This is a genomic window from Pseudoalteromonas sp. JC3 (assembly GCF_030291895.1).
In the GTDB taxonomy this organism is placed as follows: Bacteria; Pseudomonadota; Gammaproteobacteria; order Enterobacterales; family Alteromonadaceae; genus Pseudoalteromonas.
The window spans coordinates 1850001-1907671 of the sequence record NZ_CP127855.1; the positions used below are offsets into that span (position 1 = coordinate 1850001).

Below are 57671 nucleotides of genomic sequence, written 5' to 3' on the forward strand. Positions count from 1 at the left end.
AAGTAGGTCATAGTGATCCGGTGGTTCTGAATGGAAGGGCCATCGCTCAACGGATAAAAGGTACTCCGGGGATAACAGGCTGATACCGCCCAAGAGTTCATATCGACGGCGGTGTTTGGCACCTCGATGTCGGCTCATCACATCCTGGGGCTGAAGTCGGTCCCAAGGGTATGGCTGTTCGCCATTTAAAGTGGTACGCGAGCTGGGTTTAGAACGTCGTGAGACAGTTCGGTCCCTATCTGCCGTGGGCGTTTGAGAATTGAGAGGGGCTGCTCCTAGTACGAGAGGACCGGAGTGGACGAACCGCTGGTGTTCGGGTTGTGATGCCAATTGCATTGCCCGGTAGCTACGTTCGGAACTGATAACCGCTGAAAGCATCTAAGCGGGAAGCAGGCCTCGAGATGAGTTCTCACTTTGACTTAGAGTCAACTGAAGGGCCGTTGAAGACTACAACGTTGATAGGCGAGATGTGGAAGTGCTGTGAGGCATTAAGCTAACTCGTACTAATTACCCGTGAGGCTTAACCATACAACGCCAAAGTGGTTTACTAGAATTGTTCCAGACAATTCCTAGCATGACCTCCATCCATGGAGGCCTTAGCTAACAGAAGTTAATAGACTAAAGTAGACAAAGAATTTAATCGCTTTTCCGGATTTAAGAATTAAACAAGGTGACCAACCTAAGCGGTATCGCGAAATCGGTTCACCTTGCGCAAATGGAATGCTCGTGCGAGGCACGATGTCATTAGACATTTGCACCCAGTTTTCCTGGTGACTATAGCGTTTTGGACCCACCTGACCCCATGCCGAACTCAGAAGTGAAACAAAACAGCGTCGATGATAGTGTGGATTACCCATGTGAAAGTAGAACATCGCCAGGGCCAAATAAGAGAAACCCGTTGCAGCAATGCGACGGGTTTTTTGCTGTTTGGGGTAAAGTACTTCCATGTAGCATCTCCCCTTCGCGCGTCCTTGCGCTCACTTCCTCGAACTGCGAAGCGGTGCTTCGGTTTCTCGTCACCCAAACTCAGAAGTGAAACAAAACAGCGCCGATGATAGTGTGGGATTTCCCATGTGAAAGTAGGACATTGCCAAGCACCTATTTAAAGAAAGCCCGATTCGAAAGAGTCGGGCTTTTTTGCTATTTGGGGTAAAGTACTTCCATGTAGCATCTCCCCTTCGCGCGTCCTTGCGCTCACTTCCTCGAACTGCGAAGCGGTGCTTCGGTTTCTCGTCACCCAAACTCAGAAGTGAAACAAAACAGCCGAAGGGTCGGCCCCGGTCAATGATAGTGTGGATTACCCATGTGACTCTCTATTTAAAAAATGAGAACATCCTACTTCGTAGCGAGCCAGGGCCAAATAAGAGGTTGATGAAAAGCGTTCATCCATGAACTTCATCGACATTCGAACATCCATGTACATCAAAACCCGTTGCAGAGATGCGACGGGTTTTTTGCTGTTTGGGGTATAGAAAATCTCACAAGCCAATCAACACATCGTGAGGTGAACTCGCTCCCACCACAGTATCAGCACAGTAAAACATATAAGCACAGTGCAACATGGTGGAAGGCGGTTTACCCGCCGATGGCTTGCAATGAAGTTCCAGCAAAAAGCATGTACATTAAAACCCGTTTCAACACTCGCTCCCAGTAGATACACAGCGTTAACTCTCATTGAAGTTTTGTATTCTTTCTTTAATTTTAGTGCTAGAAACTCCTTGGGTATAAGGGATATAAACAACCTGAATATTTTGTGGTGCTAAAGCTGCTTCCAATGCCTGCCAGCGGGGTGTGTGTTGCCATTCATCACCGCAGATCACAAGGTTTACTCTTTGTTGTGCGATCCAGTGCGCTGCTCGCTCAGTATCAGCCATTGGTGCACCGACTAAAACCGCTTTATCTACGCATGCTAATGCCTTAATAATACTTAAGCGCTCGTCTTGATCCATTATTGGCGGTCGTCCCTTACTTTTTAACGCAAAAGCATCCGGTGCGACCCCAACAACTAAGTAGTCTCCGTGTGATTTCGCTAACGACAAATACGTTAGGTGACCAGGGTGAAGCAGATCAAAAAAACCAAGCGCTAAAACACGGCACGGCTGTTGTGATTTCATCTGCTTCTGTACGAACTGCATAAGATTTTTTAAAAGACTGTCATGAGGCTTGAACTTTAATAGCACCTTAAGCATGGCATGCATTTTTTTGAAGTTGCCTTTTTTCCACTCAGTGTAGAGGTGAGAGTAGGCATAACAGTAATATAAGTAGGAATCATGCATAATATTCGGGGCGCAGACGATGGTATCAAAATTTGCGTCAGGTATTTTCCAATCCAGCCCATATAATGCTTGTAAGATTTGTTCTGGATACTGGGGATAACAAATTTCTCCAGCAGGTGAGCTGATGCTCACAACTTGAATAGCAGAGAAACGCGTCACTCTATTCCAAGTAAAAGGTACGTCTTGCATCCATAAACCTGATATTGTGTCTCCAGTGCTTTGCTCTGTGGCATAACCGCAAAGGTCAAGCACTAAGCCTGATTGGTGGCGAAAACATCGAGGGTTTATAAGTCCATAGGATTGCGCTTCTTCCTGCCAGCCAAGATGCTGTAAATGTTCGATTGCGCTTTTCATGTGAGACCAGTCGATACCAATATCAACATCTTTATCATTTTCTAAGAGTTGACCTTCACGCTCTAACCCAAGCAAAGTACCGGCCGTAGGAAAAGCATAAAATCCCGCCTTTTTTAAGGATGATAATGTTTGTAGTAATAGGTGTAATGCATTTTCAGGAGTTAGTTTAGTTGAGCTCGCGCTTTCATGTATTGGTACTTCGGATGATTGAACTGCTGCAATGTTTGTCAGTGCGTCATGCTGCAAGCGCCACCCTAGCGCTTGATAGAAGGTTTGAGCGGCGAGTGGTAGTTGTCTGTTTTGTTGATAACTGCGAGCGAGAATATAATAGCTATCTGGTACATCTGGGTGTTTATGCAGCAGTGCTTCAAGCTGTTCAATCCATTCACTCCCGGCTTGTCTACGCTGTGCCAATTGTGCGAGATATAAAATAACCTGCTGAGTAGGCTGTTGTTGATATAGTTGCTGAAATGCTTGCTCTGCTGCTTGGTCTTGGCCCGAAATAAAATACTCGATAGCCTGTGTCATCTTTTTATTAAGCTGTGACTGTGTAATTACTGTGTCTTTCTGCATCGATTAAATACCTTGTTGTGCTGCTTTTAGTTTTTGTAGTCACAGAGTCCATGTTTTGATAACCCAAATGGATTTGATGTGTTTAATGTGAAGTCGCTAGCAATTTTATACTGCTGCACGCTCAGGCATTTTGCCAACCAGCGGAAGCTTCACTATGATTACTTTAAATCAGGAAATCGGAGAGCGAAAGTGCTACCAATTTTAATTATAGTTTCTTCTCTGACAGTACTCGCCCCTGATGAATTGTTTAAGACATTGCAGGTTATTCAAGATTTAAACATCTCTAACCCAACACAAGCAACTCGAGTATATGAAGCAGCGTTACCCAAACTTCCAGAACAGCCTTCTAAAGGTATCTATGAGTTACATCGCGCCGGTTTAGAAGCTGCAATTAAAACAAACGATACGGTCAGAATTCGTGAAATAGTAGCGCTATTTTCCGACAATACTGAGTGGCTTGCGTATTTGCAGTCCGAAAAGGGGCAAATTGCAAATTACCTCGCGATTTATTATCGCCGGATCGGTAAGCCTACGCTTGCGCAAAAAAACTATGAATGTGCACTTAAGTACTCAACTCACGAGCAAAGGCCACTTATCGTTAATAATCTTGCCGTTTTATATCGAACAACAGGGCAGTTAGAAGAAGCAATCAATATTTTAGCGCCGACATTGTCTGAGGTGAAGGATGAACAACTGGAAGCGGCACTTAACAATAACTTAGCTAATGTTTATTTTGACATGAGTAAGTATCAGCATGCTGCAAGACTATATAGGCAAGCTTTCCTCTATCATCAAAAAGCAGAGCAAGCATACGAAGCGAGTTATACTGGGTTAAATTTATTAAATGTTTACCTGCTTGCCAATCAGTGGAAAAACTATAGGCGCTATATAAATACAGTGAAAACTCAGCTAAGTGCGGTAGAGGATAAAGAATTATCTATTGTGTTCACTTGGCAGGAGCTAATTTTTCAAAAAAGTAGAAATGGCATACAGCCAAAAGCAGATCAAGTTGAGTTTCTTATTTCGACTTTACCCATATTGCTCCAAAGTGATTACGGCAGCAATATGGAGAAATATGTTTATACATTACAGCTCCCAGAGTTGATTGCATCTTATAATGCGTTGTTATCTGAGCAGCAAAAAGTGGCCGCCAGTGTATCGACGAATGCGTCGCTATTGGAAGTTGCGCTATCTTGGTGTGAGCACTAATCCATCACAAAAAACTATTACCACAACACTGCTCTTTATACTTTGAATGGTAGATGTATCAGTTGGGAGCTGATAAATAATGAGTACCTTTGACTCAACCATCACATAGTAAAATCAAAGGTCAAAAACGAGTTCAGAGTTAGAAAGTCCACGCTAGGTGTATCTGGGGAACAGATTCATTGGTATCTGTGCCAAGTTTGTTACGCCAATATTGCCATTCAACACCTAACATTAACTGGTTGTCAGGCATACCTACCGCGTTGCCTAGATCCCATTGTAGAATTGGCTGCGCGAGCAACCAGCCTTTTACGTCATTACCCAACTCGTTCTCTCGCTTGCCAATATATTCTACGTGACCTGTGAGATAGAACTTTTGCTCGCCAATTGTAAAGGGGTAACCCCATGCGAGATCTATCATCCAACTATCACTTTCTTTAGGCGCACCGCCATGACTAATACCTTGGCTATCGTCTTGATAAAGTGTGAATGTAGAAGAGAAAAAATTGAACCCGTCAAAATTCCAATTTACTTTGACACCAGGCAAGTATTTCATCACCTTAGCGTCTCCGGCTGCATTGAAACCCATCGTTAAGCTAACGTCAGCTATGGCGTCGAAAGAAGACTTAAAGCCAGCAACCTTTGACATCGACAAGCTTGAATACCACTCTCCATAAAAGTCACCATCTTGGTAACCATCACGAAGGTTATCTTTGCTGTAATCGATAAAGAAGAAATTATCGCCGTAGCGATATCCAGACGCATGTTGTAATGAGTAAACCGTTGCCGTTGCTTCGTTTCTGCTAAACGGGTTTTTGAAATCACCATGGTTTATATGTAGTTGCGTTGTACTCCAATCAGCAGCGTAACTAAATGTGCTAAAAGCGAGTGAGGAGGAAATGATGAGCGTGTTGATTTTCATTTATAAATTCGGATAGCGTTAAAAATGAAAGTATAACAAAAGCGCCCAAAGTTGGGCGCTTAAACCGAATAAATTATGCTTTATTTCTTCTTAGGCAGATAACGCTAATGGCGGTGAAAGCTAAAATGAAACAGTAATAAGAAGAACTAGATACGTCCCAAGGGCTGATTTTAAACGTGGCTCCGAGTAACAGTGCCTGTGCACCATAGGGTAAAGAGCCTTGCATAACACAAGCAAAAATATCTAGTAAGCTTGCCGAACGCTTAGCTGAGATCTTTCCATCTTCAGCCAGTTTTTTAGCAACGGGGCCAGCAACTATGATACTTACCGTGTTATTTGCGATACACAAGTTACTTGTTAACACGAGTGCAGCAATACCGAGTTGATCAGCTACTTGACGGTGCCATTTCGCGATAATGCTGGTAATTTTTTGGATTTGTTTGGCTAAAAAATCTAGGCCGCCATTGATACGAATAAATTCAGATAAGCCACCAATGAACATCGATAGCAAGAAAATCTCCTGCATATCACTAAAGCCTTTATAGATATCGTTTAAGAACGCAGCGCCTTGATAGTCACCGGCAAAACCCATACAGCCAGCAAAAACGATACCACTAAAGAGCACCACAAAAACATTGATACCAATCACCGCCAAGACCAAAATAAATGCGTATGGTAAAACTAATAACCAATCAAACGGCTTGGTTTCTACAATCTGCGGCTCTGGGGTTAAAAACACCAAGAGTAAAACAGTCAGCAGTGCAGCTGGTAGGGCTATTTTTAGATTCTCTCTAAATTTATCTTTCATTTCACAGCCTTGCGTTCGCGTTGCTGCAATTGTGGTATCAGAAATAATGGATAAGTTATCGCCAAACATTGCGCCCGAAACGATGGTACCAGCCATAAGTGCTGGATCAATTCCGGTTTTCATCGCGACGGCAACAGCAATAGGTCCAATTGCACCAATTGTGCCCATGGAGGTTCCCATTGCGGTAGAGACGACAGCAGAAATAAGGAACAAGCCGGGTAATAAAAATGCCGGAGGAATAAGTGATAAACCGGCGTTAACCACAGCGTCAACACCGCCAGTGGCACTTGCAACCGCAGAAAAAGCACCTGCTAATAAATAGATGAGGCACATGGTGATAATATTGCTGTGTCCTGCGCCTTGAATAAAAGTTTCGACGCTGCGGTTGATAGTATCTTTATTAAGTAAAAAAGCGAGAACGATGGCTGGTAAAATCGCAACAGGAGCCTTTAATTGATAAAACGCATAGTCAACGCCTTGCGATTGCAAATACAATCCTGCGCCAAGAAAAATTCCTACAAAGGTCAACAGCGGCAATAATGATAGTTTTGCCTTTGTTTGATTGTAATTTGGTTGCATAGCACTCCTCAACAATAAAGCACAGCCAATAGCCAGCTGTAAAACCGCACAACACACCTAATACCAATTGTATTAATTCTCCAACCAATTTGAAGGGTGAATTAGCATATTAGCGTCGTTAAAAATTTCTCATTTAGAACAACTAAATAGCAAAATTTTTGCCTAGCTACTAAAGCTATTTCTCCGCTTCAAAATAGCCCATTTACTTAATGCAATTGGTATAAGGTGAAAATCTCTCAACTTCAATAGGTGAGCGATCGCGGCAGTTTATATGTTTAGACGTCTAAAGTCTAATGTTTTATTATTTTCAACTTAACTGACTATGACACACAGATACGGTAAACTCTACTCCCGCAAAAACACATTTCTATTATCCGGTTAGCCATCGTTGCTGCCTTGTGGATAATCAACATCGCAAATAAAAAAGGGTAACGTATGACAAGAATAGGTATTTACGGTGCGAATGGCAGAATGGGGTTGGCATTGATTGAAGCCTGTTATTTGTCACAACGAGTAGAGCTGGCCAACGCTTTTGTACGAGATAATTCACAATATCTTGATAAAGCAGTTAATCAATTGCAGCCTCAAGCAGACGCAAATATCTGTTTTAGCTCTGAGCAAAGTAAGCTTGAAAATGTTGACGTATTAATAGACTTCACTTTGCCAGAGGGCATGAAGCAGCATTTATCAGCTGCAATTGCCGCTAAAAAACCGATGGTGATCGGTACGACTGGACTGACAGCAAGTGAAATGGCGCTGTTGGTGGAGGCCGCAAAAGATATCCCAATTGTGTTTTCTCGCAACTATAGCGTTGGTATTAACCTGCTACTTAACTTAGTACAAACAGCCGCACAAAAGCTGGCTGACGACATGGATATTGAAATTTTCGAAGCACACCATCGCAACAAAATCGACGCGCCCTCAGGTACTGCGCTCGCTATCGGAGAGGCGATTGCAGAAGCAAAAGGCTGGCAACATGATGAGGTTGCGGTTTACGACCGAAGTCAGAGCCATGAAGCGAAATCTCAACAAGAAATCGGTTATTCGGTCCTTAGAGCGGGAGATATAGTAGGTGAACATACAGCTTACTTCTCGACAATGGGGGAAAGGCTTGAATTAACACATAAAGCAGCGTCGAGATTGACCTTTGCATCAGGTGCTGTAAGGGCTGCGCAGTGGCTAAAAGATAAACCAGCAGGCCTTTATGATATGCAAGATGTGCTAGATTTAAAGAAGTAAGTATAACATTTTGAGGCTTTAAAGCAAAAAAAGAGTTTAATGGCTTATTTTTATAATTTTTGTGATTTGTATTAGACGAAAAGGCATTCATGCTGTAGACTATAACGAATTTGCCAAAATTTTAATAACTGCGTGTTACCAAGCGCTTTGTAGACGGGATGTTGAGCGTTTTGCTTTCGCCCGTTTTTTACTATTAGGAGGTTAACTTGACTAAATCCGCTCTGTTAGTCCTTGAAGACGGCACGGTGTTTCGCGGTACTGCTATCGGTGCTGACGGTATGTCAGTCGGTGAGGTGGTATTCAATACGTCAATGACGGGGTATCAAGAGATCTTAACGGATCCTTCATACGCGGAACAAATCGTTACGCTTACTTACCCACATATCGGCAACACCGGTACTAACAGCGAAGATGAGGAAGCGGACAAGATCTGGGCAAAAGGCCTAGTGATCCGTGACTTACCACTGCTTGCGAGTAATTTCCGTAACGAACAATCATTGAGTGATTACTTGAAAGAACGCAATATCTTAGGGATCGCAGATATTGATACTCGTAAACTAACTCGCATTTTACGTGATAAAGGCGCCCAAAATGGCTGTATTATCGCAGGTGAGGAAGTAGACGAGCAAAAAGCGCTAGAAGCGGCGCAAGCATTCCCTGGCTTGAAAGGGATGGATTTAGCAAAAGTAGTAACAACAGAATCTCAGTTTGAATGGCGTGAATCAAGCTGGACTCTAGGCGAGGGCTTTAAAACGCTTTCTGCTGAAGAAGAAAAATTCCATGTTGTTGCGTACGATTTTGGTGTGAAAAAGAACATTCTTAGAATGTTAGTTGATAGAGGCTGTAAGTTAACCGTTGTTCCAGCAGAAACCTCCGCTGCTGACGTACTTGCATTAAACCCTGATGGTATCTTCCTATCAAATGGCCCTGGCGACCCTGAGCCATGTACTTATGCCATTGAAGCAATCAAAGCATTTTTAGAAACAGATACACCTATTTTTGGTATTTGTTTAGGCCATCAATTATTAGCACTCGCTTCTGGTGCGAAAACAGTAAAAATGAAGTTTGGTCACCATGGTGGTAACCACCCGGTTAAAGACTTAGATCGTGATATCGTGATGATCACTGCACAAAACCACGGTTTTGCTGCTGATGAAGCAACGCTTCCTGATACGCTACGTGCAACGCACAAGTCACTGTTCGATGGCACACTGCAAGGTATTCACCGTACTGATAAGCCAGCGTTTAGCTTCCAAGGTCACCCTGAAGCAAGTCCTGGTCCACATGATGCGGCACCGCTATTCGACCATTTCATTGAATTAATGCAATCTCGCAACGCTTAATTAGACCGGAGTAATAATGCCAAAACGTACCGACATAAAAAGCATTCTGATTTTGGGCGCAGGCCCAATCGTTATCGGCCAAGCATGTGAATTCGATTACTCTGGTGCTCAGGCCTGTAAAGCGCTTAGAGAAGAAGGCTATAGAGTTATTCTTGTAAACTCTAACCCAGCGACTATCATGACTGATCCTGAAATGGCGGATGCAACTTACATCGAGCCTATTCACTGGGAAGTGGTAGAAAAGATCATCGAAAAAGAAAAGCCTGATGCGGTGCTGCCTACTATGGGTGGCCAAACAGCTCTTAACTGTGCGCTAGACCTAGATAAGCACGGTGTGCTTGCTAAACATGGCGTTGAGCTAATTGGTGCGACTGCAGATGCAATCGATAAAGCGGAAAACCGCGAGCGTTTTGACGCGGCGATGAAAAATATTGGCTTAGAATGTCCTCGTGCTGAAATTGCACACTCAATGGATGAAGCGCACGATATCTTAACTCGTATCGGGTTCCCATGTATTATTCGTCCTTCATTCACGATGGGCGGCACCGGTGGTGGTGTTGCGTATAACATGGAAGAGTTTGACGAGATTTGTACTCGTGGTCTTGACCTATCACCAACAAATGAGCTGCTTATCGATGAAAGCCTATTAGGCTGGAAAGAATATGAGATGGAAGTGGTTCGTGATAAAAACGACAACTGTATCATCGTATGTTCAATCGAAAACTTCGACCCAATGGGCGTACACACTGGTGACTCAATCACAGTTGCACCAGCACAAACGCTAACTGATAAAGAATATCAAATCATGCGTAACGCCTCGATGGCGGTACTTCGTGAAATTGGTGTTGAAACTGGTGGTTCAAACGTTCAGTTTGGTGTAAATCCTGTTGATGGCCGTATGGTTATCATCGAGATGAACCCGCGTGTATCGCGTTCTTCTGCACTTGCGTCAAAAGCAACGGGATTCCCCATCGCTAAAATCGCTGCCAAGCTTGCCGTAGGTTATACGCTTGATGAGCTTCAAAACGACATCACAGGTGGTGCAACTCCAGCATCATTTGAGCCGTCAATCGACTACGTAGTGACTAAGATCCCTCGTTTTAACTTCGAAAAATTCGCAGGTTCAAACGACCGTCTAACTACGCAAATGAAGTCGGTTGGTGAGGTAATGGCAATTGGTCGTAACCAACAAGAATCATTACAAAAAGCACTACGAGGCCTAGAAGTGGGTGCAACGGGTCTGAACCCAATCGTTGCACTAGACGCGCCAAACGCAAAAGAAACGATCATCCGTGAATTACGCGAGCCAGGTGCTGAGCGTATTTGGTACATTGCTGATGCGATGCGTCACGGTATGTCTGTTGAAGAGGTATTTGAACTCACTAAAGTTGACCCTTGGTACCTAGTTCAAATCGAAGACATCTTAAAAGATGAAGCGACAATCGCTGAAGTGGGCATGGCAGGTCTAAACAAAGACTTCCTGCTCCGCTTGAAGCGTAAAGGTTTCTCAGATGCTCGCATTGCCGAAATCGCAGGCGTATCAGAAAAAGAAATTCGCAAGAAGCGTCACCAGCTTGAAATTCTGCCAGTTTACAAGCGCGTAGACACATGTGCTGCAGAGTTTAGCTCAGACACCGCTTACATGTACTCAACGTATGATGAAGAATGTGAAGCGAATCCTTCTGACAAAGACAAAATCATGGTTATCGGTGGCGGTCCTAACCGTATCGGTCAAGGTATCGAATTCGATTACTGCTGTGTACACGCAGCCCTTGCGATGCGTGAAGATGGCTATGAAACTATCATGGTTAACTGTAACCCAGAGACAGTTTCAACAGACTACGATACGTCTGACCGCTTATTCTTCGAGCCAATTACACTTGAAGACGTGCTAGAAATTGTCCGTGTTGAAAAGCCAAAAGGTGTGATCGTTCAGTACGGTGGTCAAACTCCACTTAAATTGGCCCGAGATCTTGAAGCGAATGGTGTACCAGTAATTGGTACTTCCCCTGACGCTATCGACCGCGCAGAAGACCGTGAGCGCTTCCAACAGCTTGTAGAGCGTCTAAACCTACTACAACCAGAAAACGCAACAGTAACGTCACTAGAAGAAGCAGTTGCTAAATCACAAGAAATTGGCTTCCCACTGGTTGTTCGTCCATCATACGTACTTGGTGGTCGTGCAATGGAAATCGTGTACGATGAAGACGACTTACGTCGCTACATGACAGAAGCGGTGTCTGTTTCTAATGAAGCCCCAGTACTACTTGACCGTTTCTTAGATGATGCAATTGAAGTAGACGTAGATGCTATCTGTGACGGTGAGAACGTTATCATCGGCGGTATTATGGAACACATTGAGCAGGCGGGTGTTCACTCGGGTGACTCGGCTTGTTCATTACCAGCACACACGCTGCCGCAAGATATTCAAGACGTGATGCGTAAGCAAGTCCGTGACATGGCGCTGGAGCTAGGTGTTGTTGGCCTGATGAATACCCAGTTCGCGGTGAAAGATGGTCAAGTTTACCTGATTGAAGTTAACCCGCGCGCTGCTCGTACAGTACCATTTGTTTCAAAAGCAACAGGCGTTGCACTTGCAAAGGTTGCTGCACGTTGTATGGTTGGCCAGTCTCTTGAAAGCCAAGGTGTAACGAAGGAAGTTATCCCTCCATATTACAGTGTAAAAGAAGTGGTATTGCCATTCGCTAAGTTCCCAGGTGTTGACCCAATGCGTGGTCCAGAGATGCGCTCGACGGGTGAAGTGATGGGGGTTGGTGAAAACTTCGCCGAAGCATTCGCAAAAGCCCAATTAGGTGCATCAAACACTTTACCACGTGGCGGCCGCGCGCTACTATCTGTGCGTAATGGTGATAAGGCACGCGTAGTTGAACTAGCTAAGACAATGAAAGCAATTGGTTTTGAGTTAGATGCAACGAATGGTACGGCGAAAGCGCTTGAAGAAGCGGGTATTGAAGTACGTCGCGTAAACAAAGTATTCGAAGGCCGTCCTCATATTCTTGACCGTATCAAGAATGGTGAGTACAGCTATATCGTTAATACTACCGAAGGTCGCCAAGCTATTGAGGACTCGAAGGTGTTACGTCGTGGTGCACTTCAGCATAAGACTAACTACACCACTACGCTAAATGCAGCGTTTGCAAACTGTACAGCTAATGAAGCTGACGACAGAAGTTCTGTAAACTCTGTTCAAGAACTACACCAGCGTTTGAACTAAAAAGAACAAGGCCAGAGTGTCAGCTCTGGCAATGAGTGAGATACTTATGCAATCAATTCCGATGACAGTACGAGGCGAAGAATTGCTTCGTGATGAACTGAATCATTTAAAAAAAGTTGTTCGCCCGAAAATCGTTGCAGATATTGCAGAAGCGCGTGAACACGGTGACTTAAAAGAAAACGCTGAATACCATGCTGCACGTGAGCAGCAAGGTTTTTGTGAAGGCCGAATTCAAGAAATTGAAGCTAAGCTTTCAACAGCACAGATCATCGACGTGACTAAAATGCAGAACAATGGCAAGGTTATTTTTGGTAGTACTGTGACTATTGTTAATGTAGATACAGACAAAGAAGTAACTTATCGTATCGTTGGTGACGACGAGGCCGATCTTAAGAACAACTTGATTTCTGTTAATTCACCGATTGCGCGTGGATTAATCGGTAAAGAACTAGATGATACAGTGAATATTCAAACGCCGAACGGCGCTGTTGAATATGAAATCATCGAAGTTGAATACAAGTAATCCTTTCTTTTAAAGCCCGCACCCGCGGGCTTTTTACTATAACAATCATTTCTACTTTTGCTGCTGTAATGTCGTGTAATTGCCATTTCTCTATATTCTTATAGCTTTGTGTGATGCCTGTATATTTTTTGGTACAAACAATTTGAGGAGAAAAGGATGTCATTTGAAGTCGATCAATTCAAAACAGAAGGGTTTGAATTGTTTATATCGAGTTGGAAATCTAAGTTGGCAGGCGCTGGCGCGCGGGACCTCTCCCTGAATCAACATTGTTTTTGGCGTATCATGCGTAGTCGCTGTGCGATTGACCTTAGTAAGCAGAGTGAGCTTTTGCAAGGTGTGAGCTTAGCGAGATACGATACCTATCTTATTCTTACTGCTTTGTTGTATACCAATAGTTTATACGCAAGCTCTGATTTAATCATTGGCTATAACCTGCCAAGCCACTTTTTTACCAGTGAAAGTTCAGAAGCTCGACACAGTTTTTCTCGTGAGTTACTTGATTCGCTTAAGCTCACTCAGCCTTTGTTCTTAGTTGATGAATATTTTGAAAATTTTGAGTTCAATACGATTGCTTATGACAAGCTCAATGAGGCGAATCCCGTTTGGCACGATATAAGCAGCGAATTAGGCACTTTACCCAGTTTAGTAAATACCACCCGCTCAGAGCACCAACTGTCCTTGAACCTATTACACTTTGTACCGAAGCTTTTCTCTGGTAAGCAACTTGCCGAGCAAATAAATTATTTAATCTGAGCTTCGAATAATTAATGCCTTTCTAGCAGCTAGTTTTAGCGCTAACTGCGTTGAATTCACTGCCAATAGCCAGCTATTGGTGCGTAAATTCGCCTGGTTATCCCTAAAACTCTCTGGCTAGATTAGGAAATAATTTGATGTAGTTAAAAAACAATGAGTTGGCTCATTCCTTATCCAAACCTCAGGTTATTTAGCTGAGATAGCGTAGGGGTCATACACATCTGACATAGTTTGAAACGAATTTGATTTAGACTTTTAGTGCGAGCTTGTTACACTCGGATTGTTCCCAAAACCAATCAGGCACCGGTTCATAAATGATATGTGCGTATGAGCCGGTATCTTTATCAGGAGAATAACCATGAGTTTATTAAAAAGCGCATTGTTTAAGACGTTGAAAAATAAGTCTACTCAGCAAGTCGCTTCAGTGGTATTGGATAAGGCCATGAAGCAGGGAAAAGAATACCTAGATTCAAGAAACACCAGCTGTGGTAACGATACAGATGAGTTGCTGTTAGGGTTACAGCATTTATTAGCACAAAAACCAAATGACGGTGTTTATTCAATCACGCTATCCACTTATCGAGTGAGAGTAAAAATCACTTCTGGCGCTATTTCCCATATTGATAAGATCTAATTTATTCCACTCACTATAAATTTTTATTCCTTCTTTTCGTCAATCGGTTGGACTTTTAATCATAAAGATCAACCAATTGGGTGTATGTATAAGCTACGACCTTCCCTTTGGATATCCGTTTTTAAGATTATGATGGCTTTTCCGTCGAGCCACTATTCCATAAAGTTATATAAAATATATTGTATACATTGTAATTTTAGTGTTAAAAACCTATAACCCAATCGGGTTTGGATACACAACAGGAAAGGTAAATGATGAAAATTACAAAACTCACTTTGGCGTTATCAGCGCTTACAGCGATAAATTCAGCCAACGCACATCAAGAATCACAGCGACTCTTTAAGCCGCTCGATGCATCGGTTCAAGTGGAAACGAACATTTCCCATGGCCATGAGCACAAAGATTTGCATGATAGAGCACCCGTTGCACATACACCAACAAGGAGTATGCCGCTATTATCTGCTAAACACACGCCATTATTGCAAGCGCTGGCAGTGGGCCAAAGTGAAGCGATTGCTGCATGTGATTTAAATAGCTTAGCAAGTGCGAGCAGTAGCCAAATTGTTACTGAAATAAAGCAACAGGGTACGAGCTGTATCAATGCTTTGTTCTCCGCTGACAGCAGCATCCAAACACAAGTATTCACTTCAGATAAAATGTACGCTGCGGCGCAAAATGCCAAGTCGCTTTCGCAAAGCTATTCAGGCAACGGCAGTGCCGACCTCGAAGCGCTTTATTTATTTATTCGCGCTGGCTTTTATGTTGAGTTTTACAATGATCAGGTGACTTTTACTACTTGGGTTAAGCCTGCGGTGAAAGATGCATTAGATGCTTTTGTTAGTAATAGCCATTTCTACGACGACAATGATGCTCATGGTAAAGTACTCGGTGAGGCTATTACTACAATGGACTCATCTGAACTACAAGGGCACTATCTGCCAGTTGTAAAAGCATGGCTATCTAAATGGAATGAAAGCTACGCTCAAAAGTGGAATATGCGCAGTGCGGTAAATGGCATTTTCACTATCTTATATCGTGGTCAGTGGAATGATAACTTTGTCGCTTTGATTAAAAACGATCAACAATTGGTGAGTTTACTAGGGAGTTTCACCGCACAAACTTGGATGGTAAATTCAGACTCTGAATATCTAATCATCAATGCTGCTAGCGAATTGGCTCGACTTAAATTATACAGTGGTGCAGCTATTCAAGAGTCAGTCGACACGCAATTAACCGCTTTATTCTCGCGTTATAACAGTTATGGTTTTGGCGATGGTGTCTGGTTAGCTGCGGCTGATGTCGCGACCTATTATGCTGATTGTGGCCAGTTTGGTATTTGTAATTTTGATAAAGAACTTGAGACCAAAGTACTTTCTCAACAACATAGTTGTAGCGATACAATAAAGATTAGAGCACAAGCGCTCACCGCTCAGCAATTGACTTCAGCGTGTCAAACCATGGAAGCGGAAGAAGGACGATTCCACACCATGCTGGAAACTGGCCGCTTACCGGTTGCCGATGATAACAATGATTTTCTACAAGTGAATATCTTTAATAGCAGTGCAGACTATAAAAAATATGCCAAAGCCATTTTTAAAATCAGCACCGACAACGGTGGTATGTATTTAGAGGGTAATCCTAGCGATGTGAATAACGTTGCTAATTTTGTTGCATACGAGGCCAGTTATGCAAAGCCGGATCATTACATCTGGAACTTAGAGCATGAATACGTACATTATCTTGATGGGCGTTTTGATCTTTATGGTGACTTTAATGCTCCGACTAAGCCTATCGTTTGGTGGAGTGAAGGGGTGGCTGAGTACATTGCAAACCTCAATGATAATCAAGCCGCAATAGATACAATCAAAGATGGCTCAGTATATACGCTAGCCGAAATATTCAGTACGACGTATGACGGTTTTGACCAAGATAGAATTTACCGTTGGGGTTATTTAGGGGTGAGATTCCTGTATGAAAAACACTTTGATGAAGTGCTCGCAATGCGACAGGAAACGCGACAAGCAAATTGGAATGCGTACCAAGCCCGTATGGACCGCCTCGCATCACAGTATCAATCAGAGTTTGTTCAATGGTGCAACGAGCTTGCTGCTGGTGGTCAGAATAACGCACCTACTTCAGTGATTAATGGCCCATACTCTGGTGACGTTAATCAAGCGATACTATTTTCAAGCCAAGGTAGTATCGACCCTGATGGTGATGCACTCACTTATCTGTGGCGTTTTGGTGATGGTAGCCAAAGTAATGAAGCCAATCCTACGCACAGTTATGTGCAAGCAGGCGAGTATCAAATTAGCTTAACGGTGAGCGATCCTAGCGGTTTGAATCACACTAGTAATACAGTGGCTACTGTAAGCGCAACGACTTCAAACAAACTACAGTCTGGCGTACCTGTCACGGTTGCGGGCGAGCAAGATGAACAAGTTGCATTTTCAATTGATGTCGCTGCTGGCACTGATAAATTAGTCATCAGCACGTCAGGAGGTACAGGTGATGCCGATCTTTACCTTAAGTTGGGCTCGGCGCCAACGTTCAGCGAGTATGATTGCAGACCATATCAATCCGGTAACGAAGAGGTATGTGAAATTACTACACCTGCCGCTGGCACCTATTACATTATGCTGCATGGTTATAATCGCTTTGAAAATGTGCAGTTGTTAGGAGAAATCGTAACAAATTCAACAATAGAGGACGTATGTCAGTCGCAGGGTAGTGTCTCTAATGGTAGATTAGCAGCGGATGAAACAATTTGCCTTGGAAGCCAAGAGCCGATGTGGTTTAGCCTTGAGAATGTAAGTGGTCAACAATCTGTGGTGATCAAAACAGCTCATGGTAGTGGTGATCTTGGGCTTGAATACAGCAATGCAGGATGGCCAAATGGTACTAATGTGGATGCAAGCTCGTTCAATCAAGGTAACCAAGAGTGCATTGAGATAAGTGCGCAATCTGAATATTGGGGATACTTGAAAGTGTCAGGCGCACCAATGGGGGCAGCGCTGAAAGTGTCTTATAACAAAGATGGTTGTCAGTAATTGCCTAATACTAAGGCAGACATAATGAAAGTAATAAAACGGGTGATAGAGATCACAGTTATTACTTGTTCATAATTTGTTTTTGTTATATTTTTGTAAAATAAGGGGCCTTTGGTCCCTTTGCTCATTTAAAAACATGTGAAAGGAATTAACCGATATGCCGAGAAGGAGCTAGGCTGTAGTTTTAGACTGTATTAAAAGTTTAGGTTAGACACGAGGCACTCAGTGTTAAAAAAGTACTTTATTGCCATTTCCACTTGGTTAATGGTGGCCTTTTCAGTGACAGCCGCTGAAACCCAAATTCTCTACGTATATCATCACAAGCCGCCCTATATTATTGATCTAGAATCGCAAAAAGGTCTTTATTTTGATTTAGCAAAACTGATTAATGCCGTGCAAAAAGAGCTGCAGGTAGAAGTACGTTTTGTACCACGTAAACGCTTAGATAAGCAGCTTGAGCAGCAAACACTCAAAGGATTTATTTTAGGGGTAAACCCAGCTTGGTTTGATGACCGCAAAAAACAAAAGTATTTGTGGAGCGGCCCGTTAATGTATGACACGGACGAATTCGTCTCGCATGTAGAGCAACCGTTTGAGTATTATCACCCTAGCTCATTGTACGGTAATCAAGTTGGCGCCATTGCTGGGTACTACTATCGCCACTTGGACCAAGGAGTGGAGCAAGCCAATATCCAGCGAGTGAACGTAAATTCCGAAGAAGCACTATTGGAGATGATCCTCAAAAGGCGGGTGAGCATTGCCATTGTCAGTCGCTCTACGACAGAATATCTTATTGCTAAAAATGGTTGGAAGCGAGTGTTCCACTTTTCTCAAAATCCCCATGAAACCTATTTTAGAGCAATATTGGCGCCTAAAGATTCAGCATCGGATTTTGAGGCGCTACAACAGGTGTTAGATTCCAAGCCTTTCAAAAAGCAACTGGTGAAATTGCTTAAAAGCTACCATCTTGCTTATTGAAGTAAGGGGGAAAAGGAGCGGTAGTTATTCTGATTCCAGGTTAGATACATCGCTCCGGTGCTTTAGTGATTATCAGCAATTATTACCAACTACCCGTGTTTTCCATTGACTGCCAAGGCTCAGCTGGAGGCAATGCATCACCTTGTTGGAGTAATTCGATAGAAATGCCATCTGGAGATTTAACAAATGCCATGTGACCACAGCGCGGTGGTCGGTTGATCACCACACCGGCATCTTGCAGCTTTTGGCAAAGTGCATAAATGTTTTCTACGGCGAAGGCCAAGTGGCCAAAATTACGACCACCAGTGTATTCTTCCGGATCCCAGTTATAGGTAAGTTCGATAGTAGGAGAAAAGCTTTGCTGCGCCTGCTCAACTTGATCAGGGGCGGCGAGATAAATTAAACTAAAACGGCCTTGTTCACTGTCATAACGTTTCACTTCAACGAGACCTAAGAGGTCGCAATAAAACTTCATTGATTCATCAAGATCACGTACTCGTACCATAGTATGTAAGTATTTCATTATGTATTCCGTTTAGACTCTAGTCAGCAAATTTTAAAGTGTTACACATCAGATTGAAAGGTCAACAGACCTCTAGCATCTAGATGAGCGGATAAAAAAGTAATTGATTTCTGGTAATTTTTAGCACTGCTAGTTAAGCTTTTGTGAGATTGAGAATTAACGATTCAAAAGGGCGCTCAATGATGGCAGAACTTCCTGAAGTAATAGATAGCATGACAGATATCGTTTCGTGTTTAAACACCAGCGAATCTTTGGAGCACTTCTTGTTGAATGTGCACTGTATTGTGCAAAAAATTACTTACGCGGACAATTTCTATGTGGTTTTGCAAAGACAAGATGGCGAGTTTGAATTTCCCTACTTCCATGACGTCAAAGACAGTATTTCGCTCGAGGAATTAAATAGTCTAACTAGTACAGAAATAGACAAAACGCTTACTAGTTATGCGCTGCGCTCTGACAGTGTAAAGAACTATTCTGAGCACGCTTTGATGGCACTGACAGAGAAAGGGGTTATTGAAATGTTAGGCAGTTTCCCCAAGCAATGGTTGTGCTTTCCGCTAATCAATCGCGACAAGCATTTAGGCGCGTTTGTGATCCAATCCTACCGTCGTAGCGATGAATACTCAGAAGCCATGGTGGATTTATTGTATACCGTTAGTCATGTTATTGCGTCTGCGATGGATGCATTTGCAAACCAGCAAGCACTCATTGAAGCGAATACAGCCCTTAGAACCCATGAGCTTGAATTGGAAGCAATGGTAGAAAAACGCACCCATGAACTTAGTGTGAGTTTAGAAGAATTAAGAACAGAGGTCGAAAAGCGCAAATCACTTCAAGAAAAGCTAGAGTTTGACGCCTACCACGATAACCTTACGCAATTGGCGAATCGAAAATACCTATTTAACGAGCTGAATAAAATGTCTGCTCGCTCGATGCGACAGCCAGTAAATGTGTATTTAGGGTATCTCGATTTAGATAACTTCAAGCCGATTAATGATAATCACGGCCATCATAGTGGTGACGAGGTTTTGGTACATGTAGCAAGACGTCTACAAGAAGCGTTACGAGAGTATGATTTTGTTTGTCGTATTGGTGGAGATGAGTTTGTCTTTGTGATTAATGAAAAAATTGCCAGAGACTTGCTTGAAAGCTTAGCAAATCGCCTTTTGAGTGTGATAAATGAAGATATCTTGCTTACCAATGGTGAGTTGGTCAATGTTGGGTGTAGCATCGGCATGGCGGTTTCTGAGGGCGTGGAGTTCAGTGCGGAATCGTTATTAAAAGTAGCGGATCAAGCGCTTTATGAGTCGAAAGGAAAGGGCAAGAATCAGGTCTCATTTAGCTTTAAATAACACTGAATATAAGATTAATATTTTGTTATTTATCATGTTTTTATAAAATTTCATGATATTGCTCGTTGCCCTTTGCTTTAAGCAGATGATTGATTTAGGATCAGGCTTTATAGTCAGAAAAACATGGACATTATGATCATCAGGCTGATCCTTATTGCACTGTTTTGTTTTGCTATGACGGCAAAAGCAGTAGAAGTTCAAAATTTATATGAAGCCTCGCTGAGTGTTAGCGACAAATCTCGCGCAACGCGAGCGCAAGCGAGCCAACAGGCATTATTAAAAGTGTTGCAAAAGCTCACAGGTAAAGCCGATGATTTTTCTCACCCTTCTATCCAAGCGAGCCTTAAACGCATCTCAGATTACATGCTGAGATATGAATATTATGATCGACAAGGCGTAACCAAAATAAAGGTGGAGTTTGAGCCTGGTAAGGTCGAAGATCTAGTCAGAGAAGCCGGCTTACCGCTTTGGGGCAACCGCCGTCCTATGGTCGCGATTTGGATGGTGATCGAAGATAACTTCCGCCGAGAGTTTGTTACGCAAGAAAGCTACCCTCAGCTCGAACGCTTGATTTATGACACTGCGGACGAGTGGGGCGTGCCGGTCGTTGTTCCTCTGATGGATCTTGAAGATCGCAGTAATGTGAGTATCGCAGAGGTGTGGGGAAACTTTTCTAACGAAGTAGAAGATGCGTCATTGCGTTATGAGGCGGAGCGCGTTATCACCGCCCGTTTGTTTCAGCCGCCCCATACAAATTCTTGGCAGCTAGACTGGCGCTACACTGACGCTGAATATTTTGAGCCTGAGCAATATGTCGGTGACAAACAGCAAGTTATTATTGATATGGTGAATCAGCTATCTAGCACTTTAGCTCAGAAATATGTTATTGACCCTAATCTCACTTTTGAAGCCCATCGAACTGAAATTGTGGTTGAGCAATTACGGTCATTTAGGGATGTAGAAATGGCGAAGCGTCGTTTGCTATCTATGAGTACTGTAGTGGATGTCGATGTGATCTACCGTGCGAAAACAGCAGTGAAGTTTGCGATTGAACATACCTCTAGCGTATCAGACTTGCGTAAAACGATTGCATTGGAGCAAAGCTTTAAGGCGTACGAAGACCCGAGAGCCTATTATCAAATCGCAGACGATAACAACCTTAAATACAATTGGGTGGATAAATAGGATGGAATCGCCACGTCAAATGGCGTTGCCAGTGACGCTGCCTGATGACGAAACCTTTGCCTCTTATTTTGGCGGTGAAGCGTCATTGGAAGTAAGCCACTTAAAAAATGGCCTTGCCCGTCGTTTAATCGGTTTTCAGTACACTTACTTGTGTGGGTTGGCAGATTCTGGCAAGTCGCACTTGCTTTATGCCACGTGCATTGAAGCGCAAGAACTTGGACTCTCGACTATTTTATTGTCAATGCGAGAAGTGTTGGATTTTGGCCCGTTAGTGTTAGATGGGCTCGATGCACTGGATGTCGTTTGTATAGACGATGTGCATTTGGTTGCAGGAGATGAAGCGTGGGAAAAAGCCTTATTTAACTTTTTCAATCGTTTTAATGAAAAAGGCAAATGCCTAGTGGTCACTGCCGATCTGTTACCCAACATGTTGAATTTGTCACTACCAGACTTAGAATCGCGCCTAACCTGGGGGACGACTTTTCAGATCCGCTCGATGAGTGACGATGATAAAGCCGAAGCTCTAGTAAAAAGAGCGCATATGCGAGGCCTTGAGCTCTCTGATGAATGTGCACGATTTTTGCTCACGAGATTGAGTCGTGATATGCGCGCTTTACTTGATGTATTGGATAAACTCGATCACGCATCCATGGCTGCGCAAAGAAAGTTAACAATTCCTTTTATAAAAGCGACTTTAAAGCTGTAACAGGGCTAGAATATCGCCTTGCAATTCAGTTATCATAAGAGATTAAATAACAGCAAATTACCTCAGCAAAGATCAGGTAGACAATGAATTTAGAAAATATTTTAGCGCAAGCGCTTGAAGCCGTTGAGCAGGCAAGCGAAATTGCGCACCTTGAGGAAGTTAGAGTTAACTACCTTGGTAAAAAAGGTGAGATCACAGGTCTTCTTAAAACGCTAGGCAAACTAGCACCAGAAGAGCGTAAAGACGCAGGTCAGGTGATTAACCAAGCGAAGACCCAAGTACAAGATGCGATTACGGTAAAACGTGAAGCGTTAGCCAATGCAGCACTTGAGCAGAAGCTAGCAGCTGAGACGATTGATGTGACGTTGCCGGGTCGTACAATGCCAGCTGGTGGCCTTCACCCAGTTACTCGCACCATTGAGCGTATTGAGCAGTTTTTTGGTGAGCTAGGATTTGCTGTTAAATCTGGCCCAGAGGTTGAAGATGACTTTCATAACTTTGACGCGCTAAATATTCCAGAGCACCACCCAGCGCGTGCCGATCATGATACTTTCTATTTCAATCCTAAATTGGTACTACGTACACAAACCAGTGGCGTTCAGATCCGTACTATGGAAGCTGAGCAGCCGCCTTTGCGAATTATCTCGCCAGGTCGTGTATACCGTAACGATTACGATCAAACACATACGCCAATGTTCCACCAAGTTGAAGGCTTGATGGTCGACACTAACGTAAGCTTTACAGAACTTAAAGGGATTTTGCACGATTTCCTACGCAACTTCTTTGAAGAAGATATGGAAATTCGCTTCCGTCCTTCATACTTCCCGTTTACAGAACCTTCAGCTGAGGTGGACGTAAAAGGTAAAAACGGTAAATGGCTTGAAGTACTAGGCTGCGGCATGGTGCACCCGAACGTACTGCGCTCGGTAGGCATTGACCCTGAAAAATACACTGGTTTCGCCTTTGGTATGGGGGTTGAGCGTTTGACGATGTTACGTTATGGCGTAACTGACTTAAGAGCTTTCTTCGAAAACGACTTAAAATTCCTAAACCAATTCAGATAAGAGCGACAAAAGTATGAAATTCAGTGAAAAGTGGTTACGCGAGTGGGTCAATCCAGCAATTGATACTGATGCGCTATCTGAGCAATTATCAATGGCGGGTTTAGAAGTTGATGGTGTAGACCCAGTTGCCGGTGACTTCCAAGGTGTGGTTATCGGTGAAGTGGTTGAATGTGGTCAACACCCAGATGCTGACAAACTTAGAGTAACAAAAGTAAACGTAGGCGAAGACGAACTACTAGATATTGTCTGTGGTGCCGCTAACTGCCGTGCGGGTTTAAAAGTAGCGGTTGCTAAAGTGGGCGCAACGCTTCCAGGCGATTTCAAAATTAAGAAAGCTAAACTTCGCGGTCAACCGTCTCATGGTATGCTGTGTGCGTTTGAAGAGCTTGGCATGGCGGAAAGTTCAGACGGTATTTTAGAACTCCCTATGGATGCCCCAATCGGTCAAGATATTCGTGAATACTTCGGCTTGAACGATGTAACGATTGATGTCGATTTAACGGCTAACCGTAGCGACTGTTTAGGGATCAAAGGTCTGGCTCGTGAAGTTGGAGTACTAAACAGCATCGACGTAACAGAAGTTGCTATCACGCCCGTTACGCCAACGATTGATGATAAAATCTCTATTGAATTGGTAAACAGCGAAGCATGTCCACGCTACTTAGGCCGTGTGATCAAGGGCGTTAATGTTAAAGCAGAGACCCCGTTTTGGATGGTAGAGAAACTACGCCGCTGCGGTGTACGCTCAATTGATCCAGTTGTTGATGTTACGAACTACGTATTACTTGAGCTAGGTCACCCTATGCACGCGTTCGATTTAAGCCAAATCGAAGGTGGAATTAAAGTACGTAATGCCTTTGAGAATGAAGAGCTAGTATTGTTAGACGGCAACACGGCGAAGCTTAATCCATCAACACTTCTGATTGCTGATGATAATAAAGCACTTGCGATGGCAGGTATCTTCGGTGGTGAACAGTCAGGTGTTAGTGACGAGACAAAAGACATCTTGTTAGAAAGCGCGTTCTTTGCACCGCTTGCGATTGCAGGTCAGGCACGTAGCTACGGTTTGCATACCGATGCATCGCACCGTTATGAGCGTGGTGTAGACCCGGTACTGCAGCGTGATGCGATGGAAAGAGCAACAGGCTTGCTACTTGAAATCGTTGGCGGTGAAGCCGGACCGATTGTTGAAGCTGTGTCAGAAGCGGATTTACCAAAAGAGCGTCAAGTGACTTTACGCCGTGAGCGTTTAGACCGCGTGATCGGTTATCATATCGAAGATGCTAAAGTATCAGACATCTTAACACGTCTGGGCTTAGCAGTAACATTTGCAGGCAGCCAGTGGCAAGCTCAAGTACCAAGCTATCGCTTTGACATTAGTATCGAAGAAGACTTAATTGAAGAAGTTGCGCGCGTATTCGGTTACAACAATATTCCAAATGTGGCACCAACTGCTGCGTTAAAGATGACAGATCATCAAGAAGCACGTTTGCCTGTAGCGCGCTTTAGAGATGAGTTAGTAAGCCGTGGTTATCAAGAAGCCATCACATATAGCTTCGTTGATCCAAAAGCACAACAGCAGCTACACCCAGAAGCAGATGCATTAATTCTTCCGCACCCAATTTCGGTTGAAATGTCTGCAATGCGTGTAAGCCTGATGACAGGCTTGATCAATGCGGTTTCTTATAATCAAAATCGTCAACAATCGCGTATTCGCTTATTCGAAACGGGCCTTAAGTTCATCAAAGACGACAACGCGGAAAACGGCGTACGTCAAACCGCTGTGATCGGTGGTATCGCGTATGGTAATACGCATAACGAACATTGGTCAGTGCCTTCACGTAAAGTGGATTTCTTTGATGTGAAAGGCGATGTAGAAGCATTACTAGCGCTTTGTAACGATAAAGCACGCTTTAGCTTTAAAGCGGAAGTGAGCGATGGTTTGCACCCTGGTCAATCTGCTGCAATTTATGCAGACGGTAAAAAGGTTGGTTTCATCGGTGCAGTACACCCTCAGCTATTAAAGCCGTTAGAACTTAAAGATACGCCATATGTATTTGAAATCGACATGGCTGCTTTAGAAAATCGCCTGCTTCCAGAAGCGGTTAGTATCTCGAAATTCCCATCAAATAGAAGAGATATTGCTATTTTAGTTGCAGATGACGTAAAAATAGGCGATATTTTAGAGTGCATTGAGAAAGTTGGCGGAAATCAATTAGTTGACCTAAACTTATTCGATGTGTACAAAGGGCAAGGGGTTGAACCTGATCATAAGAGTTTAGCCATTGCTCTAACATTACAAGCGGTTGATAGAACGCTCGAAGAGAAAGACATCAACGCGGTTGTAGAAAACGTGGTGGCCGAACTGGCCAAACAATTCAATGCATCGTTGAGGGACTAGATATGGCGCTTACTAAAGCCGACATAGCTGAACACCTATTTGAAAAACTGGGGATCAATAAGAAAGATGCCAAAGACTTAGTTGAAGCGTTTTTTGAAGAAATCCGCTCAGCGCTAGAAAACGGCGAGCAAGTAAAGCTCTCTGGGTTTGGTAACTTTGACCTTCGCGACAAGAAGGAACGCCCAGGTAGGAACCCAAAAACTGGGGAAGATATTCCTATCTCTGCGCGACGCGTGGTAACTTTTAGGCCTGGCCAAAAGTTAAAAACCCGTGTTGAGGTCGGCACAAGCAAAAACTTGTAATATAAGAAAGCCTTGGTGGTGAAACCAAGGCTTTTTTTTATATTGAAATAGTTTTGTCACATATTCGAGCTACACTCTGCGCCTGTTTGCGTTCCGTGGAGTGAGGAGCTTATGCGAGGAGCACACTCCTTAAGCAAGTTGTTTAAGAATATCTTTATTGCTTGGTTGTCTTGCACCTTTGTATTTTCAATCGTGGCTGCCTTCACCTATGTGCATCAAAAAGAAACCGCTAAATCCAACCTTGTCACTGTAGCGAGTCGGATTGTATCTGACATCAACAAAGAGTTTGTCGTTGTAGACGATACCTTAAAACATGCTATCCATCTTTCTCCAAATTGCGACCCTGAGGGTCTACACTACATGCGTAGATTGGTTTTTGAAAACCCAGGCATGAGCGAGATAGGGATCGTAGATAGTAAAGGGAAATTGGTCTGCAATTCTTTTGGGCAACTCACTCCACCTGTGAATACCAGCGCCCCAATAAAAAAGCCCGGGCTTAGATACTATGGCCCAATCATTACCGACTATTTAGAACTTCCTGCTTTTGTTTTAGCGCGCACGAGAGACGATGGTTATGAGGTAAATGTGTTGATGCCGGATCATTGGCTAAAGAGTATGCTTGATATCTCAGCTCATCATAATACCGATTTTGCTGCTTTGGTCGACAATAGCACGGGTGTGCCGGTTTTTTTAAATGGTAAATACGCTTTGCCAATCCGTCAGAAACTATTTCCAGTGGCTAATAGCCGCGCAGTAGAGGGGCTCTTTGATGATGCAAAGGTAAAGTTTGCGTATGTTGCAGCTATTCCAAGTTTGCCGCAGATGAGCTTAATTATTGCAAAAAATGATGAGAAACTAGTGAGTCTAGGGTGGTTGTGGCTAGTACTTTGGAGTGTGTTGTATTGTGCCTCCTGGGTTGGCCTCACGTTGCTATTGATCAGTTATGACAAGCGCCAGCTAAGCAGTAAAACACAAATATTAAGAGCATTGGCAAATGATGAGTTATTTAACGTGTATCAGCCTCTTGTTAATGCAGAGGTGCCATCGATAGTGGGCGTGGAAGTACTCATTCGTTGGCGTCATCCACTTGAAGGTGTGCTCGGCCCCGCTTACTTTGTGCCAGAAGCTGAGCGTGATGGTACTATTTTAGACATCTCGATAGCGCAAGTCGAAAATGCTGTGCGAGATTTGACGGACATCTTAGCCGCTCAGCCAGACTTTAAGGTGTCTTTTAACGTTAATGGTTTACTTCTGGGCTCTAAACGCTATATCGATGCCTTGCTTGCTGCAAAAAACCAAATATCCTCGTTGACTATTGAATTAACCGAGCGTGATGTGCTGACGCAGGCTCAAACGAAAACGGTACTCACCGAGCTCAAACGTGCCGGAATAGAAATCGCGATTGATGATTTTGGCACGGGGTATAGTGGTTTACAGTACTTGCAAAGTTTTCCGATCGACCTGTTGAAAATAGATCAGAGCTTTGTAGCATCAATTGGCCTAGATACTTTGCAATCCCCGGTTTTATCGGCAGTGATTGATATGGCGGAAAAGCTGGATAAGAAACTGATTGCTGAAGGGGTAGAGACTCAAGCTCAAGCTAGTTATCTCAAAAGTCGAGGGGTGAATATCCATCAAGGTTGGCTTTATTTCAAAGCACTAGAGCTACCGCAACTACAGCGTGAGATAGATAAAGTGTTAGATAACAAAAGAGCGGCTTAACCGCTCTTATTTAACCAAAGCTCAGAAAAAGACCTAACTATTATAAAACCTCAGCGAAGTAGCAACCAAATGCATCAAGTATTAGTGCATTTGCGCTCGCCGTGCCGCTTAGGTGCTTCAGGTCGCACTGCGTTAATGCAACTTCAGGAAGTGTCACGCTTTGTTGAGTAGCTGCTAAGTTGAATGCGCACAGCAATGTTTGGGTTTGGGTTCTACGGTAAAAAGCTAATACTGGCTCTGGAGTGTCAATAAACTCAATGTCACCTGTTTTTAGTGCAGGTTGCGCATTTCGCCACTGTAAAAATGCTTGATAGTAGCTGAGCGTTGAATTGCTATCTACTGCTTGTTTGTCTACAGCTCGTAGGGCATGCGCTTCAGAAACTGGTAACCAAGGCTTAGACTCTGAGAAGCCAGCATTAGTTTTTGCCTGTGTCCACGGGATCGGCGTTCTACAGCCATCACGGCCTTTAAAGTTTGGCCAAAAGGTAATGCCATATGGGTCCTGCAGCTCTTCGAAGGCAACGGCGGCTTCGCCAAGCCCTAGTTCTTCGCCTTGGTACATACAGACGCTACCACGCAATGAACCGAGAAGGGCGGTGAGCATTTTGACCTGTGCATCGTTTACCTTGCCATCTATACTCCAGCGACTTGCTACCCGTTCTACATCGTGATTTGCAAACGCCCAACATGGCCAACCTTCGGTCATGACTGACTCTAGGCGAGAAACCGTTTCTCTGATGTACTTTGCACTATAGTCGTTAGTTAGCAGCTCAAAGCTATAACCCATGTGTAGCTTATTACCATCGGCCGTGTACTCTGCCATTGTTTGCAAAGAGTCTTCTGAGCTTATCTCACCTAAGCTAACTGTGCCTGGGTATCTATCTAATAAGGCACGGATCTCTTCCATAAACGCTAAATTTTCTGGTTGCGTATTATTGTAATAATGGTACTGAAAAGCGTAAGGGTTGTCTTCGCTAAAGCCACGACCTTGACGAAGTTCAATGGGTTTAGCTGGATTATCCCTAAGCTGCTTATCGTGAAAACAGAAGTTGATGGCATCTAGTCTAAAGCCATCAACGCCTTTTTTAAGCCAAAATTCGACGTTATCTAGTACGGCTTTACGTACTTCAGGGTGATGAAAGTTGAGATCCGGCTGCTCAGTGAGAAAGTTGTGCAGGTAATATTGGCAACGTCTAGGCTCCCACTGCCAGGCAACACCACCAAAAATGGATAGCCAATTGTTTGGTGGACTGCCGTCTGGATTGGCATCGGCCCATACATACCAATCTGCTTTATCATTTGTGTTGTCTTCACGACTTTCGACAAACCACGGGTGTTGATTTGAGGTATGACTAAGTACCTGATCAATAATGATCTTAATATCACGTTTATGTGCTTCACCAATAAGCGTATCAAAATCGTCGAGCGTACCAAACATAGGATCGATATCGCGATAGTCGCTAATATCATAGCCAAAGTCTTTCATTGGCGATTTAAAAAATGGTGAAATCCATACTGCATCAACACCAAGCGATTTAATGTAGTCTAGTCGCTGAATAATACCCTGTAAGTCGCCAATACCGTCTGCATTACTGTCTTGAAAGCTACGCGGATATATTTGATAGATAACCGCGCCTTTCCACCATTCATTATTTGCCATGCACTTTCTCCAGGCTATGTGCGTGTTTATTCTGTGGCAGTGCTGAGTATCAAGTAAATACTATGCTGGGCACTTTCACCACTAATTTTGCCAAAGAATACGTCATGCTCGGTGGGGTGTAAAAAACCTGCATACGTATGCAGGTTTTGTGAGGTGAATTTATGATAACTCATTCACATAATTTTATTTTATAAAATAAATTTACCAATATTGACCTTTAAAAGGGAATAACCAGACAAATAAAGCTTTGTAAGAGTGAATTTTTGGTAAGACCAATTTAACTTAAGTATAGCTATAGATTACATGTTGAGGATATTTTGGTGTTCAGTCGACAATAATAGCCCGTGAAAGTTAAGATTTAGTGAAATTAAAGCTGGTAAATAAATGTGGTCGGCCTTTTGACCTTACCCAATAAAACTATATATATATCATTGAGTTGAGTTTTGTTCCTGTAAAAAACCTGTAAATTTCGTTGAAATGCACTAGCTTTGAATACGTATGCATAAAGTTGTTTACAAATTTAATCAGCCGCTAGTATTTGACTGACAACAACTGTGCTCGTTTGTTTTTTCATCAGTTTGCACGCCAGATGAACAAATCGCACAATATAATATGGTTAATTGGGATAAAACATTATGTCTAAGTTCAAACCGAGTATGCTAACGCTTGCGCTGATTGCTGCAGGTGTGAGCCATGCTGCTCCTGTTGAAGATAACACTGCTAATAATGAAGAAAAAAACGTTGAGGTGATCGAAGTTCGAGGTATCTCGCGCAGTATCATCGCCTCAATCGATAAAAAAAGATTTAGCGACACCATTGCAGAAGTAGTTGATGCTGGAGACTTAGCTTCCTTACCTGACGTGTCAATCGCTGACTCGTTGAGCCGTCTACCTGGGATCACCGCGGTAAGAGCAAGTGGGCAATCTTCGCAACTTAATATTCGCGGGATGAACGGCGACTTTATTCAAACCACATTAAACGGACGTGAGCAGGCGAGTACCAGTGGATATACTGCAGGTAGTCGCTGGATTTCATTCGACCAATATCCGTCAGAATTAATTAATCAAGCCGCAGTGTATAAATCACCGAAAGCGTCGCTGATTGAAGGTGGCGTTGCGGCTACGGTTGAACTTAAAACGGCAAACCCTCTCGATGCTGAAAAAGAACATAATTTTAATTCTTCGGTAAGATATTCCTACAATGATGCTGCATCAGATGTGGGCGCGGATTCAACAGGCGAACGTATTAGTTTTTCATACCGAGGTAAATTCCTAAATGAGACACTTGGTTTTGCTATTGGTGGGGCGTATCTAAACCAACCAAATAACGCAATTGATATCTCAGCGCATGCTCCTACACGCTCTCAAGATTTTGATGGTGATGGTACAGAAGAGCGTTCGGTCAATGGCTTTCAATATCGCTCAGCCAAAGGCAGTGATGAAAGGCTTGGCCTGTTAAGCACTTTGGTATATCAGCCAACAGACGCGTTCAAAGTCCAATTTGATTATTTCCATTCTAAGTTTGAATCGGAAGATAAAAAGAGCGGCTTAAATATTGAAGGATTCTCAAAAGATATTAACTCGTTGTATTCGGTTGATAATGCAGTTGTTAAAGACGGTTTTCTAGTTGCTGGGGATGTGACTATTACGGATCCCAATGGTCCATGGGTTGAGATGCGCTCTGAAGACCAATCAACGGATTCAACCACCGACAGCTTTGGCTTAAACTTGCAATACACGACAGATTCGTGGGAATTAAAGTTCGACTGGGCTCATAGTGAAGGGGAAAAAACGCGTAGAGATATGATTGCTTCAATGCATGCATATGAATACGGTACTTCTACACTGGAAGATGGAACGTTAGTTAACACTTGGCAAGAATTAAGAAATCAAACCTTTTCTTTCGAACAAAGAGAGAAAGACTCACCACTGTTAACACTTGGCAATGGGTATACCGACCTATCTAATATGCGACTGGGTGATTGGGAACAATTTCCTCACAAGTACACAGACGAGTTAGATAGCGTTAAGGTTGATTTTAAGTATTTTATTGAGAACAGCTTTATTTCTTCGATTGAAGTTGGTGCGCGTTGGTCTGACCGTGAATTTACGGATCAACGCTCGACATTTAGATGGGGCGCACGCGAAGGCCAAAATGGTTACCAGTTACCGGATGGCACCATCGTCACGAACAAAGGCTGTGAATTTAATGATCAGAACCACCCGTGTATTCCTCACGATTTGACGGGATATGTTTCGGTTAGAGATACTCGAGGTTTCCAATACTTGGAACTAGACCTTGAAGGTATCGCTAACGAAGTATTTGGTCCGGGCAATTATGAGGCACAACAAACTTGGGGTCACAATTGGACGCTCATTGAAAGTGGCGCTGTTCGAGAAGAAGTATTAGCCGGTTATATTATGGCAAATATAGATACCGAAATTGCCGACATACCAGTGACGGGTAATTTTGGCGTTCGAGTAGTAAGAACTGATACGAAATCAATAGGCATTCAACAGATCCAAGGCGATGAAGTTGGTGACTCAATCATCGATGACAATGGCGTTGAAAGAACCGATTATCGCCATGTTAATTACGGCCCTGAGTATACGGACACATTGCCTTCACTAAACCTCAATTTCAGAGTGAGTGACACGGACCAAATTAGGTTTGCAGCTGCAGAAGTTATTGGCCGTCCACCTGTCTACCAGCTTAGAGGTGGTGCAGGGTCTTGGGCTGACACCGCAAATGATGGTACTAGTCCTCGTTATAATGTGTGGTCAAAAGGTAACCCAAATTTAGACCCGTTTAGAGCGACTCAAATTGATTTATCTTATGAGCGTTACTTTGAAGATGGTGGTGCTTTTGTTGCCGCGATATTCTGGAAAGATATTGAATCTTTGATTGAAAGTATTACTTATCAAGAAGGTGAGGTTGACTGGGCTGATATTGGCCTAGAGGTACCAGATGGATTTGTTGCAGGTCAATACCAAACGACTCAGAACAATGATCAAGGTGGATACATAAGAGGTATTGAGCTGGCTTATACCACGATGTTTGATAATTTACCGGGTGTCTTTTCGGGCTTAGGTTTTAACGCTAACTATTCATATACCGAGAGCGAAACAACGGTAGATGGCGGTGGTAACTTCCCTGATCAGCAACTGCCACTCCCTGGCCTATCAAAAAATGTATGGAGTGCTACGGTATTTTGGAACATAGATTCGTTCACAACGCACCTGAATATCCGTTACCGTGATGAGTATGTATATGAAGGGGCTTCACCAGGAGGCTCTTCTCTAGCTTGGGCTGATGAATATACAGTTGTTGATTGGCAGGCATCGTACAACTTTGAGAATGGTTTGGAAGCCGTCTTACAGGTTAATAACCTAACTGATGAGCCAAATACCACTAATTATGGTACTGCACTTGCCACTGGTGAGTACAAAGAGTTTGGTCGCCAGTATTATTTAGGGTTCAACTATAGCTTCTAATTATTAGCAAGCATTCATGGCCACCAAAGTAACACCTGCTTTGGTGGCTTTTTTATAGTCGCTCACTGTGTAATGAGTGGTTATCATCAATTATCTAAATTGATATGTTTGTTTCACTTTCAATACGTGGTTTTTAATAGGTTTAAGGTGCGAAGGCGATGAAAAATCAGAAAATAGTGATTTTAGGTGGTGGAACTGCAGGTTGGATGGCCGCGAATATGATGGCAAAAAGCTGGGCAGATAAAGCGATAGAAATCACTGTGGTTGAATCTTCTAGCATCGGAACTATTGGTGTTGGTGAAGGGTCTACTCCGCAGTTCAAAGGATTTATGGACTATTTAGGTATCTCGGAAGCCGAGTGGATGCCGGCTTGTAATGCGACCTATAAAAATGGCATTCGGTTTATAGATTGGTCGACAAAACCTGGGTTTTCTAGCTATTTTCACCCATTTCCTGCACAACCTGATGACTACAGTGCACCGGCTTTTTTTCATAACAGCTTTGTTCGGCGTAAGGCGATTGACGTAGAGGGCCACCCAGACCACTTTTTTTTAGCAACTCACTTGGCTGATTTAAATAAATCCCCAATTGCTGCAGAAAGCTTCCCATTCGAAATTAATTATGGTTATCACTTTGACTCAGCTTTGCTTGGCCAGTTGTTGGCTCGCAAAGCGGCTGAGTTTAATGTAAAACACATTGATGCCACAATTACCGACGTTCGAAAACACGTTGATGGTGATATTGCGGCACTGATAAGGTCTGATGGTACGGAAATCGCTGGTGATATTTTTATTGACTGCTCGGGCTTCAAAAGTTTACTGCTACAACACACTTTAGGCGTGGGGTTCGAGTCATTCGAGTCCAATTTATTTAACGACGCTGCGGTCGTTATACCTACCAAGCAACTTGACACTATCCGCTCCGAAACACAATCTGTTGCGCGTCAATTTGGGTGGTCTTGGCACATTCCATTAACGAATCGTATCGGTAACGGTTATGTTTATAGTCAGCGTTACTGTAATGCGGATCAAGCCGAAACCGAGCTAAGGGCTGCTTTGGGGTTGTTGGACTCTGATGTAGAAGCTCGGCATATAAAAATGAAAGTCGGGCAAGTTAAAGCGCACTGGAGCAAAAACTGTATAGCGATTGGTTTATCTCAAGGATTCATAGAGCCTTTAGAAGCAACCGCTTTGCATATAGTCCAAGAAACCGTTCAGAGCTTTATTGAATGCTACCAAGATGCGGGCTTTACCGATGGTAACAGAGATAAATACAACCGCGCTTTGAGCGAACGGTATCAGGCTATTCGAGACTATATCGTCGCTCATTATCGTGTGAATAGTCGTACTGACACCAACTACTGGCTTGATAATGCCAACAATAACCACTTATCGCGGTCACTCTATCAAATTTTACAGACTTGGGTTTCTGGTAACAACTTATCGGATGAATTAGTTCGCCAAAACGTTGATCAATATTACCCTTCAGTCAGCTGGCATTGTTTATTGGCAGGTTATGGTATCTACCCAGAACAAGCTCAGCTTAAGTCAGGCAATGCCCTAGCAAACCAACATAGCATCGAAAAAGTGAATGACTTCATCAGACGATGTGGATTGAATTTTAAAGATCACCGAATGGAGCTAGAAAGCTTTGCGGCAAATGTTCACAAGTAACTTGGTATTAATCGTTATAAATAAAATCTAATTAAGGGTCTCTCTGAATACATATGTGATGGGTTCAGTACGTTCGTTTACGCAAATAGACTCTTTTAAAACAGCATTATGACAACACTATGAAAAATAAATCTCTACTATTGGCTGTGTCAGCGCTTTTGGGTGGTGCAGTGAGTTTAAGCGGCTGTGGCCCCAAGCCAGTTGATAAAAAAACCGAACAAATGACATTGCAATCGGAAGTGGCGCCAGTGAGCAAACCTGTTGTTTATCAAGTATTCACAAGGCTCTTTGGCAACACCAAAGCGGTGAACAAACCTTGGGGAACAATAGAGGAAAACGGCGTAGGCAAGTTTTCTGATTTTACTCCTACCGCATTACAACAAATTAAGGCGATGGGTGTGACCCATGTTTGGTATACCGGCGTGCTCCATCACGCAGTAGTGACGGATTATAGTAAGTATGGGATCAGCCAAGATGATCCTGATGTTGTAAAAGGCAGAGCGGGTTCACCTTATGCAATAAAAGATTACTATAACGTTAACCCTGATCTTGCGAACGATCCTTCTGCGCGACTGGCTGAATTTGAAGCCTTAATTGAACGTACACATGACGCCGGCTTGAAAGTGATCATCGATATTGTGCCAAACCATGTCGCTCGTAACTATGAGTCACTCGGTGCGCCTAAAGGAACTGTCGATTTTGGCGCGAATGACGACACGCAAGTTGCATATGCTAGGGACAATAACTTTTATTACGTGGTTGGTGAGGAATTTACAGTACCAACGAGTGAAGGCTATCAGGTGTTAGGTGGTGGATCTCATCCATTGGCGGATGGCAAATTTGCAGAAAATCCAGCAAAGTGGACCGGTAACGGTGCTCGTGCGGCAAAGCCTGATATTAATGATTGGTATGAAACCGTCAAAGTGAATTACGGGGTGAAGCCTGACGGTAGCTACGATTTCGAACGCCTGCCTGACGATTATGCTCAGCAGGATTACCGTGCACATTTTGAATTTTGGCAACACAAGCAATTGCCAGATAGTTGGTACAAATTTCAAGCCATTACGCACTTTTGGTTAGAAAAGGGCGTAGACGGTTTCCGTTACGATATGGCGGAAATGGTGCCAGTAGAGTTTTGGAGCTTCCTAAACTCTTCGATTAAAACAAAAAATCCTGAAGCTTTCTTGCTTGCAGAAGTCTATAACCCCACTTTATATCGCCCGTATATCAAGCAAGGGAAGATGGATTACCTCTACGACAAAGTGGGTTTCTACGACACGTTAAAGGTGTTAATGCAAGGCAAAGGTAGTGCCCAAGCCGTATTGGATAGTCATCTATCGGTAGCCGATATTGCCCCACATATGTTGCACTTTTTAGAAAACCATGATGAGCAGCGTATCGCAAGCCCTGAATTTGTAGGCGATCCGCTAAAAGGTAAACCCGCTATGGTGGTTAGTCACCTGATAAGCACAGCGCCATCGATGATCTATTTTGGACAAACATTAGGGGAGGATGGCTCTGAGCAGGCGGGGTTCGGCAGCCCAAGCAGAACCAGTATCTTTGACTATATTGGTGTACCCGAACATCAGAAATGGATGAATGACGGGAAGTTTGATGGCGCGCTTCTTTCAAATGAGCAGAAGGCGCTTCGTAATTACTACGTCAAATTACTCAATCTTGCAAAACAGCCGGCGATTGCGGCTGGTGAATACCAGCAAGTCACCCTGAGTGCTGAGATGCCAAGCAATGCTGAAACAGTTATGGCATTTGGCCGTAAATTAGGTCAACAAAAGTTGTTGGTCGTGAGCAACTTTAATGCGGAACAAGAACAAATAGTCACCGTAAATCTGCCTAAAGATTGGCATGGTGCTTATAACGATATTTTAGAGTCACACCCGACTTTACAATTACAACCAACGACTGATGGCGAGCACGTCAACGCAACGATTGCGCTAGCGCCGCTTGCCAGCGCGGTTTATCAAGTAGAGAAGTAAGCTATGCAACAAGAACAACAAAAACCACAACTCAGTTTTTGGCAGATATGGAATATGTGCTTTGGGTTTCTTGGGATCCAATTTGGTTTTGCACTGCAAAACGGCAATGTGAGTCGTATTTTTCAAACCCTCGGTGCCAAGGTCGATGACATCCCTATATTGTGGGTTGCAGCGCCCTTAACGGGTTTAATCGTGCAGCCAATTATCGGCTACTGGAGTGATAGAACATGGGGAAAACTTGGGCGTAGAAGACCATTTTTCTTGTGGGGGGCTATTCTCACCACGCTATCGCTTTTCATTATGCCCAATTCTCCAACGCTTTGGATTGCGGCGGGTATGCTGTGGATCATGGATGCGTCGATCAACGTCACGATGGAGCCGTTTAGAGCATTAGTAGGTGATAATCTGAATGAAAAGCAACGTGCTACAGGTTATGCGATGCAGAGCTTTTTCATTGGTGTCGGTGCTGTGGTCGCGTCTGCGCTGCCTTGGATGATGACTAATTGGTTTGAGGTGAGTAACACAGCTCCTGCAGGACAAATCCCTGACTCGGTAAAATACGCATTTTACTGGGGGGGAGCTATCTTGTTCATCTCCGTATTGTGGACGATTCTAAAAACGAAAGAATATAGCCCTGAGCAACTCGCAGCCTTTGAACAAGCGCAAACGAATACGCAGAGCGCAACTCAATCAGGCTTACCTGTGAACTTTTTAAAAGGCAGTGCGGTGAGCGGTTTCATTGGCGTTATTGTACTGCTTGCCGTTGCACTTCTTGGCCTTGAAAAAGAGCTTTATTTGCTTAGCGGGCTGCTCATCGCTTTTGCAATTGTATTTGTCATTGCGCATGTGATGCAGCAAAAGCAGCGCGTAAGTAATGGTTTTTATCATGTTATTTTTGACTTATTTACGATGCCAAAGACCATGCAGCAGCTTGCTGTGGTGCAGTTTTTTAGCTGGTTTTCGCTATTTGCCATGTGGATCTACACCACCTCAGCGGTGACGAGCCATCACTATGGTACGTCAGATGTAACGAGCAAGCTTTATAACGACGGTGCTGATTGGGTCGGGGTGTTATTTGCAGCCTACAATGGTTTTGCTGCTATTGCTGCGATGGTGATCCCATTCATGGTTAAGCGCATCGGTCTCAAAGGGGCACATGCAGCTAACTTGTTTTTTGGCGCAGTGTCTTTAATTAGCTTCAAATTTATCGCTGACCCCACATTACTTTGGTTGCCAATGGTGGGCATTGGCTTTGCTTGGGCATCTATTTTGTCATTACCTTACGCGATGTTAAGTAACGCTTTGCCAAGCAACAAAATGGGTGTATTTATGGGGATCTTTAACTTTTTTATCGTGATCCCACAATTACTCGCCGCCAGTATTCTAGGTCTAATTCTGCGTCATGGTTTTGATAACCAACCGATATTCGCACTCGTCATCGGAGGCGTGTCATTTTTACTCGCTGCATTAGCTGTTTCAAGAGTCACGATAAAGGCTCAATAAGGAGAACGAGATGATTAAACTATCAACAATCGCACTTGCCTTGGTAAGTGCTGGCCTCATGGGTTGCGGATCACAGCAATCTGGCAATGAAACCCTGACGGCACCAGGTGCACCTGGCGTTAAACCTTATTGGTCATACTCTGGAAAAACGGGGATTGGTACGTCGTACGAAGCGTACCAAGACGGCAAGTACAGCGATTCTACGGCTACTAAAGCAGTTTCAAAGGTATGGTTTTCTGTTGCAAAAGGGATGATCACAGAGACCATGTTTGGACTTATTCACCAAGCGCAGATCAAAGACATGCAATTTATCATCGTGGGTGACGGCTTTGCAGTGAAAGAATCTGATACTGACGCTCTAGATGTCACGATTGACTACCTTTATAAAGATGCCAGTGGGCGCCCGTTATCGCTGGCTTACAAAATATTAAGCAAGGATAAGCAAGGCCGTTTTACTCTTGAAAAGCATATTTTTACCGACCCTGATGGACAAACCTTGTTTGTTCGAGCAAAAGTAGATACTGAATTCAAAAATGTACAGGCTTTTGTGAACGTTAATCCATACGTGAATAACAATGGCTTAAACGATTTTGCAAAAGTGACAGAGCAAGGTTTGTTAGCATGGGAAGGTAAGAACTATCTCTCATTGCAGAGCAAAACCGGCTTTGTTGAAGCATCTGTCGGTTTTACTGGCACCAGCGATAATTTAGCGGCACTTGAGACTACAGGACATATAGCCCAGGCTTATACATCTACAGGCAAAGAGAGTGGCAACGTTAACTGGTTGGCAAACTTAGGGCAAGTAAAGGGCAGCAGCACCTTTGACCTTACCTTGAGTTTTGGTCATTCTCAGCAGCAAAGCTTTGCTGAGGGGGCAGCCACATTAGCCAAAGGTTACGATAAAGTACTGGCTGATTATAATGGTCAAGGCACTGCGATGGGCTGGCAAGATTATCTCGAAAGTTTAGCGCCACTAGAGTCCATGACGGCAAATACCGCAGACAACGGCAAGTTACTTTACATCAGTGCGCTTGTGCTTAAGGCGCAAGAAGATAAAACCCATGCCGGTGCACTGATAGCATCGTTGTCGAATCCATGGGGTGACACAGTACCAGCAGAGCAAGGCCATACCGGTTATAAAGCAGTATGGGTGCGTGATTTTTATCAAGTAGCGATGGCATTTTTGGCGATGGGAGATACACAAACAGCACTCACTGCTTTTGAGTATCTAGAAAAAGTGCAAGTTACGGATAAAACACCGGGTAACCATGGTGATACCGGCTGGTTCTTACAAAAAACGCATGTAGATGGCGAGCTTGAGTGGGTTGGAGTACAGCTTGACCAAACAGCAATGCCGATTATGCTGGCATGGAAACTGTGGCAAGCGGGTGTGCTAAGCGATAATAGACTGGTTTATTGGTACAATAAGATGTTAAAGCCCGCGGCTAACTTTTTAGTTGAAGGAGGGCTGGCTAAAATATTGTGGAATGACACGCAAATCATACCGCCTGCGACGCAACAAGAGCGTTGGGAAGAGCAAAATGGCTATTCACCATCGACTACCGCGGCAATCATTGCAGGCCTTGTGACAGCGAGCGACATTGCTAAATTGGCCGGTGATAAAGCGGGACAAGAGAAATTCCTTGCGACGGCGCAGCAGTACAATCGTGATGTTGAGTCATTCATGTTCACAACCAAAGGTAATCTGCAAAGCAAACACAGTGACGGTCAATATTTTTTCCGTATTGGACAAGACGAAAACCCTAATTCCAGTACGACCTTAAATGCCAATAATGGCCGCAGCGGAATGGATAAGAAGCAAATCATCGACGGTGGCTTTTTAGAACTTGTGCGTTACGGGGTTAGAGGGGCTGATGCCCCAAGCATCGTGGCTACCATGCCTGAATATGATGATGAGTCGATAGCTGAAAACTTAAGAGTAAAATATAGCTTTAAATTTGATGGCGATGTTAATAGTTATCCGGGGTATCGCCGTTACGGTAACGACGGTTATGGTGAAGACGAGAAGCGCGGTATTAATTATGCCGAAAATGGTCAGAATACCGATGGCCAACGCGGTCGAGTGTGGCCTTTCTTTACCGGAGAGCGTGGTCACTATGATATTGCGCTGGCGCTGCTCGATGGTGAGTTAAGTGCGGATGAACAGAGCAAAATACAAAATACCTACGTGAAGGGGATGGAGCACTTTGCTAATGAAGGCATGATGTTACCTGAGCAAGTATGGGATGGTGTGGGTAAAAATACCTTTGGCTATCAACTTGGCGAAGGAACCAACTCGGCGACGCCTTTGGCTTGGACACATGCTGAATACGTAAAGTTAGTGCGCTCTCTTAATGAAAAACAAGTGTGGGATCACTACCCAATCGTAGAAAGTAAACTGAAATAACAAACAGTAAGTAAACCCATAAAAAATGCCGAAGATGAGTTCGGCATTTTTATCGCTATTGCTACCGTGAAGACTGCCTAACAATCAATTTCGGTGGCAAGAGAGTAGAGGCTACCGCTTCACCTCGGATAAGCGTAAGTAAGTTATCGACCAGCATTTGTCCTGCCAATGTGGTGTTTTGCTGCACAGTAGTTAAAGAGGGAGAAACATAACCCGCAGCGGCAATGTTATCAAAGCCAACGACATGTACATCATGAGGCACGCGAACGCCTGCTTCTTGAAGCGCCTTAATCGCGCCAATAGCAATAAGATCGCTAGCAGCGAAAAGCGCGTTAAATTTAACATTGTTGGCGATTAAGGAGCGAGTTGCATGATACCCAGAGTCTTCTGTGGAAATCGCATTTGCCATCTTACGGTCGCTCACCTCAATACCTTTTGCTTTAAGGGTGTCTCTAAAGCCTTTAAAACGTGCAAAAAACTCCGGGCTGTGATCCGAAGCATCACCAATAAACGCACAATCTGTTCTGACCATGTCAATTAAATGCTTTGCAGCCAATATACCACCACCGTAATTGTCGCAGCTCACAGTGAGGTCTGGACGGTTATCAACTGTTGCCCCCCAACAAACAAACTTTGTGTGGTTGTCGAGTAGAGTTTGTAACTTTGACTGGTAATCGATGTAATCACCATAGCCTAGTAAAATTAACCCGTCAGCACGGTGACTATCCTCGTAATCGGCATGCCAATCACAGCTCGTCGATTGGAACGATACTAAAAGGTCATAGCCTTCTTTTGCGCACGCTCGGGTAATACTGCCAAGCATACTTAAAAAGAACGGATTAATTTGTGACTCATCTTCTGTGGGATCTTCAAATAGCAGCAAAGCCAATGTACTGCTTTGCTGAGTGCGCAGATTACTCGCGTTTTTATCGACCTTATAGTTAAGCTTTTTAGCAATCTCATGAACGCGACGACGTGTTTCTTCGTTAACCAAAGGGCTATTTCTTAGGGCGCGCGACACCGTAGATTGCGAAACGCCAGCATAATGGGCGATATCAAATGAAGTTGCTTTACCTTTCATGTTCTTCTCAACGCTTAAGACAGTGACATTGTCAGCCATTCAATTTTTTTTTCAACCAATTTCACCGAATTTGCAAATTTTTATTGATACAGTCTGACACCGGTGTCATAATGTCGATGTTTTATCATTTTGTTGTCAAAACGTATTTGGCTGCCCTATGCCAAGGGCAGCATTTTTTTACCAAATTAACAGAATAACAGGTAAGAGCAAAAGCCAAGGCGTGCAAATTTTGGCTAGTTGAGACAATAAATTGCAGGACGTGTGCTGGCAGCCCTGATGTTAGCCCAAGCATAATCGCAGTGATAAAGAGATAATAATATGAGCCAGACAACAAGCCATTCATCCGTGCCGTTTGAGCCGATTGTCGTTGCCGACATCGGGGGAACAAACGCCAGATTTGCAATCGTGTCAGATTTTGATACACGAACTAACCATTTTGTAATTACGCATCAAGCCACTTTTCCTAGTGCTGAATTCCAGTCTTTTGAATCCGCTATCCAAAAATATTTAACTGAGCTACCTGTAGCGCAGCCAAGCCGAGCCTGTCTCGCGGTTGCCGGTCCTATCAAATCTCAGCAAGTTCATTTAACTAATTTAGGTTGGCATTTTAATTCCGAAGACATCAAAGCCCAGTTCGATTTTACCGAACTTGCCGTGATCAACGACTTTGCCGCTTTTGCCTATGCGGCGCCCTACTTAGCACTAGAGAAAAACCTAGTGATTAAGCAAGGCCAGCCTGAGCTAGGTGCAAATATCGGTGTAATGGGTCCTGGCACTGGATTTGGTGCGGCTTGTCTTGCTAGAGATATTAATGGCAGCGCGGTGATGAGCTGTGAAGCGGGACATATCTCACTTGCACCGGTTACTGCCTTAGATAAAGAGCTGTTAACGGTACTGCGCGCGAGTATTCAACATGTTTCAGTCGAGACGGTGTTTTCAGGCCCAGGTATTGCGAGACTCTACAAAGCCATGGCAGAAGTGCGTGGTGAGCAAGCTAAAGATCTTAATGCGGCGCAGATCAGTGCGCTCGCGAAAGAGTGCAAGGTTTGTGACGCAACATTGAGTCACTTCTGTGACTGGATGGGGAGCGTAGCAGGCGATTTAGCACTGACTTTTGGTGCCTTAGGTGGTGTTTATATAGGTGGTGGGATCTTGCCGCGGATGAAAGCGCGATTACAAGCAAGTAGCTTTGTTGAACGCTTTACCGAAAAAGGCATGATGTCACAGTACACGAGCCAAATTCCAGTTACTTTGGTGGTACAAGATAATATCCCACTGATTGGCGCAGCAGCATGTATTCATGAGCGACGCCGGGCTTAAGGGTAAATCGATGAAAAAAGTAACTATTAATAGCGTTGCCGAATATGCCGGAGTGTCTAAAAAGACAGTATCTCGGGTATTAAATAACGAGCCAAATGTTAGTCCAGCAACGCGGGAAAAAGTCCTGAAGGTCTTTGAAGAGCTGAATTATAAGCCTAATCCTATTGCACGCGGTTTGGCACAAAATCGTAGCTTTATCATCGGTTGTTTATACGACAACCCATCAAAAAGCTATATCACGCGAGTGCAAAGTGGTGCGCTGGAGGCGTGTCAGAAACATAGTTACAATTTATTGATACATCCTTGTGAACTGCGCGGCCAAGACCTTATCGACAATGTTGATCAGCTGCTTACCACATCGAGACTTGACGGTATTGTGCTTACTCCGCCGTTTTCAGACTCCAACGAGCTTATTGCTTTTTTAAAGCAGCGCAATATTCCTTATGCACGCGTTGCTTCAGCCATTGAAGGCGATGATTCGATTTCAATTCGCAGTAATGACGAGCAGGGCGCTTTTGAGTTAACTGAGCACTTGATTAATTTAGGTCATACCGAAATTGCCTTTATTAAAGGTCACCCTGATCACAGTGCCACAGAAAATCGTTTTTCTGGTTACCAAAAAGCACTGGCAAAGCATGGTATTGAATATCGAGAGCGGTTAGTTGCAGAAGGTAACTTTAGTTATCACTCAGGTGCAGACAGTGCAAAAGCCATATTGGACCTAGAGCCAAGGCCAACGGCTGTATTTGCATCAAACGACTACATGGCTGCGGCTGTGTTAAAACTTGCTACACAGCGAGAGATCAAAGTGCCCGAGCAGTTATCTATTGCTGGGTTTGATAACGCACCTATCGCAAGGCATATTTGGCCGGGTCTGACGACAATAGCACAGCCTGTGGAAGAAATGACTCGGATAGCGGTAGAAGAGCTGATTAAGCATATATCTCAGCCGCAAGAAGCACCGTTTCAGCAAGTTTTAGAAGCTAAACTTATCACTCGAGAGTCGACGAAAGCGCGCTCGAATTCATAACTTTTTCAATTTTTATACTTGCCCCAAAGCCCAACGCTTAGCCGTTGGGCTTTTTATTTTCGCAGCTACTAGGGAATATTGCAGTTCCTTTGTAAATTATTCTACGTAAAGCTAGGACTAGATAAATGCGCAGATTTATGTCGCGATAATCAGGCTCGCTGACCCATAGATTAAAGCTCATGTTGCCAAGTTAAGGCTCATTGATAACTTCGCTATCAAATAATGATTTCGCTCAATCATTAATATTATTCTTTTTGTCATAATAATTACTAATAAAATCAGTTAGGTAATGATTTTAAGACTACAGATATCGGCAAAGTTTTAAGTGGTTATAATTTGGTCATTTTAAAAAGTTAGACTAAATTTATAAGAATGGTTGACACCGGTGTCAGCTTTGTGCGTAAATATAGTGACACCGGTGTCAGGTTGGGGTGAGAGACAACCTGATAGCGTACCTTTGAACGGGTAAATCAAAGCAGCTCTGTACAAGGATTACCACGAATGCTGGTAATCGTGCAGAGCCTTTTTCCTCTAACACTAGAGAGTCAGTAATATGTTGCATCCACGAATTCAGGAAGTCACCGAACGCGTCATTGAGCGAAGCAAAGCAACACGTCAAGCCTATTTAGCTCGAATCCAACAAGCAAAAAAACAAACGCGCGTACGAGCAGGACTGGGCTGTGGAAACCTAGCACACGTAATGGCTGCTTGCTCAAGCAGTGATAAGACTCGTCTAAAAGAAGACGAGCAACCGAACCTAGCAATTATCAATTCGTACAATGACATGTTGTCTGCGCACGAACCTTATAAAGAATATCCAGATTTAATTAAAGCAGTGGCAAACAAGTTTGACGCGACTGCACAAGTAGCGGGTGGTGTACCTGCTATGTGTGATGGGGTTACCCAAGGTCGCGATGGCATGGAACTGTCTTTGTTCTCTCGTGACGTAATTGCCATGTCAACAGCGGTGGCATTATCACACGATGTCTTCGATGGGGTTTTCTGTCTTGGTGTATGTGACAAAATCGTCCCAGGACTATTAATCGGTGCTTTGTCTTTTGGTCATTTACCCATTTTCTTTTTACCAGCAGGACCGATGCAATCTGGGATCCCGAACAAAGAAAAGGCGCGCATTCGTCAAAAGTTTGCACAGGGCTTAGTCAGCCGCGAAGAGTTACTGGAAGCTGAGAGTGCTTCATATCACAGTGCAGGTACTTGTACTTTCTACGGTACGGCAAACTCGAACCAGATGCTAATGGAGATCATGGGTCTTCATTTACCTGGTAGCTCGTTTATCAATCCATACACAGAATTAAGAGATGGCTTAACGGCGAGTGCGGTTGAGACCATGCTAACTCAGCTACTTGACGGTAAAAGCGGCAATGCACTTGCGGATATCGTGAGTGAAAAAACGGTGATCAATGGCTTGGTCGGTTTGTTGTCTACTGGTGGTTCTACCAATCATGCCATTCACTTAGTCGCAATGGCAAAAGCGGCGGGTGTTCAAATCACTTGGAAAGACATGGCGGATTTGTCTGAAGTAGTGCCGTTATTAACGCGTATTTATCCAAATGGTCATGCCGATGTAAACCACTTCCAAGCGGCTGGCGGCATGGGCTTCTTAATGCGTGAATTAAGAGAAGGCGGCTTCTTACACAATGACGTAAAAACAATTGTGGGTGAAGGACTTGATGCTTACACGATGGAACCACTACTGGATATCAACAGCAATGTGATCATCAGCGATAACCAAGGTCCTGCCAAAGTGAAGTGGGTACCAGTACCCGAGAACTCACTGGATGAAGAAGTACTTCGCCCAGTAGCAAATCCATTTAACAAGCAAGGCGGCTTGCAACTACTTAATGGTAATTTGGGTAAAGCGGTGATTAAAGTGTCTGCGGTACAAGAGCAGCATCAAACGGTGACTGCACCGGCGAAAGTATTCAGCTCTCAAAGCGAATTACAAGAAGCCTTTACTGCTGGCAAGCTTAACCAAGACTTTATTGCCGTGATTAAAGAGCAAGGCCCTAAAGCGAAAGGTATGCCTGAGTTACATAAACTGACACCTGTCATGGCTACATTACAAGACCAAGGTTTTAAAGTGGCGATTGTGACTGATGGTCGTATGTCTGGTGCTTCGGGTAAAGTACCTGCGGCGATCCACCTTGCGCCGGAAGCGGTTGAAGGTGGTGCAATTGCAAAAGTACACGAAGGTGATTTGATCACCTTAAATGCACCAAAAGGCGAATTAGTGCTACATGTTTCTGATGAAGAAATGGCACAGCGCGAATTACAGCTCTCACCGCAATCTCAAACATTTGGTACGGGTCGAGAGCTATTCTCAGGATTTAGACACGTAGTGAGCAGTGCAGATCAAGGTGCATGCTCATTTGGCATCGAAGAATAATAACAGTGGGAATGAGGGTGAGCATGAGTATTAAAGAGATATTGTCAGCAGCACCAGTGGTTCCGGTTATCGTTATTGATAACCTAGAAGACGCGGTGCCGCTTGCTACGGCATTGTTTAATGGTGGCTTAAAAGCACTTGAAGTGACACTTCGTACACCGGTGGCAGCGCAAGCGGTAAAAGACATTAAAGCGGCTTTACCAGACGCCTATGTTGGTACTGGTACGGTAGTGGATAAGGCAACCTTTAATGCCTCTGTAGAAGCCGGCGCTGACTTCATGGTAAGTCCTGGTGTTAATGACGAATTATTGGAACTGGCAAAGTCGTCAAGTATTCCATTTCTTCCAGGTGCTGCAACGCCAAGCGAAGTGATGAAGCTTGCAAGTCACGGTTTTGAATTCTTAAAGTTTTTCCCAGCGGAAGCTGCAGGTGGTGCACCAATGCTTAAATCCATTGGCGGACCAATTCCACAAGTAAAATTCTGTCCAACGGGTGGTATTTCGTTGGCAACTGCACCTAAGTATCTTGCACTCGACAATGTGGTATGTGTGGGCGGTACTTGGATGCTTGATAAAGCACTTATCGCAAACAAAGACTGGCAAGCCATTGAAGCGCTTGCGAAACAAGCAAGTGAAGTAAAATAGATTAGGGGACAGTTATCATGATTAATATCGCAATTAATGGCTATGGACGTATCGGTCGTAACGTACTTCGTGCACTGTACGAGTCAGGTCAGAATAAAGACATCAAAGTCGTTGCCATCAACGATCTCGCACCTGCAAACGTAAACGCGCATTTGACTCAATTTGACTCTGTACATGGTCGCTTTCAAGAGCAGGTTGTTCTTAACGACAACACACTCGTTATCGGTGGTGACGAAATCACGCTAACGCAAGAGCGTGACCCTGCAAATCTTCCTTGGAAAGCGCTAAACGTTGATATCGTACTTGAATGTACTGGGTTGTTCACTTCTCGCGAAGCTGCGGCTAAACACATTGAAGCCGGTGCGAAAAAAGTGATTGTATCTGCGCCGGGCACAGATATGGATGCAACGGTTGTTCATGGCGTTAACAGCGAAGTGCTAAATGCTGAATCAACCATTATCTCTAACGCATCTTGTACCACAAACTGTCTTGCGCCTATTGCAAAAGTATTGAATGATACTATTGGTATTGAGCAAGGTAGCATGACAACCATTCATGCCTACACCAACGATCAGAATCTATCAGACGTTTACCACCCTGATTTATATCGTGCGCGTAGTGCTACTCAGTCGATGATCCCGACGAAGACGGGTGCGGCAAAGGCGGTTGGCTTAGTGCTTCCTGAACTTGCTGGCAAACTAGATGGTATGGCGGTTCGTGTGCCAACCATCAACGTATCACTGGTTGATTTAACGTTTGTTGCTAAGCGTGACACTTCAAAAGAAGAAGTGAATGCGGCAATCAAAGCGGCTGCTGAGGGCGCGATGAGTGCAATCCTTGAGTACAATGAATTACCTTTGGTTTCTATCGATTTCAACCACAACCCAGCTTCTTCAGTGTTTGACTCTACACAAACCAAAGTAGATGGAAAGCTGGTAAAAGTGATGGCTTGGTATGATAACGAATGGGGCTTCTCTTGCCGGATGCTAGACCAAGTTAAAGCACTAGGTGCATTTTTATAATCAGGATTAATTTCTGACCAAAAGCTCTGCAGATCGCGGAGCTTTTTTGTTTTTGACGGAAAAATTGCCATTCTTCCTTATCAATTAGTATAAGTTCCTTGAGGATCGGCACCGTATATGGAAAAATTCACCACACAAACACCAATAACTCCAAACGAGGATTCAATTATGCGCATCATCTTGCTAGGCGCGCCGGGTGCAGGTAAAGGTACTCAAGCTCAATTTCTAATGGACAAATATGGGATCCCTCAGATCTCGACAGGCGACATGTTACGTGCTGCTATCAAAGAAGGGACTCCGTTGGGTCTTGAAGCGAAAAAAGTCATGGATGCAGGTCAACTAGTATCTGATGAAATCATTATCGGCTTGGTAAAAGAGCGCATCGCAAAAGAAGATTGTGCAAATGGCTTCTTGCTTGATGGCTTCCCACGCACAATTCCACAAGCAGATGCAATGAAAGAAAATGGCATCAAAGTTGACCATGTTATCGAATTTGACGTGGCAGATGAGATCATCGTTGAGCGTATGAGCGGTCGTCGTGTACACCCAGGTTCTGGTCGTGTTTACCACATCGTTTACAACCCGCCTAAAGTAGAAGGCAAAGATGACGTAACAGGTGAAGACCTAATCATTCGTGATGACGACACTGAAGAGACGGTACGTAAACGTCTAGCGATTTACCATGAGCAAACTAAACCTCTAGTAGACTACTACAGTGCGGAAGCGGATGCTGGTAACACGCAATATCACAAACTAGATGGTACACAAGCTGTTGATGCGGTAAGCAAGCAGTTAGGTGAACTATTGGGTTAATAACTAAGCGTTTGCTTGGTTAACAAGTAGGAGTCCTATGGGACTCCTACATTATTTCTAAACTAGCTAAATCGTTTTAATAAGTGCTGTAGTGGAAAGTAATACTTTCTTTTTGACTTGGTTCTGCATAATGGAAGTTGCCTGTGGCTTCTACTCTATGAACGATAGAGGCTGAAATACCCGCTTTAAATGCCTCACCATTAAACGTAGCTGTATTCCCTGAATCGTTAGGATTAATTTCAATACACTTGAAAGGTGCCGTGCTGTATGCACGACTGAAACAAAGCTCCACTGTTTCATTGCCAGGATCGGCGTAACCCGCTGAAGTATAGCTAATTCCAATGATAGTACCCGTTTTACTTCCATATGGGATATCACTTAAATCGATGTTTAATACAGAAAACTCTGTAGTCGAAAGACCGCCTACTGAGCTTAATACTAGCATCCGACTAGGTTGTTTTTCTTTCGTGATCATAAAATCGTCAGCAATTGCTTGACCACTAAGCGCGAGTGAAGAAATGAAGAGGGCGGTAAGAGACATCTTTTTCATTAACAATTCCTTATTGTATAGTCTAATTCAAGCTACGCAGTGCAACTGCATAGTGGCGTGATTGTAATGAACGAAGAATGTTTGGGTCAACCTTAGATTTGTAAAATAATACAACTAAATCATAGGTTTATGATTTTAATTTGATGGGTCTTATGAGTAAGGGGCTGGTGCCCCTTACCGGTTTTACGCTTTCGCGATAAAAATTGCACGGAGTGGAGCGGGGTAGCCTTCAATGGTCTTGCTGGTGTCTTTTGGATCTAAGAAATCAGCAAGCGACTCTGTTTCCATCCAAGGAGTTTGGCGCTGTTCGTCTAACGACGTGACATCTTTGTTTACTACCTTGATATCTTTGAATCCCACGCGCTCAAGCCATAATGTTAATGCGTCGCAGCTTGGAATAAACCAGACATTGCGCATCTTGGCGTAGCGATCGGTCGGCACCAATACTGTATTTACATCGCCCTCAATCACGAGTGTTTCTAGCACTAATTCGCCATCTTTTCTTAGCTGAGACTTTAGCTGTGCTAAAAAGTCGATTGGTGAACGACGGTGATATAGCACGCCCATTGAAAACACAGTATCAAATGCTTTTAGCTCAGGAAGTTGCTCTACACCTAGGGGTAGTAAATGCACGTTCGGATCGGGGTTAAAGTGTTTAATAGTTTGGAATTGGCATAAAAATAGATCGGAGGGATCAATGCCAACAACAAGCTCTGCGCCTTCACCGCGCATACGCCACAAGTGATAACCTGAGCCACAACCGATATCCAATACATTACGGCCGTGAAGGTCGCTGATATGGGGGAGCAGTCGGTCCCATTTCCAGTCGCTGCGCCACTCAGTATCAATATGGACGCCATGTAAATGAAATGGTCCCTTACGCCATGGCATCATGCGTTTTAGTAAATGCGTTAACTGCTTTTGATGACCTTCATTGACGTCTTCGCCAGTACCTATCTCAACCTTGGTTTTTATATCAACATGGGTGGTTAAGATCTCTGGTAGATTTTTAATGACTTTTTCCCATTTCGGCCAGTCGCCATGTTGGGCTTCTTTTTGCCAATGGCTAAGCTGCGCAGGCAACGTTTCTAGCCAATGGCTCAAAGGGGTTTTCGCAATGGTTGCATAAAAGTCGGTAAACCAATGATTCATAATTGCCTCTATTTTATTGCTACCATTGAGCAGAAGTTAAAGCACTGATACCACACTTGAGTTTGATTAAAGCCAATAGCTTCTAATCTTGTCATATGGGTACTTAACAAGTCCGTGCGCATCACGTTTTCAATCGCGTTGCGTTTTTGGCTGATCTCTAATTCTGAGTAGCCATTGTGGCGTTTAAAGTCGTGGTGAAGGTCGATAAGTAAGTTGTCTTTAGTATCGTTTTCACCGCGGATTTTTTCACTTAATAGCAGTACACCACCAGGTTTCAAACCCTGATATATTTTTTCTAGAACCGCTTTGCGGTTTTCTGGTGGAATAAACTGTAGGGTGAAGTTCATCGCAACGACAGATGCATTGCTAATCTCTATTTCATTGATATCACCTAAAGTGACCGAGACTGGGACGTCGGATTTAAAGCCTTTTAGATGCAGTTGGCAGCGCTCTACCATAGGCTGTGAATTGTCCACGGCAATGATATGACAGTTTTCTTTATCTATATTTCTACGCATGCTTAGCGTGACCGCGCCTAAAGAGCAGCCTAAGTCATATAAGTTTGAGTTACTTTGCGCGTAAGTACCCGCAAGTTTGCCCATTGTGCTTACTATTGTCGCGTAGCCCGGCACTGAGCGTTGGATCATATCTGGAAACACTTCGACGACATTGGCGTCGAAAGTGAAATCTTTTACTGCTTGCTCAGTGGCATAAATACTGTCTTTGCCCGTCACATTAAATCTCTCTTTGAAAATAATCTCGCTATTTTAGCATTTTATGCTGGATAGTCAGTGATAAATTCAGTAGCTTGGCTACTATTAATAATAAGAAGTAACTATGAGACCAAAAATGGCGAAAAGCAAAGTGATTAGCACAGAAGACATCCTCTCAACGCTATGCCACTCAGTAACAGAAGTTCTGTCGTCGGCAAGTGGCAACCAAATTAACTATTCCGCGATGGTACAAAAGATCACTCGTACCTGTATGAGGCCTGACATCGGCTGTTTCGTATTGTTTGATGGCGGCTTTACCGGTTTAGTCGTAACTAATTTTACCGCGCAAGCAGCAATGGAGGTGTATACCGACTACATGCGTAACATGGGCATGCCTGAAGAAGAAATTGCGCATAGTCATTTGTCCGATGACGTTGCCAACGTTTTGGGTGAGTTGATGAACCAGATTGTTGGTGATTTCACCAACAAAGTACGTGAGCAGCTACATACCTCTATCACGCAAAACCAACCTAAGATGATGGCTATCAACAAACAGGTGCAGATCTCGGTAGACACAACGATGGATCGCCCGCAGGCGAGACGCGTTACCTTTACCACTCAAGGCCAGAATATTTTCTATCTTGAATTGGCAATGGATAAAACTGAATTCATTAAGCTACATGACTTTGATATTGCAGAGTCGGTAGACCCAGATGACATTATTGCAAGTCAGGCTGAGAAGAAAAAGCCAGCAAAGCCTCAGGAAGAAGATGTTGTAGATGACGACTTTATGGATCAGTTAGGACTGTAAAACCGTATTTAGAGCACCTAACAGAAAGGCCACATCTGTGGCCTTTCTGTTAGGTAAAAATCTTCATTTCGTCCTCGGATAAAATATATAGTAATGGCACTAATGCAGTGCGCCTTTTCCTGCATTAAGCTCCGGTGCTTCTTCTACATGCTTTATGGATGTTAGCATCATAAAGGCTTCATTGAACTCAAAGCGGGCGATGGCGGTTTTTAATTTCTGTAGTTCTGGTTCAGTCAAATAGCTACTTACTGAAATTGAGTCTACTAGCTCTGTGGCTTGAGTATCATAATCTCTTAATGCACATGCGAGCTGGATGAGTTCCTCTAATTGACTATTGCCACCTTTTTCTTCGTTGTTTTTCGTTACACTTTTTACCTGATGAGACGCTTCTTTTTTACGACGCTTTTGGCATTGTTCCAGTGCATATTTAACGTATTTAATCAGCTCGTCAATTTCGCTTGCATTAGGTGGGCGGACATTGAGAGAAGCCTCAATGTGCTTAAATTCCTCGGTCAGCCTAACAATCGAAAGGTTAGCACTAGCACCTTTTAATGCATGTAACATGCTATGTGCCAGTTCAAAATTTTCAATGGCTAAAGCCTGTTTTAAATTGATCAGCTCTTCAATCTGCTGGGACAGGAACTTTTCTAAGATATCGAAGTAAACCTTTTGGTTGCCAGCTGCTCGAGCAATACCCTCGGCAATATCAATACCTTCAAACTCAATGATCTCATCAATTTCCTCTATCTCTGCAACGACTTTTGGTGGGTTAACTTCTGGCGTTGTTAAAAGGCCATCGGCTTCGGGGCATACGTATTTCAAAATACTTTTAACGAGTTGTTCAACGTCGATGGGTTTGGTTACGTGGTCATTCATACCAGCATCGATGCAAGTCTGTATGTCTTCTTCCATGGCATTGGCGGTCATCGCTAGAATAGGAAGTGTATTTTTATCGAACTCTATGCGAAGGTTTTGCGTCGCGGTAATGCCGTCCATCACTGGCATTTGCATATCCATTAAAACAATATCTATGTGTTTGCTATGAACTTGATCAATGGCTTCTTGTCCATTGTCTGCGACCGCTACTTGCGCTCCGAAGCTAGATAAGATCTCCGCTGCTATCTCCTGATTGACTGGCTGATCCTCCGCGACCAAAATTGATATGCCATTTAGTGCTTGTTTCCTAATCGTTTGTTCTTTTTTGGTGATAGTGGTTCTTACTTCCGGTGAGTCAAACACGGCATTTTGAATAACGTCCACAAGGTTTGACGGGTTAATCGGCTTTAAAAGTACACCATCAACTAAACTGGCTTGGCTGTCGTTCAGGTTTAGCTCCCGACCATAAGCGGTGACTAAAATAAACTTACTTTGCGACACATCGACCTGCGATTGCAGCTTAGTGATCAGCTCAATGCCATCTAATTTTGGCATATGCCAATCGACGAAAATAAGATCGGGTAACTCTTGTGTCAGGACGAATTGATTTAACGCTTTATGAGGGTCTAAATAAGAACAAACCTGCATACCAAAGTTTGTTAGCATACCGCTTAACACGTCCAATGCGTGTTGGTTATCGTCAATAATTGTTGCTGATAGTTCTGATAAGTGGGTAGAGGCCATTTTCGCCTGACTCAGCTCGTCACTGACTTCCATTTCTAATGTGAAATAAAATTCCGAACCGACGTTTTCCTCGCTCTCAACATATATTTCTCCCCCCATAAGCTTGACCAATTGTTGCGAAATCGTGAGGCCAAGCCCTGTACCGCCATATTTTCGGGTGATCGAATTGTCTGCTTGCGAGAAAGATTGAAATAGGTTTTTTTGCTGGCGTTTATTCATGCCAATGCCAGAGTCTTTTACGCTAAACTTAATTTTTGCTAATCCTTTTTCGACATTGACAAGGGCGACACGAATAACAACCTCACCGGTTTCTGTGAATTTAACTGCGTTACCCGCTAAATTGATGAGTACTTGGCTTATTCTAAATTGATCGCCAATCACGCAGTAGGGCACTTGTGAGTCGATATCAAAGACTAACTCTAGTTGTTTTTCTTGGGCTTTTACACTGACGATGGTGGCGACATTGTCGAGTAGTTTTTCTGTTGAAAAGGCCTGATATTCTAACTCGATTTTGCCAGCTTCGATTTTTGAAAAATCGAGTATATCGTTGATCAATCTCAGTAATTGCTTTGCGGCTGTATCTATTTTTGATACGTAGTCGTGCTGTTTTGCATTCAATTCTGTCGCGAGCGCGAGATGAGACATACCAATAATCGCGTTCATTGGGGTTCTAATTTCATGGCTCATGTTGGCGAGGAATTCGCTTTTCGCTTTTGCCGAGTTTTGGGCCAAGTTTTTTGCTTCTATGAGTTCACGTTGTAGTTGGTTCCTCTCCGAAACGTCAAGGTACATGCCAACAATACCAGCTACATCGCCATTTTCATTAAAAAATGGCGCTTCGTATACAATCAGTTCCCGCGGCTGTTCTTGGCCATCAAGCAATAATACTTCATAGGTTTGCTCCTGGGTTGTGGTGGTAATTTCGTGAGCTTTGGATTCAAATAGACTGGCTATTCCTAGATCAAAAACCTCGTCTAACTTGGCGCCAATCACATCTACTTCAAATTGATCTAACAGTGTTAAAAAGGACTTGTTTACGCCCATAAATACACCGTCAGTCGAACGATAATACGTGGGGTTTGGGATAGCATTGATAATATGGTGAGTAAGTTCGAGTTGTTCGCTTAAGGCCGATTCTGCCTTTTGCTGCTTTTCGATATTTTCATTGATGGCAAGCGCGAGGCTTAAGTCCTTACACAAATACTCGAGCGCTTCAAATTGGCTGTCTATCAACACCTGAGCACTACCGACTAGCAGCACATAGACAACATGATTACCGATGGCTAGTGGAAAGCAATAACGGCCTTGTAACTTCACTTCAACTTCTTGTTCTTTGAGCCACAACGGTTCTTGTTGTACTTGTGGTTCATTATTTGCTGCGCAATGCGCTAGAGTGGACGCAATAATTGAATGGCTTGGTGTCACCCCATGGCTTTTCACTAACGACAAGGCGTCGTCTTCTAAATTGGCATAGAGGCAAACACTCGGTGCATTGAACTCATTGGCAATAAACTCTAGTGCATGGCGCACGATAGGCTCTGAGCCGGTGATGGATTTTAGTTCGCGATTATAGTTTTCGATAATTGCGGCTGACGCCAACTTTTGGCTTTGAGAGGTGGTGGCAACATGGATCGCTTGCGTGAGCCGTTTTACATCGACGTCACTGTTTGTAGGCACCACAGAAAGAGGGGCGCCATTTAACGCTTGTGCACGTAGCGTATTGACGATGCGATATAGCGGGGAGAAATGTTTGGTGCGCATAAACCAAACATAAAAGCTTAAAAATAGTGTTAATACCGCGAAGGCAAGGCCGGTAATCAACAGTATTAGGAGTTGTTGATTTGTGCTTGTTTCAAGTTCAGCGTTTGCAATGAGAGGCAATTGTGAGATGGCATTTTGATAACTTTGAGGCAAATCGGCCTGCTCAACCGTATCTGCTAAAAATTGAGACTTTAGTCTTGCTTGGGTTTCATAGATTTGTTGTAACGGAAGTGGTAATGGATGACTTGGTGCAGATTTGATTTCACCTAGCCATTGGACGTTTTTATCTTTGCTATACATCTCTAGTGATAAGTGGTTGTGGTAAGCGGTATTAACGTCGGTCGCGAGAGTGCTGTGAGTAGTTGTTGAGTAGTAGATAAGCGTTGCGCTTCCTAGGGCAGCCATCAAGGCGAAAAGTGCGATCCAACTTAGTAATGCTTTTGAGGACATAAGTTATTATTTACGCGTGAATTTATATATAAACATAGTCGCGATATACAATATCTCAAGCTATGCTGTAAAAAGTGTCTATCTTAAGGACTTGAGTAACGTTACATGTCAGACATTTTAATTGTTGACGATATGCCGGAAAACCTCCAAGTATTGCAGCTCATACTAAGAAAGGAAGGGTATAAAGTATTGGCAGCACGGGGTGGGGATATTGCCTTAGGTATTGTTAAAAAGCACCAGCCTGAGTTAATTATTACCGATATAAAAATGCCAAATATGTCGGGGATTGAACTATGTAAAGTGCTTAAGTCCGACAATTCGGCGGCGGCCATTCCGGTTATTTTTGTGAGTGCTTATGAAGACAGCGAGAGCTTGGTACAAGCATTCGAAGTCGGTGGTGTTGATTACATCACCAAACCTTATAAACCCGCTGAAATCATAGCCAGAGTAAACACCCAATTTAAGTTAATTGAAGCGCAAAAGTTAGCGGTAAAACAGCAGCTATCTAAGGCTATAAACCAAATGGTGATGGGGATTGCACACGAAATTAATACCCCGCTTGGTACCAGTATTACGTCCAACACCTTTTTAGAAGGCGTCATGCAGGAGCTACAAAGTGCACTCACCGCAGGTACGCTTACGCAGGATGAGCTGGTAACGGGGTTTGAGCAGATCAAAGACAGTAGTGCGCTGTGCAGCCGTAATCTAGAAAAAGTGGCTAAGTTTGTCAGTTTATTAAAATCGGTCTCTCAGTCTGAGCGAGATAGCAGTTGTGCTGACGTTAAATTACAAGAAATAGAAACAAGACTGAAAAAAGATTTTTCAAAGCAAGACGTACAAATTCAGTTTGTTGGTAACACAGCAACTGAAGTTTACGTGGATGGTCAAGCACTGGTTGAGGTATTGAGCAACTTAGTTGAAAACTCTATTGCGCATGCCTGGATTGACCATGATCACCTTGCCACTATCACCTTTACGCGCTCAGGTAACAATTTACATGTTAATTATACTGACAATGGAATAGGGCTTAGAGGAATTAGTACACAAGAGTTATTAAAACCATTTGTGACGACAAAAAGAGGTAATGCAGGCCATGTTGGGTTAAGCGCAAATTTAACTGCTAACTTGGTTTCAGGGGCACTCAATGGAGAGTTTAGCGTGAAAAATACACCGCAAGGATTGGAGTGGGATATCCAAATACCGATAGATACCCCCGATAATGCTTGATCTGCATCAAAAGTCTCAGGCCCTATACATAAAAGCGGACATAAGTCCTTATATCATTTGTCCTAATTCAATAAGCTCGCTCGCTGTTAAAACGTAATCTTTAAAAAGTACTCTGCTGACCATGTAATTAGCTACACTTTTTGAAGAATTATCGACAACACGATCGTATAAGGGCTTTTTAGCCTTTGCTGTTGCTGTTTTGAGTGAGGCTTGTTAAATACAAGTTTACTGCTTAAAAACAACCCCCTAGGTTAACAGACCCGATAACATACGCCTTACCTTCTACTAGGTACGCAGTGTTGAGATGACACGGGAAGTGCGTTATTTACCCCGATGTGCAATTGAGTAAATAACCATGAATTACTAATAATTTTGGTGGAACCATTATGCAACAGTTACCTACCGTAGACTATCAATCGCCAAATGCTGCGAAAGAATTTGTAGAATCTTTAAGAAACACGGGTTTCGGTGTACTAAAAAATCACCCAATCCCACAAGAGTTGGTTGAATCAATCTACAAACATTGGCAAGAATTTTTTAATTCAGAAGAAAAACACGAATTCCTTTTCAATAAAGAAACTCAAGATGGTTATTTCCCACCAGAAGTCTCT

At 43.5% G+C, this 57671-nt stretch carries 40 protein-coding genes and 2 rRNA genes (2 of these 42 cut by a window edge); 32 read left to right on the forward strand and 10 right to left on the reverse strand.

The window, feature by feature from the left end:
* Positions 1–528: ribosomal RNA gene (locus QSH61_RS07655) — 23S ribosomal RNA — on the forward strand; it begins 2451 nt to the left of the window's first position.
* Between the two features lie 238 nt (positions 529–766).
* Positions 767–880 (forward strand): 5S ribosomal RNA (gene rrf, locus QSH61_RS07660).
* 784 nt (positions 881–1664) lie between these two features.
* On the opposite strand, the gene QSH61_RS07665 is transcribed toward rrf, so the two are convergent.
* Positions 1665–3203, reverse strand: a complete 1539-nt coding sequence (locus tag QSH61_RS07665) for an FAD synthase family protein (protein ID WP_206473756.1) — start codon at positions 3201–3203, stop codon at positions 1665–1667.
* A 189-nt stretch (positions 3204–3392) separates the two neighbouring features.
* Here QSH61_RS07665 and QSH61_RS07670 point away from each other — a divergent pair, with 189 nt between their 5' ends.
* Positions 3393–4412, forward strand: coding sequence for a tetratricopeptide repeat protein (locus tag QSH61_RS07670; RefSeq protein WP_206473758.1), 1020 nt, complete (start codon positions 3393–3395; stop codon positions 4410–4412).
* 139 nt (positions 4413–4551) lie between these two features.
* Here the strand turns inward: QSH61_RS07670 and QSH61_RS07675 are convergent, their stop codons facing one another.
* Positions 4552–5331, reverse strand: coding sequence for a nucleoside-binding protein (locus QSH61_RS07675; RefSeq protein ID WP_206473760.1), 780 nt, complete (start codon positions 5329–5331; stop codon positions 4552–4554).
* A gap of 73 nt (positions 5332–5404) precedes the next feature.
* Complete coding sequence (locus tag QSH61_RS07680; protein ID WP_206473762.1) at positions 5405–6718, reverse strand: Na+/H+ antiporter NhaC family protein; 1314 nt, start codon at positions 6716–6718, stop codon at positions 5405–5407.
* A 435-nt stretch (positions 6719–7153) separates the two neighbouring features.
* Between QSH61_RS07680 and dapB the strand changes: the two genes are divergently transcribed.
* The 8 genes from dapB (at position 7154) to QSH61_RS07720 (ending at position 18473) form a co-directional block, all read left to right on the forward strand.
* Positions 7154–7957 carry a 4-hydroxy-tetrahydrodipicolinate reductase gene (gene dapB, locus QSH61_RS07685; RefSeq protein ID WP_174169061.1) on the forward strand — a complete coding sequence of 268 codons (804 nt, stop codon included), beginning with the start codon at positions 7154–7156 and terminating at the stop codon, positions 7955–7957.
* A 206-nt stretch (positions 7958–8163) separates the two neighbouring features.
* Positions 8164–9300: a glutamine-hydrolyzing carbamoyl-phosphate synthase small subunit gene (gene carA / locus QSH61_RS07690; protein WP_206473771.1), complete on the forward strand. Its 1137-nt coding sequence runs from the start codon at positions 8164–8166 to the stop codon at positions 9298–9300.
* A 16-nt stretch (positions 9301–9316) separates the two neighbouring features.
* Complete coding sequence (gene carB / locus QSH61_RS07695; RefSeq protein ID WP_206473777.1) at positions 9317–12535, forward strand: carbamoyl-phosphate synthase large subunit; 3219 nt, start codon at positions 9317–9319, stop codon at positions 12533–12535.
* A gap of 46 nt (positions 12536–12581) precedes the next feature.
* Positions 12582–13058: a transcription elongation factor GreA gene (gene greA / locus QSH61_RS07700; RefSeq protein WP_010377973.1), complete on the forward strand. Its 477-nt coding sequence runs from the start codon at positions 12582–12584 to the stop codon at positions 13056–13058.
* 156 nt (positions 13059–13214) lie between these two features.
* Positions 13215–13811 carry a hypothetical protein gene (locus QSH61_RS07705; protein WP_206473778.1) on the forward strand — a complete coding sequence of 199 codons (597 nt, stop codon included), beginning with the start codon at positions 13215–13217 and terminating at the stop codon, positions 13809–13811.
* A 358-nt stretch (positions 13812–14169) separates the two neighbouring features.
* Positions 14170–14445, forward strand: coding sequence for a hypothetical protein (locus tag QSH61_RS07710; protein WP_010604031.1), 276 nt, complete (start codon positions 14170–14172; stop codon positions 14443–14445).
* Positions 14446–14696: 251 nt separating this feature from the next.
* A complete protein-coding gene (locus QSH61_RS07715) occupies positions 14697–17495 on the forward strand; it encodes a collagenase (RefSeq protein WP_206472694.1) in 2799 nt (932 codons plus the stop codon).
* A gap of 225 nt (positions 17496–17720) precedes the next feature.
* Entirely contained in the window at positions 17721–18473 is a 753-nt protein-coding gene (locus tag QSH61_RS07720; protein ID WP_039495523.1) for a substrate-binding periplasmic protein, read from the forward strand.
* Between the two features lie 82 nt (positions 18474–18555).
* On the opposite strand, the gene QSH61_RS07725 is transcribed toward QSH61_RS07720, so the two are convergent.
* A complete protein-coding gene (locus QSH61_RS07725) occupies positions 18556–18996 on the reverse strand; it encodes a VOC family protein (protein WP_010604034.1) in 441 nt (146 codons plus the stop codon).
* A gap of 179 nt (positions 18997–19175) precedes the next feature.
* On the opposite strand from QSH61_RS07725, the gene QSH61_RS07730 reads away from it, so the two are divergent.
* The 7 genes from QSH61_RS07730 to QSH61_RS07760 all read left to right on the forward strand — a co-directional run bounded on the left by QSH61_RS07730 (position 19176) and on the right by QSH61_RS07760 (position 27728).
* Positions 19176–20348, forward strand: a complete 1173-nt coding sequence (locus QSH61_RS07730; protein WP_206472696.1) for a sensor domain-containing diguanylate cyclase — start codon at positions 19176–19178, stop codon at positions 20346–20348.
* Positions 20349–20471: 123 nt separating this feature from the next.
* Positions 20472–21533 (forward strand): DUF2066 domain-containing protein, encoded by a 1062-nt coding sequence (locus tag QSH61_RS07735; RefSeq protein ID WP_010604036.1) that lies wholly within the window; start codon positions 20472–20474, stop codon positions 21531–21533.
* A gap of 1 nt (position 21534) precedes the next feature.
* Entirely contained in the window at positions 21535–22239 is a 705-nt protein-coding gene (hda, locus tag QSH61_RS07740; RefSeq protein ID WP_010604037.1) for a DnaA inactivator Hda, read from the forward strand.
* 83 nt (positions 22240–22322) lie between these two features.
* Positions 22323–23303 (forward strand): phenylalanine--tRNA ligase subunit alpha, encoded by a 981-nt coding sequence (gene pheS, locus QSH61_RS07745; protein ID WP_010604038.1) that lies wholly within the window; start codon positions 22323–22325, stop codon positions 23301–23303.
* A gap of 13 nt (positions 23304–23316) precedes the next feature.
* On the forward strand, positions 23317–25704 hold the full coding sequence (gene pheT, locus QSH61_RS07750) for a phenylalanine--tRNA ligase subunit beta (protein ID WP_206472698.1): 2388 nt from the start codon (positions 23317–23319) through the stop codon (positions 25702–25704).
* Positions 25705–25706: 2 nt separating this feature from the next.
* Positions 25707–26006: an integration host factor subunit alpha gene (gene ihfA / locus QSH61_RS07755; RefSeq protein WP_010377997.1), complete on the forward strand. Its 300-nt coding sequence runs from the start codon at positions 25707–25709 to the stop codon at positions 26004–26006.
* A gap of 111 nt (positions 26007–26117) precedes the next feature.
* The gene (locus QSH61_RS07760; protein ID WP_206472701.1) at positions 26118–27728 is read left to right on the forward strand and encodes an EAL domain-containing protein; all 1611 of its coding nucleotides are present in this window, start codon (positions 26118–26120) and stop codon (positions 27726–27728) included.
* A 40-nt stretch (positions 27729–27768) separates the two neighbouring features.
* On the opposite strand, the gene QSH61_RS07765 is transcribed toward QSH61_RS07760, so the two are convergent.
* Positions 27769–29388, reverse strand: a complete 1620-nt coding sequence (locus QSH61_RS07765) for an alpha-glucosidase family protein (RefSeq protein WP_174169054.1) — start codon at positions 29386–29388, stop codon at positions 27769–27771.
* Between the two features lie 635 nt (positions 29389–30023).
* Here QSH61_RS07765 and QSH61_RS07770 point away from each other — a divergent pair.
* The 5 genes from QSH61_RS07770 to QSH61_RS07790 all read left to right on the forward strand — a co-directional run bounded on the left by QSH61_RS07770 (position 30024) and on the right by QSH61_RS07790 (position 40459).
* Complete coding sequence (locus QSH61_RS07770) at positions 30024–32882, forward strand: TonB-dependent receptor (RefSeq protein ID WP_206472703.1); 2859 nt, start codon at positions 30024–30026, stop codon at positions 32880–32882.
* A 158-nt stretch (positions 32883–33040) separates the two neighbouring features.
* Positions 33041–34555: a tryptophan halogenase family protein gene (locus tag QSH61_RS07775; protein ID WP_206472704.1), complete on the forward strand. Its 1515-nt coding sequence runs from the start codon at positions 33041–33043 to the stop codon at positions 34553–34555.
* A gap of 119 nt (positions 34556–34674) precedes the next feature.
* Entirely contained in the window at positions 34675–36549 is a 1875-nt protein-coding gene (locus QSH61_RS07780; protein WP_102056599.1) for an alpha-amylase family glycosyl hydrolase, read from the forward strand.
* Positions 36550–36552: 3 nt separating this feature from the next.
* The gene (locus QSH61_RS07785; protein WP_010604045.1) at positions 36553–38052 is read left to right on the forward strand and encodes an MFS transporter; all 1500 of its coding nucleotides are present in this window, start codon (positions 36553–36555) and stop codon (positions 38050–38052) included.
* A 10-nt stretch (positions 38053–38062) separates the two neighbouring features.
* Entirely contained in the window at positions 38063–40459 is a 2397-nt protein-coding gene (locus QSH61_RS07790; RefSeq protein WP_206472705.1) for a glycoside hydrolase family 15 protein, read from the forward strand.
* A 61-nt stretch (positions 40460–40520) separates the two neighbouring features.
* Here QSH61_RS07790 and QSH61_RS07795 read toward each other — a convergent pair whose 3' ends face one another.
* Positions 40521–41540 carry a LacI family DNA-binding transcriptional regulator gene (locus QSH61_RS07795; protein WP_206472980.1) on the reverse strand — a complete coding sequence of 340 codons (1020 nt, stop codon included), beginning with the start codon at positions 41538–41540 and terminating at the stop codon, positions 40521–40523.
* Between the two features lie 318 nt (positions 41541–41858).
* On the opposite strand from QSH61_RS07795, the gene glk reads away from it, so the two are divergent.
* The 6 genes from glk (at position 41859) to adk (ending at position 48776) form a co-directional block, all read left to right on the forward strand.
* A complete protein-coding gene (gene glk / locus QSH61_RS07800; RefSeq protein ID WP_039495541.1) occupies positions 41859–42860 on the forward strand; it encodes a glucokinase in 1002 nt (333 codons plus the stop codon).
* Positions 42861–42870: 10 nt separating this feature from the next.
* Positions 42871–43890 carry a LacI family DNA-binding transcriptional regulator gene (locus QSH61_RS07805; protein ID WP_010378018.1) on the forward strand — a complete coding sequence of 340 codons (1020 nt, stop codon included), beginning with the start codon at positions 42871–42873 and terminating at the stop codon, positions 43888–43890.
* Positions 43891–44443: 553 nt separating this feature from the next.
* Positions 44444–46297: a phosphogluconate dehydratase gene (edd, locus tag QSH61_RS07810; protein ID WP_174169050.1), complete on the forward strand. Its 1854-nt coding sequence runs from the start codon at positions 44444–44446 to the stop codon at positions 46295–46297.
* A 23-nt stretch (positions 46298–46320) separates the two neighbouring features.
* Positions 46321–46941, forward strand: coding sequence for a bifunctional 4-hydroxy-2-oxoglutarate aldolase/2-dehydro-3-deoxy-phosphogluconate aldolase (locus tag QSH61_RS07815; RefSeq protein ID WP_010378022.1), 621 nt, complete (start codon positions 46321–46323; stop codon positions 46939–46941).
* A 17-nt stretch (positions 46942–46958) separates the two neighbouring features.
* Positions 46959–47963: a type I glyceraldehyde-3-phosphate dehydrogenase gene (gap, locus tag QSH61_RS07820; protein WP_010604051.1), complete on the forward strand. Its 1005-nt coding sequence runs from the start codon at positions 46959–46961 to the stop codon at positions 47961–47963.
* A 168-nt stretch (positions 47964–48131) separates the two neighbouring features.
* Positions 48132–48776: an adenylate kinase gene (gene adk / locus QSH61_RS07825; RefSeq protein WP_010378026.1), complete on the forward strand. Its 645-nt coding sequence runs from the start codon at positions 48132–48134 to the stop codon at positions 48774–48776.
* 76 nt (positions 48777–48852) lie between these two features.
* On the opposite strand, the gene QSH61_RS07830 is transcribed toward adk, so the two are convergent.
* From QSH61_RS07830 to cmoA, 3 genes are all read right to left on the reverse strand, one after another.
* Positions 48853–49326 (reverse strand): hypothetical protein, encoded by a 474-nt coding sequence (locus QSH61_RS07830; RefSeq protein WP_206472707.1) that lies wholly within the window; start codon positions 49324–49326, stop codon positions 48853–48855.
* 183 nt (positions 49327–49509) lie between these two features.
* The gene (gene cmoB, locus QSH61_RS07835) at positions 49510–50478 is read right to left on the reverse strand and encodes a tRNA 5-methoxyuridine(34)/uridine 5-oxyacetic acid(34) synthase CmoB (RefSeq protein ID WP_206472710.1); all 969 of its coding nucleotides are present in this window, start codon (positions 50476–50478) and stop codon (positions 49510–49512) included.
* An 8-nt stretch (positions 50479–50486) separates the two neighbouring features.
* Positions 50487–51212: a carboxy-S-adenosyl-L-methionine synthase CmoA gene (cmoA, locus tag QSH61_RS07840; protein ID WP_102056606.1), complete on the reverse strand. Its 726-nt coding sequence runs from the start codon at positions 51210–51212 to the stop codon at positions 50487–50489.
* Positions 51213–51327: 115 nt separating this feature from the next.
* On the opposite strand from cmoA, the gene QSH61_RS07845 reads away from it, so the two are divergent.
* Entirely contained in the window at positions 51328–52002 is a 675-nt protein-coding gene (locus QSH61_RS07845) for a DUF3334 family protein (RefSeq protein WP_010378035.1), read from the forward strand.
* A gap of 99 nt (positions 52003–52101) precedes the next feature.
* On the opposite strand, the gene QSH61_RS07850 is transcribed toward QSH61_RS07845, so the two are convergent.
* On the reverse strand, positions 52102–55833 hold the full coding sequence (locus QSH61_RS07850; RefSeq protein WP_206472712.1) for a response regulator: 3732 nt from the start codon (positions 55831–55833) through the stop codon (positions 52102–52104).
* 105 nt (positions 55834–55938) lie between these two features.
* Between QSH61_RS07850 and QSH61_RS07855 the strand changes: the two genes are divergently transcribed.
* Both QSH61_RS07855 and QSH61_RS07860 read left to right on the forward strand, forming a co-directional pair.
* Positions 55939–57060: a hybrid sensor histidine kinase/response regulator gene (locus QSH61_RS07855; protein WP_174169046.1), complete on the forward strand. Its 1122-nt coding sequence runs from the start codon at positions 55939–55941 to the stop codon at positions 57058–57060.
* 386 nt (positions 57061–57446) lie between these two features.
* Positions 57447–57671, forward strand: partial view of an isopenicillin N synthase family dioxygenase gene (locus tag QSH61_RS07860; protein ID WP_010604058.1) — the beginning only. The gene runs 618 nt beyond the window's last position; 225 of the gene's 843 nt are visible here — the first part of the coding sequence; it begins with the start codon at positions 57447–57449; its stop codon lies beyond the right edge, outside the window.

Coding starts and splice junctions, on each gene's coding strand:
- QSH61_RS07665 (WP_206473756.1), bottom strand. CDS start 3,203: ATGCAGAAAGACACAGTAATTACACAGTCACAGCTTAATAAAAAGATG.
- QSH61_RS07675 (WP_206473760.1), bottom strand. CDS start 5,331: ATGAAAATCAACACGCTCATCATTTCCTCCTCACTCGCTTTTAGCACA.
- QSH61_RS07680 (WP_206473762.1), bottom strand. CDS start 6,718: ATGCAACCAAATTACAATCAAACAAAGGCAAAACTATCATTATTGCCG.
- dapB (WP_174169061.1), top strand. CDS start 7,154: ATGACAAGAATAGGTATTTACGGTGCGAATGGCAGAATGGGGTTGGCA.
- carB (WP_206473777.1), top strand. CDS start 9,317: ATGCCAAAACGTACCGACATAAAAAGCATTCTGATTTTGGGCGCAGGC.
- greA (WP_010377973.1), top strand. CDS start 12,582: ATGCAATCAATTCCGATGACAGTACGAGGCGAAGAATTGCTTCGTGAT.
- QSH61_RS07705 (WP_206473778.1), top strand. CDS start 13,215: ATGTCATTTGAAGTCGATCAATTCAAAACAGAAGGGTTTGAATTGTTT.
- QSH61_RS07710 (WP_010604031.1), top strand. CDS start 14,170: ATGAGTTTATTAAAAAGCGCATTGTTTAAGACGTTGAAAAATAAGTCT.
- QSH61_RS07715 (WP_206472694.1), top strand. CDS start 14,697: ATGATGAAAATTACAAAACTCACTTTGGCGTTATCAGCGCTTACAGCG.
- QSH61_RS07725 (WP_010604034.1), bottom strand. CDS start 18,996: ATGAAATACTTACATACTATGGTACGAGTACGTGATCTTGATGAATCA.
- QSH61_RS07730 (WP_206472696.1), top strand. CDS start 19,176: ATGATGGCAGAACTTCCTGAAGTAATAGATAGCATGACAGATATCGTT.
- QSH61_RS07735 (WP_010604036.1), top strand. CDS start 20,472: ATGGACATTATGATCATCAGGCTGATCCTTATTGCACTGTTTTGTTTT.
- hda (WP_010604037.1), top strand. CDS start 21,535: ATGGAATCGCCACGTCAAATGGCGTTGCCAGTGACGCTGCCTGATGAC.
- pheS (WP_010604038.1), top strand. CDS start 22,323: ATGAATTTAGAAAATATTTTAGCGCAAGCGCTTGAAGCCGTTGAGCAG.
- pheT (WP_206472698.1), top strand. CDS start 23,317: ATGAAATTCAGTGAAAAGTGGTTACGCGAGTGGGTCAATCCAGCAATT.
- ihfA (WP_010377997.1), top strand. CDS start 25,707: ATGGCGCTTACTAAAGCCGACATAGCTGAACACCTATTTGAAAAACTG.
- QSH61_RS07760 (WP_206472701.1), top strand. CDS start 26,118: ATGCGAGGAGCACACTCCTTAAGCAAGTTGTTTAAGAATATCTTTATT.
- QSH61_RS07765 (WP_174169054.1), bottom strand. CDS start 29,388: ATGGCAAATAATGAATGGTGGAAAGGCGCGGTTATCTATCAAATATAT.
- QSH61_RS07770 (WP_206472703.1), top strand. CDS start 30,024: ATGTCTAAGTTCAAACCGAGTATGCTAACGCTTGCGCTGATTGCTGCA.
- QSH61_RS07775 (WP_206472704.1), top strand. CDS start 33,041: ATGAAAAATCAGAAAATAGTGATTTTAGGTGGTGGAACTGCAGGTTGG.
- QSH61_RS07780 (WP_102056599.1), top strand. CDS start 34,675: ATGAAAAATAAATCTCTACTATTGGCTGTGTCAGCGCTTTTGGGTGGT.
- QSH61_RS07785 (WP_010604045.1), top strand. CDS start 36,553: ATGCAACAAGAACAACAAAAACCACAACTCAGTTTTTGGCAGATATGG.
- QSH61_RS07790 (WP_206472705.1), top strand. CDS start 38,063: ATGATTAAACTATCAACAATCGCACTTGCCTTGGTAAGTGCTGGCCTC.
- QSH61_RS07795 (WP_206472980.1), bottom strand. CDS start 41,540: ATGAAAGGTAAAGCAACTTCATTTGATATCGCCCATTATGCTGGCGTT.
- glk (WP_039495541.1), top strand. CDS start 41,859: ATGAGCCAGACAACAAGCCATTCATCCGTGCCGTTTGAGCCGATTGTC.
- QSH61_RS07805 (WP_010378018.1), top strand. CDS start 42,871: ATGAAAAAAGTAACTATTAATAGCGTTGCCGAATATGCCGGAGTGTCT.
- edd (WP_174169050.1), top strand. CDS start 44,444: ATGTTGCATCCACGAATTCAGGAAGTCACCGAACGCGTCATTGAGCGA.
- QSH61_RS07815 (WP_010378022.1), top strand. CDS start 46,321: ATGAGTATTAAAGAGATATTGTCAGCAGCACCAGTGGTTCCGGTTATC.
- gap (WP_010604051.1), top strand. CDS start 46,959: ATGATTAATATCGCAATTAATGGCTATGGACGTATCGGTCGTAACGTA.
- adk (WP_010378026.1), top strand. CDS start 48,132: ATGCGCATCATCTTGCTAGGCGCGCCGGGTGCAGGTAAAGGTACTCAA.
- QSH61_RS07830 (WP_206472707.1), bottom strand. CDS start 49,326: ATGAAAAAGATGTCTCTTACCGCCCTCTTCATTTCTTCACTCGCGCTT.
- cmoB (WP_206472710.1), bottom strand. CDS start 50,478: ATGAATCATTGGTTTACCGACTTTTATGCAACCATTGCGAAAACCCCT.
- QSH61_RS07845 (WP_010378035.1), top strand. CDS start 51,328: ATGGCGAAAAGCAAAGTGATTAGCACAGAAGACATCCTCTCAACGCTA.
- QSH61_RS07850 (WP_206472712.1), bottom strand. CDS start 55,833: ATGTCCTCAAAAGCATTACTAAGTTGGATCGCACTTTTCGCCTTGATG.
- QSH61_RS07855 (WP_174169046.1), top strand. CDS start 55,939: ATGTCAGACATTTTAATTGTTGACGATATGCCGGAAAACCTCCAAGTA.